53 protein-coding genes (2 of these 53 running past the window's edge) are annotated in these 56,441 nt (G+C 70.6%); 39 read left to right on the forward strand and 14 right to left on the reverse strand.

Going from position 1 to position 56,441, the window contains the following annotated elements; genetic code table 11:
* The 8 genes in view from ABZU76_RS06745 to ABZU76_RS06780 are tightly spaced (at most 39 nt apart) and all read left to right on the forward strand, a layout consistent with a single transcriptional unit that may run on beyond the window.
* Positions 1-317: the 3' end of a cytochrome P450 gene (locus ABZU76_RS06745; protein WP_354865738.1), read on the forward strand. It extends 925 nt beyond the left edge of the window; the window shows 317 of its 1,242 coding nt (coding positions 926-1,242); its start codon lies off the left edge, out of view; it ends in the stop codon at positions 315-317.
* Positions 314-2,437: an ATP-binding cassette domain-containing protein gene (locus tag ABZU76_RS06750; protein WP_354865740.1), complete on the forward strand. Its 2,124-nt coding sequence runs from the start codon at positions 314-316 to the stop codon at positions 2,435-2,437. Before ABZU76_RS06745 ends, ABZU76_RS06750 begins: the two co-directional genes overlap by 4 nt.
* Positions 2,434-4,353, forward strand: coding sequence for an ATP-binding cassette domain-containing protein (locus ABZU76_RS06755; RefSeq protein ID WP_354865742.1), 1,920 nt, complete (start codon positions 2,434-2,436; stop codon positions 4,351-4,353). The genes ABZU76_RS06750 and ABZU76_RS06755 overlap by 4 nt, the downstream gene beginning before the upstream one ends.
* Before the next feature lie 10 nt (positions 4,354-4,363).
* Positions 4,364-6,697, forward strand: coding sequence for a TOMM precursor leader peptide-binding protein (locus ABZU76_RS06760; protein ID WP_354865744.1), 2,334 nt, complete (start codon positions 4,364-4,366; stop codon positions 6,695-6,697).
* The gene (locus tag ABZU76_RS06765) at positions 6,694-8,178 is read left to right on the forward strand and encodes a SagB family peptide dehydrogenase (protein ID WP_354865746.1); all 1,485 of its coding nucleotides are present in this window, start codon (positions 6,694-6,696) and stop codon (positions 8,176-8,178) included. The genes ABZU76_RS06760 and ABZU76_RS06765 overlap by 4 nt, the downstream gene beginning before the upstream one ends.
* Before the next feature lie 4 nt (positions 8,179-8,182).
* Positions 8,183-10,417: a hypothetical protein gene (locus ABZU76_RS06770; RefSeq protein ID WP_354865748.1), complete on the forward strand. Its 2,235-nt coding sequence runs from the start codon at positions 8,183-8,185 to the stop codon at positions 10,415-10,417.
* Positions 10,410-11,213, forward strand: coding sequence for a thiopeptide-type bacteriocin biosynthesis protein (locus ABZU76_RS06775; RefSeq protein WP_354865750.1), 804 nt, complete (start codon positions 10,410-10,412; stop codon positions 11,211-11,213). Before ABZU76_RS06770 ends, ABZU76_RS06775 begins: the two co-directional genes overlap by 8 nt.
* A 39-nt stretch (positions 11,214-11,252) precedes the next feature.
* Positions 11,253-11,420: a hypothetical protein gene (locus ABZU76_RS06780; RefSeq protein WP_354865752.1), complete on the forward strand. Its 168-nt coding sequence runs from the start codon at positions 11,253-11,255 to the stop codon at positions 11,418-11,420.
* A gap of 137 nt (positions 11,421-11,557) precedes the next feature.
* On the opposite strand, the gene ABZU76_RS06785 is transcribed toward ABZU76_RS06780, so the two are convergent.
* The 3 genes from ABZU76_RS06785 to ABZU76_RS06795 form a co-directional block, all read right to left on the reverse strand.
* Positions 11,558-12,304: a trypsin-like serine protease gene (locus ABZU76_RS06785; RefSeq protein WP_354865754.1), complete on the reverse strand. Its 747-nt coding sequence runs from the start codon at positions 12,302-12,304 to the stop codon at positions 11,558-11,560.
* A gap of 147 nt (positions 12,305-12,451) precedes the next feature.
* Positions 12,452-13,207 (reverse strand): trypsin-like serine protease, encoded by a 756-nt coding sequence (locus ABZU76_RS06790; protein ID WP_354865756.1) that lies wholly within the window; start codon positions 13,205-13,207, stop codon positions 12,452-12,454.
* Between the two features lie 129 nt (positions 13,208-13,336).
* Positions 13,337-13,711, reverse strand: a complete 375-nt coding sequence (locus tag ABZU76_RS06795) for an FKBP-type peptidyl-prolyl cis-trans isomerase (protein ID WP_354865758.1) — start codon at positions 13,709-13,711, stop codon at positions 13,337-13,339.
* Between the two features lie 149 nt (positions 13,712-13,860).
* Between ABZU76_RS06795 and ABZU76_RS06800 the strand changes: the two genes are divergently transcribed.
* The 4 genes from ABZU76_RS06800 (at position 13,861) to ABZU76_RS06815 (ending at position 19,989) form a co-directional block, all read left to right on the forward strand.
* Complete coding sequence (locus ABZU76_RS06800; RefSeq protein ID WP_354865760.1) at positions 13,861-17,082, forward strand: penicillin acylase family protein; 3,222 nt, start codon at positions 13,861-13,863, stop codon at positions 17,080-17,082.
* 185 nt (positions 17,083-17,267) lie between these two features.
* Positions 17,268-18,299: a PLP-dependent transferase gene (locus ABZU76_RS06805; protein ID WP_354865762.1), complete on the forward strand. Its 1,032-nt coding sequence runs from the start codon at positions 17,268-17,270 to the stop codon at positions 18,297-18,299.
* Between the two features lie 248 nt (positions 18,300-18,547).
* The gene (locus ABZU76_RS06810) at positions 18,548-19,291 is read left to right on the forward strand and encodes a hypothetical protein (protein ID WP_354865764.1); all 744 of its coding nucleotides are present in this window, start codon (positions 18,548-18,550) and stop codon (positions 19,289-19,291) included.
* Positions 19,291-19,989, forward strand: coding sequence for a class F sortase (locus ABZU76_RS06815; RefSeq protein WP_354865765.1), 699 nt, complete (start codon positions 19,291-19,293; stop codon positions 19,987-19,989). Before ABZU76_RS06810 ends, ABZU76_RS06815 begins: the two co-directional genes overlap by 1 nt.
* A gap of 69 nt (positions 19,990-20,058) precedes the next feature.
* On the opposite strand, the gene ABZU76_RS06820 is transcribed toward ABZU76_RS06815, so the two are convergent.
* Positions 20,059-20,799: a FadR/GntR family transcriptional regulator gene (locus ABZU76_RS06820; protein WP_354865767.1), complete on the reverse strand. Its 741-nt coding sequence runs from the start codon at positions 20,797-20,799 to the stop codon at positions 20,059-20,061.
* Positions 20,800-20,884: 85 nt separating this feature from the next.
* Here ABZU76_RS06820 and ABZU76_RS06825 point away from each other — a divergent pair, with 85 nt between their 5' ends.
* The 8 genes from ABZU76_RS06825 to ABZU76_RS06860 are packed head-to-tail and all read left to right on the forward strand — an operon-like array spanning position 20,885 to position 29,248.
* On the forward strand, positions 20,885-22,375 hold the full coding sequence (locus ABZU76_RS06825) for an ABC transporter substrate-binding protein (RefSeq protein ID WP_354865769.1): 1,491 nt from the start codon (positions 20,885-20,887) through the stop codon (positions 22,373-22,375).
* Complete coding sequence (locus ABZU76_RS06830; protein WP_354865771.1) at positions 22,372-23,316, forward strand: ABC transporter permease; 945 nt, start codon at positions 22,372-22,374, stop codon at positions 23,314-23,316. The genes ABZU76_RS06825 and ABZU76_RS06830 overlap by 4 nt, the downstream gene beginning before the upstream one ends.
* Positions 23,317-23,333: 17 nt before the next feature.
* Entirely contained in the window at positions 23,334-24,146 is an 813-nt protein-coding gene (locus ABZU76_RS06835; protein ID WP_354865773.1) for an ABC transporter permease, read from the forward strand.
* Positions 24,143-24,877 (forward strand): ABC transporter ATP-binding protein, encoded by a 735-nt coding sequence (locus tag ABZU76_RS06840; RefSeq protein WP_354865775.1) that lies wholly within the window; start codon positions 24,143-24,145, stop codon positions 24,875-24,877. Before ABZU76_RS06835 ends, ABZU76_RS06840 begins: the two co-directional genes overlap by 4 nt.
* Positions 24,874-25,680 (forward strand): ATP-binding cassette domain-containing protein, encoded by an 807-nt coding sequence (locus ABZU76_RS06845; protein ID WP_354865777.1) that lies wholly within the window; start codon positions 24,874-24,876, stop codon positions 25,678-25,680. Before ABZU76_RS06840 ends, ABZU76_RS06845 begins: the two co-directional genes overlap by 4 nt.
* Entirely contained in the window at positions 25,673-27,097 is a 1,425-nt protein-coding gene (locus ABZU76_RS06850; RefSeq protein ID WP_354865779.1) for an aldehyde dehydrogenase family protein, read from the forward strand. Before ABZU76_RS06845 ends, ABZU76_RS06850 begins: the two co-directional genes overlap by 8 nt.
* Complete coding sequence (locus tag ABZU76_RS06855) at positions 27,094-27,852, forward strand: SDR family NAD(P)-dependent oxidoreductase (RefSeq protein WP_354865781.1); 759 nt, start codon at positions 27,094-27,096, stop codon at positions 27,850-27,852. The genes ABZU76_RS06850 and ABZU76_RS06855 overlap by 4 nt, the downstream gene beginning before the upstream one ends.
* A 13-nt stretch (positions 27,853-27,865) precedes the next feature.
* Complete coding sequence (locus tag ABZU76_RS06860; RefSeq protein ID WP_354865783.1) at positions 27,866-29,248, forward strand: amidase; 1,383 nt, start codon at positions 27,866-27,868, stop codon at positions 29,246-29,248.
* A 22-nt stretch (positions 29,249-29,270) separates the two neighbouring features.
* Here the strand turns inward: ABZU76_RS06860 and ABZU76_RS06865 are convergent, their stop codons facing one another.
* Positions 29,271-30,128 carry a CoA ester lyase gene (locus tag ABZU76_RS06865; protein ID WP_354865785.1) on the reverse strand — a complete coding sequence of 286 codons (858 nt, stop codon included), beginning with the start codon at positions 30,126-30,128 and terminating at the stop codon, positions 29,271-29,273.
* 444 nt (positions 30,129-30,572) lie between these two features.
* Here ABZU76_RS06865 and ABZU76_RS06870 point away from each other — a divergent pair, with 444 nt between their 5' ends.
* From ABZU76_RS06870 to ABZU76_RS06880, 3 genes are read left to right on the forward strand one after another with little or no spacing between them, the layout of a single operon-like run.
* Positions 30,573-31,226: a hypothetical protein gene (locus ABZU76_RS06870; protein WP_354865787.1), complete on the forward strand. Its 654-nt coding sequence runs from the start codon at positions 30,573-30,575 to the stop codon at positions 31,224-31,226.
* Positions 31,227-31,267: 41 nt separating this feature from the next.
* Positions 31,268-31,918, forward strand: coding sequence for an NAD(P)H-binding protein (locus ABZU76_RS06875; RefSeq protein WP_354865789.1), 651 nt, complete (start codon positions 31,268-31,270; stop codon positions 31,916-31,918).
* Between the two features lie 43 nt (positions 31,919-31,961).
* Positions 31,962-32,921, forward strand: a complete 960-nt coding sequence (locus ABZU76_RS06880) for a ribose-phosphate pyrophosphokinase (protein WP_354865791.1) — start codon at positions 31,962-31,964, stop codon at positions 32,919-32,921.
* Between the two features lie 28 nt (positions 32,922-32,949).
* On the opposite strand, the gene ABZU76_RS06885 is transcribed toward ABZU76_RS06880, so the two are convergent.
* The gene (locus ABZU76_RS06885) at positions 32,950-34,254 is read right to left on the reverse strand and encodes a D-arabinono-1,4-lactone oxidase (RefSeq protein WP_354865795.1); all 1,305 of its coding nucleotides are present in this window, start codon (positions 34,252-34,254) and stop codon (positions 32,950-32,952) included.
* A gap of 102 nt (positions 34,255-34,356) precedes the next feature.
* Between ABZU76_RS06885 and ABZU76_RS06890 the strand changes: the two genes are divergently transcribed.
* Together ABZU76_RS06890 and ABZU76_RS06895 are read left to right on the forward strand one after the other, a co-directional pair.
* Positions 34,357-35,544 carry an amino acid deaminase/aldolase gene (locus ABZU76_RS06890; protein ID WP_354865797.1) on the forward strand — a complete coding sequence of 396 codons (1,188 nt, stop codon included), beginning with the start codon at positions 34,357-34,359 and terminating at the stop codon, positions 35,542-35,544.
* 150 nt (positions 35,545-35,694) lie between these two features.
* Positions 35,695-36,564, forward strand: coding sequence for a MerR family transcriptional regulator (locus ABZU76_RS06895; RefSeq protein WP_354865799.1), 870 nt, complete (start codon positions 35,695-35,697; stop codon positions 36,562-36,564).
* Here the strand turns inward: ABZU76_RS06895 and ABZU76_RS06900 are convergent.
* Positions 36,537-37,163 carry a TetR family transcriptional regulator gene (locus ABZU76_RS06900; RefSeq protein WP_354865801.1) on the reverse strand — a complete coding sequence of 209 codons (627 nt, stop codon included), beginning with the start codon at positions 37,161-37,163 and terminating at the stop codon, positions 36,537-36,539. The two genes, ABZU76_RS06895 and ABZU76_RS06900, sit on opposite strands and share 28 nt — an antisense overlap.
* Positions 37,164-37,349: 186 nt before the next feature.
* On the opposite strand from ABZU76_RS06900, the gene ABZU76_RS06905 reads away from it, so the two are divergent.
* Both ABZU76_RS06905 and ABZU76_RS06910 read left to right on the forward strand, forming a co-directional pair.
* Entirely contained in the window at positions 37,350-38,672 is a 1,323-nt protein-coding gene (locus ABZU76_RS06905; protein ID WP_354865803.1) for a GH1 family beta-glucosidase, read from the forward strand.
* Positions 38,665-39,930 carry an MFS transporter gene (locus tag ABZU76_RS06910; protein WP_354865805.1) on the forward strand — a complete coding sequence of 422 codons (1,266 nt, stop codon included), beginning with the start codon at positions 38,665-38,667 and terminating at the stop codon, positions 39,928-39,930. The genes ABZU76_RS06905 and ABZU76_RS06910 overlap by 8 nt, the downstream gene beginning before the upstream one ends.
* Positions 39,931-40,276: 346 nt before the next feature.
* Here the strand turns inward: ABZU76_RS06910 and ABZU76_RS06915 are convergent, their stop codons facing one another.
* Positions 40,277-40,681, reverse strand: a complete 405-nt coding sequence (locus tag ABZU76_RS06915; protein WP_354865807.1) for a hypothetical protein — start codon at positions 40,679-40,681, stop codon at positions 40,277-40,279.
* Between the two features lie 13 nt (positions 40,682-40,694).
* Positions 40,695-41,039 carry a hypothetical protein gene (locus tag ABZU76_RS06920; RefSeq protein ID WP_354865809.1) on the reverse strand — a complete coding sequence of 115 codons (345 nt, stop codon included), beginning with the start codon at positions 41,037-41,039 and terminating at the stop codon, positions 40,695-40,697.
* Between the two features lie 318 nt (positions 41,040-41,357).
* Between ABZU76_RS06920 and ABZU76_RS06925 the strand changes: the two genes are divergently transcribed.
* Positions 41,358-42,746, forward strand: coding sequence for a helix-turn-helix transcriptional regulator (locus ABZU76_RS06925; protein ID WP_354865811.1), 1,389 nt, complete (start codon positions 41,358-41,360; stop codon positions 42,744-42,746).
* Positions 42,747-42,783: 37 nt separating this feature from the next.
* The gene (locus ABZU76_RS06930) at positions 42,784-43,671 is read left to right on the forward strand and encodes an aminoglycoside phosphotransferase family protein (RefSeq protein ID WP_354865813.1); all 888 of its coding nucleotides are present in this window, start codon (positions 42,784-42,786) and stop codon (positions 43,669-43,671) included.
* A 239-nt stretch (positions 43,672-43,910) separates the two neighbouring features.
* On the opposite strand, the gene ABZU76_RS06935 is transcribed toward ABZU76_RS06930, so the two are convergent.
* The 4 genes from ABZU76_RS06935 to ABZU76_RS06950 form a co-directional block, all read right to left on the reverse strand.
* Positions 43,911-44,939 (reverse strand): CopD family protein, encoded by a 1,029-nt coding sequence (locus tag ABZU76_RS06935; protein WP_354865815.1) that lies wholly within the window; start codon positions 44,937-44,939, stop codon positions 43,911-43,913.
* The gene (locus ABZU76_RS06940; protein WP_354865817.1) at positions 44,936-45,505 is read right to left on the reverse strand and encodes a copper resistance CopC family protein; all 570 of its coding nucleotides are present in this window, start codon (positions 45,503-45,505) and stop codon (positions 44,936-44,938) included. Before ABZU76_RS06940 ends, ABZU76_RS06935 begins: the two co-directional genes overlap by 4 nt.
* Entirely contained in the window at positions 45,506-46,246 is a 741-nt protein-coding gene (locus tag ABZU76_RS06945; protein ID WP_354865819.1) for a YcnI family protein, read from the reverse strand. It lies immediately after the preceding gene.
* Between the two features lie 78 nt (positions 46,247-46,324).
* Positions 46,325-46,828 (reverse strand): hypothetical protein, encoded by a 504-nt coding sequence (locus ABZU76_RS06950; protein ID WP_220247276.1) that lies wholly within the window; start codon positions 46,826-46,828, stop codon positions 46,325-46,327.
* 345 nt (positions 46,829-47,173) lie between these two features.
* Here ABZU76_RS06950 and ABZU76_RS06955 point away from each other — a divergent pair, with 345 nt between their 5' ends.
* The 6 genes from ABZU76_RS06955 (at position 47,174) to ABZU76_RS06980 (ending at position 51,822) form a co-directional block, all read left to right on the forward strand.
* Positions 47,174-47,821 carry an ABC transporter permease gene (locus ABZU76_RS06955; RefSeq protein ID WP_354865821.1) on the forward strand — a complete coding sequence of 216 codons (648 nt, stop codon included), beginning with the start codon at positions 47,174-47,176 and terminating at the stop codon, positions 47,819-47,821.
* On the forward strand, positions 47,814-49,016 hold the full coding sequence (locus tag ABZU76_RS06960) for an ABC transporter ATP-binding protein (RefSeq protein WP_354865823.1): 1,203 nt from the start codon (positions 47,814-47,816) through the stop codon (positions 49,014-49,016). Before ABZU76_RS06955 ends, ABZU76_RS06960 begins: the two co-directional genes overlap by 8 nt.
* On the forward strand, positions 49,013-49,792 hold the full coding sequence (locus ABZU76_RS06965) for an ABC transporter permease (protein WP_354865825.1): 780 nt from the start codon (positions 49,013-49,015) through the stop codon (positions 49,790-49,792). The genes ABZU76_RS06960 and ABZU76_RS06965 overlap by 4 nt, the downstream gene beginning before the upstream one ends.
* Positions 49,792-50,763, forward strand: a complete 972-nt coding sequence (locus ABZU76_RS06970; protein ID WP_354865827.1) for a glycine betaine ABC transporter substrate-binding protein — start codon at positions 49,792-49,794, stop codon at positions 50,761-50,763. The genes ABZU76_RS06965 and ABZU76_RS06970 overlap by 1 nt, the downstream gene beginning before the upstream one ends.
* A gap of 98 nt (positions 50,764-50,861) precedes the next feature.
* On the forward strand, positions 50,862-51,431 hold the full coding sequence (locus ABZU76_RS06975) for an NAD(P)H-dependent oxidoreductase (protein WP_220245503.1): 570 nt from the start codon (positions 50,862-50,864) through the stop codon (positions 51,429-51,431).
* 22 nt (positions 51,432-51,453) lie between these two features.
* Positions 51,454-51,822 (forward strand): helix-turn-helix domain-containing protein, encoded by a 369-nt coding sequence (locus tag ABZU76_RS06980; RefSeq protein WP_354865829.1) that lies wholly within the window; start codon positions 51,454-51,456, stop codon positions 51,820-51,822.
* 76 nt (positions 51,823-51,898) lie between these two features.
* Here ABZU76_RS06980 and ABZU76_RS06985 read toward each other — a convergent pair whose 3' ends face one another.
* A complete protein-coding gene (locus tag ABZU76_RS06985) occupies positions 51,899-52,363 on the reverse strand; it encodes a DUF6474 family protein (protein WP_354865831.1) in 465 nt (154 codons plus the stop codon).
* Positions 52,364-52,478: 115 nt separating this feature from the next.
* On the opposite strand from ABZU76_RS06985, the gene ABZU76_RS06990 reads away from it, so the two are divergent.
* From ABZU76_RS06990 to ABZU76_RS07005, 4 genes are all read left to right on the forward strand, one after another.
* The gene (locus ABZU76_RS06990; protein WP_354865833.1) at positions 52,479-54,167 is read left to right on the forward strand and encodes a TM0106 family RecB-like putative nuclease; all 1,689 of its coding nucleotides are present in this window, start codon (positions 52,479-52,481) and stop codon (positions 54,165-54,167) included.
* A gap of 31 nt (positions 54,168-54,198) precedes the next feature.
* Entirely contained in the window at positions 54,199-55,044 is an 846-nt protein-coding gene (locus ABZU76_RS06995; RefSeq protein WP_354865835.1) for a GNAT family N-acetyltransferase, read from the forward strand.
* Positions 55,045-55,130: 86 nt separating this feature from the next.
* Complete coding sequence (locus tag ABZU76_RS07000; protein ID WP_354865837.1) at positions 55,131-55,643, forward strand: sigma-70 family RNA polymerase sigma factor; 513 nt, start codon at positions 55,131-55,133, stop codon at positions 55,641-55,643.
* Positions 55,640-56,441, forward strand: partial view of a hypothetical protein gene (locus ABZU76_RS07005; RefSeq protein ID WP_354865839.1) — the 5' portion only. Its footprint extends 326 nt past the window's final position; 802 of the gene's 1,128 nt are visible here — the first part of the coding sequence; the start codon lies at positions 55,640-55,642; its stop codon lies beyond the right edge, outside the window. Before ABZU76_RS07000 ends, ABZU76_RS07005 begins: the two co-directional genes overlap by 4 nt.

Below are 56,441 nucleotides of genomic sequence, written 5' to 3' on the forward strand. Positions count from 1 at the left end.
TCAAGGCCGGCGACACCGTGATCCTCGCCTTCGCCGCGGCCAACCTCGACCCCCGCAAGTTCGACGCGCCGCTCGAGTTCCGCTGGGACCGGCCGATGACCGGCAACGTCGCGTTCGGCCACGGCAGTTACTACTGCCTCGGCAGCGCGCTCGCCGCGATGACCGCGCAGTCGCTGCTGACCGCGGTGCACGACCGGCTGCCGACCCCGAGCCGTCCGCTGGCCGAGCTGCCCTGGCGCGCTTCGCTGGCTTTCCCGACCCCGCGCGTGCTGCCGGTGACCTTCGCGCCCGCACTGGCGGAAAGCGGTGCCTGGTGAGCACGCGCTACCGGTCTCGTGCCGGAGCCGAGTTCCGCCAGGTCGAGGAGTCCGACTGCGGCGCGGCCTGCCTCGGCATCCTGCTCGCCGGGTTCGGCAAGTACCTGTCGTGGCCGGTCCTCTCGCAGGCCTGCGGCGGTGGCCGCGACGGCATCAGCGCCGCGACGCTCGCCCGGCGCGGCCAGCAGTTCGGGCTGACGGTGAGCGCCAAGCGCGTGCGGCTGTCCGGGGCTGAGGCCGACGTCGCCACGCTGCGCGGGCTTGCCGCGCCCGGCGTCGTCTTCGTGGACAACCGGCATTTCGCGGTGCTGGAACGCGTCGGTCGCGGTGGCAAAGTGCGGCTGCACGACCCTGCCGCCGGGCGGCACACGCTGTCGATCGACGAGTTCCGCGAGCGGTTTTCGGGGCTGTACCTGGGTTTCCGGCCGGGTGCCGGGTTCGAGCCGAGTGGTGCGCCGCGGCGGGTGCTGCCCCGAGCGCTGCGGTGGCTGGGTGCCGGGCTGCCGGTGGTCCTCGGTGCGGTGGTGGCCGGGGTGATCACGGCCGGGCTGACCGTGGTGGCCGCGTTGCTGGCCCGGTCACTGGTCACGGCGACCGCCGGGCCCGGGGCGACGTGGTGGCTGGCCGCGGTGGCCGTGGGAGTCGCGCTCGCGGGCTGGGCGCAGCAGCGGCTGGTTTCGGCCGCGTTGCTGCGCACCTCGCTGAAGCGCTCCACCGAACTCGTCGGGCACCTGCTTCGGTTGCCCGGCAGCTACTTCCACCGCCGCTTCACGGGCGGCGTCGCGGCGCGGGTGCAGATCGCCGACACGATCGCGCAGCAGCTGACCACGGTAGTGCTGCCGGTCGCGGTGAGCCTGGCGGCCGTCGTCGGGCTGCTCACGGTGCTGGCCGTGCTCGCGCCGCCGGCCGCCGCGCTGCTGGCCGGGAGCACGGTGCTGACCGCGTTGTTCGTGCGGTTCGGCCGGCGGTCCGGGACCGAGCGGCAGTCGGCGCTGATGGTCGAGCAGTCGGCGCGGGACGGACTTTCCCTCAACGTGCTGTCGGCCATCGACACGGTGAAGGCCGAGGGCAGCGGGCGCCAGGCGTTCGGCCGCTGGTCTTCGGCGCAGCGCAAGGTCCTGGCCGCGCAACGGCGGGCGGCGCTGGGCGAGCACGGGATCGGGCTGGGCGTCACGGCGTTGCACGCGCTCGGGTACGCCGCCTGTCTCGCGCTGACCGCGCTGGTCGCGCCCGGCGAGGTGATCACCGTGGCCGTGCTGGCCGGCGTGTGGCAGCTGCACGCGGGCGGGCTCGTCACGGGGCTGCACCGGATCGGCGGCCTGCGCAGCAGCTTCGCCGCGTACGACGACGTGGCCGGCGCAGAGACTGATCCGTCCGATGTGGACGAACCCATCGCCGTCGGGCCGGGGCGGCTCACCGTGCGCGGCCTGCGCTACGGCTACGACACCAACACCGAGCCGCTGCTCGTTTCGCTCGACCTCGACGTGCCGCCCGGCGGCCGGATGACGCTGGTCGGCCCGAGCGGCTGCGGCAAGTCGACGCTGGCGAAGCTGCTGGCCGGGCTCGTGCGGCCGTGGTCGGGCGTGGCGCTGGTCGACGGGCGGCGCAGCGCGGACCTGCCGCCTTCGGTGCGGCCGTTCCTGATCGGGTACGTGCCTCAGCGGCCGGCGTTCTTCGAGGGCACCGTGCGCGAGAACCTGGAGCTCGGCACCGCGCTGCCGGACGACGCCATCGCCGCCGCGCTCGACGACGCCCAGCTCACCGAGATGATCGAGCTGCGCGGCGGCATCGACGCGGCGCAGGTCAGCCAGCAGGCCCGCAACTTCTCCGGTGGCGAACGCCAGCGGCTCGCCCTGGCTCGTGCGCTCGCCCGCAACCCACGCGTCCTCGTGCTCGACGAGGCGACCAGCGCCGTCGAAACCGCGCTGGCCGCCCGCATCGACGCCGCCCTGCGCACCCGCGGCACCACCACGGTCGTCGTGGCCCACCGCCTCTCCGAAGTCCGCGGCGACGACACGGTCGTGTTGCTCGACCACGGCGCCGTGCGCGTCTACGGCACCCACGACGACCTGCTCGCCCACTCCCGCGGCTACCGCGACATCGCGGAGGTGGCCGGATGACCACCACCTTGCCCACTGCGAAGACCCGCTCGTGGTTCGAGGAAACGGGCGCGACGGCGGCGTCGCTGCGCCAGGCCGTGGCCGGGAAGACCAAGCCGGAGACGGACGGGCCGCAACGGCTCGACGACAGTGCTGCCGTTCCTTCACCGGTCGCCGCCGTCCGGCAGGCTGAGCCGGAGCCCGCCTTGCCTCGCAAGGCCACCGCCGTCCTGCCCCACGAAGGCAGCACCGGCCGCCACCTGCTGTCCTTCGCCGTGCGCGGCCAGCGGACCCGGCTCGTGGTGAGTGCCGTGGTCGGGTTGCTGGCGACCGTGTTCGGGTTCGTCGTGCCGCTGGCCGGGATGGTGCTGGCGATCGCGATCGCCGCGGACAACCGCGACGCCGTGCCGTACCTGGCCGGCGCGTTGGTCGGGCTGCTCGCGTTGCAGCTGCTGACCACCGCGGTCGTGGAGCGCGGGCTGCTGATCTTGACCGACGGAGCACAGGACCGCCTGGAGTCGGCGATCTGGCAGCGCCTGCTGAGCCTGCCCGCGACGTTCTTCCGCGACTACCCGCTGCGTCGGCTCATGGGCTTCTCCGGCGGGGTCGGCCAGCTGCGCGGGCTGCTCGGCAGCGGCGGTCTCACGGCGGCGCTGCACGCGGTGTTCGCGCTGGTGGCGATCGCGTTGCTGGCGCTGCTGGACCCGTGGCTGGCCGTCGCGGCGGTCGGGATCTTCGGGCTCGTGCTCGGGGCGATGCTGTGGCTTTCCGTGCGCCAGCAGCGGCACGACACCCAGGTGCTGTCCGCCGTGGACGACGTGCAGGCGGCCGTGTACCCGGCGATGCTCGGCATCGACGACGTGCGGGCGTTCGGCGCGCAGTCCTATGTGGTCGGTCGGTGGAGCAAGGCGTTCCGCTCGCAGAAGCGGTCCGACGACGCCGGCCTGCGGTACGCGGAAATCGCCAGTGCGCTGGCCGTGGCCTGCTACCCGGCGCTGCTCGCGGTGCTGCTGCCGATGGCGTCGGGCCTGGGGTTCACCGGGCAGTGGACCGTGGTGATGGTCGCGATGACACTCAACCTCACCGCCACCCGGCTGCAGAGCGCGCTCGTCGGCCTGTTCGCCATCGGGCCGGTGCACGCCCGTCTCGCGCCGGTGCTGACCACGCGGCCCGAGACGCCGGCGCGCCCGACCCCGTTGCCGGCCGCGCGCGGTGCGGTGGAGCTGTGCGACGTGAGCTTCCGCTACCCCGGCCAGACCCGTGACCTGCTCACGGACATCTCCCTGCGCATCGAGCCGGGGGAGTTCGTGGCGTTGATCGGCGCGTCGGGCGCGGGGAAGTCGACCCTGCTGCGCCTCATGCTCGGCCTCGACCGGACCGAGCGCGGCAGCGTGCTGGTCGACGGCGTGGACGTGAACACCTGCGACGTCGACGAGCTGCGCACGCGGATCGGTTACGTCGCACAGGACGCGAAGCTCATGCGCGGCACGCTCGCCGAGGTCATCTGCGGTGCGGCGGACGAGGTGGATCTCGACCTCGCGCAGCGGGCGGCCGAGCAGGCGCAGCTCTGGGACGTCGTCGCGGCCCTGCCGATGGGCCTGCACACGCAGGTCACCGACGGGGAAAGCGGCCTGTCCGGCGGCCAGGTGCAACGCCTGCTGCTGGCCCGCGCCCTGGCCAAACGGCCTGCCGTGCTGCTGCTCGACGAGGCCACGAGCGCACTCGACGCCGCCGCGCAGGAGCGGGTGCGGCGCGCGGTCGACGACCTGCGGCTGACCCGGGTGGTGGTGGCCCACCGGCTCTCCACCATCCGCTCGGCCGATCGGATCGCCGTGCTGGAGCACGGCCGCATCGCCGACCTCGGCACCTTCGCCGAGCTGTCCGGCCATTCGACGGCTTTCGCCCGGCTGGTGGGCAGCGCCCGCCGGCTCGACTGAGGGGACGACCATGACGAAGAGCATCAATCGGATCACGAGGTTCAACCGGTCGCTGCGCGTGCTGACCGTGCCCGGCGACGCGGTGTACCTCACGAGCGAGCGCACCACGCAGACCCGGCTGGCCGGTGCGCTCGTCGAGCAGCTGGCCCCGCTGCTGGTCGACGGGCAGCACAGCCGCGAAAGCATCAAGCAGGCGCTGGCGGAAGCCGACCCGGCGCGCATCGACGTGGCGCTGGACCGCTTGCGCCGCAGCGGGTACGTCGTGGAGGTGGACCCCGAGGTCGACCCGCGCGTCGGCGGCTACTGGGAAGCGTCCGGTGTGGACGGTGATGACGCCGTGCGCCGCCTGGCCGGTGCGGACGTGCGGGTGCTGACCGCCGGCGACGTCGACGCGGCAGGGTTCACCGAGGCCCTTACGGCGCTCGGAACCGGCGTCACGACGGATCCCGAGGCGCCGGCCGGCTTCACCGTCGTCCTCACCGACGACTACCTGCGCCCCGAGCTCGCCGAGTGGGGCACGAAGTTCCACGCCGCCGGCACGCCGTGGCTGCCGGTGAAGCCGGTCGGCAGCATGATCTGGGTCGGCCCGGTCTTCGAACCCGGCGTGACCGGCTGCTACGAATGCCTGCGCGTGCGGCTGTCCAACAAGAACGTGCTGGCCAGCTACCTGCGCCAGCGCGGCGTGCTCGACAGCCCGGCGCTGGTCAACTCCGTGACCGGCACCGGCGTCACGCGGGACCTGGCGCACCGCCTCGCCGCGCTGCACGTGGGCAAGTGGCTCACCGGCGCGTTCGCCGCGGGGCGGGCCGCGATGCCGCAGCCGCCGGGTGGCGTGGCCGCGCAGTACGGCACGCCGTGGCAGTCGGAGGTCATCACGCTCGACACGGTCAGCCTCACGCAGGAGCACCACCCGTTCCAGCGCCGGCCGCAGTGCCCGCTGTGCGGAGAGCCGGACCTGCAGGCCGACCGCATGGCGGCGCCGGTGCGGCTCGAGCCGCGCCCGCGCATGGCGAGCAGCGACGGTGGTTACCGCTCGAGCCCGCCGGAGCAGTTCGTGGCGCGCTACGAGCACCTGATCAGCCCCGTCACGGGCCCGATCAGCAACCTCGTGAAGGTGCCGCTGGAGGTCGAGGGCCTGCACACCTACACCGCGGGCCAGAACTTCGCGATCCCCATGGCCAACGCCAACGACCTGCGCGCCGGCCTGCGCAGCTGCAGCGCGGGCAAGGGGATGAGCGACGCGCAGGCCAAGGCGTCGGCCGTCGGCGAGGCGATCGAGCGCTACTCGGGGCTGTTCCACGGAGACGAGGCCCGCCGCACCGCGCCGCTGGCCGACCTGGACCCGGCCGAGGTCGTCCACCCCAACGCGCTGCACCTCTACAGCGACGACCAGTTCCGCGACCGCAAGGAGTGGAACTCGCGCCCGTCGCACTTCCACTGGGTCGCTGACGACCTCGACCCGCAGGCCGAGATCGAGTGGTCGCCGGTGTGGTCGCTGACCGAGCAGCGCACCAAGCTGTTCCCGACCTCAGGCCTCTATTTCGCTTACCACAACCCGAAAACCCCGTTCCAGGCCGGCGCGAACTCCAACGGCTGCGCGGCGGGCACGAGCCTCGAGGACGCGATCCTGCAGGGCTTCATGGAGCTGGTGGAGCGCGACACCGTGGCGATGTGGTGGTACCACCGCCTGCGCCGGCCCGCGATCGACCTGTCGACGTTCGACGTGCCGTACTTCGCGCAGTGGCAGCAGCGCTACGACGAGCTGGAGCGCGACACCTGGGTGCTGGACCTGACCAACGATCTGGGCATTCCTTCCGTGGCCGCGGTTTCCGTGCGCCGCGACAAGCCCGCGCAGGACATCCTGTTCGCCCTCGGCGCGCACTTCGACGTGGAGGTCGCGATCGGGCGGGCGCTGTCGGAGATGAACCAGTTCCTGCCGGCCGTGATCGGGATGAAGGCCGACGGTTCGGGTTCCTACGCCTACAACGACCCGGACCAGCTGCACTGGTGGCGCAACGCGACCGTGGAGAACCAGCCGTACGTGCTCCCGGCCGAAGGCGCCTTGCGCACCCGGGCCGACTTCGAGCGCTACGAAAGCGCCGACGTGCGCGAAGACGTGCTGCGCGCCGAGCGGGCCGTGGCCGAGCGCGGGATGGAAATGCTGGTACTGGACCAGACGCGGGTGGACATCGGCCTGCCCGTGGTGCGCGTGCTGGTGCCGGGAATGCGGCACTTCTGGCCCCGCTTCGCGCCCGGCCGGCTCTTCGACGTGCCGCGCGAACTGGGCTGGATCGATGAAACGCCGTCCGAAGCCGACCTCAACCCGATTGCGATGTTCCTATGACCACGCTCGAACGCACCGCCGAGTACACCGTCACCTTCCGCCGCGACGTGTCCGTGCTGACCAAGGACGACCAGGTTCTGCTCGGCCTGGCCGACCGCGCGGGTTACCGCCTGCGCGGCGTCGGCGCCCCGATGCTGGCGGCCCTGGAGCAGGTCCGCGCCGGGCTGCACACCGAGGACGAGCTGGCCGCCGAGCACCCGCAGTCGCCGGTCGCGACCGTGCTGACGAAGGTGGAACCCTTCCTGGCCACGGGTTTCCGCCTGCGCGGCGAGCGCGTGGCCGTGTTGGAGCGCACGGGCGTGACCGGGCTGCGGCCCGAGGTGGCCGAGCTGGCCGGCGCGTGGCTGCGGCTGGGCAAGTTCAGCCTCCTGCGCCGTCGTGGCGGCGAGCTGGTGGTGGAGTCGCCACTGAGCAAGTACCGCGCGGTGCTGCTCGACGCGGCGCTGGCCGGCGCCGTGGCCGCGCTCGCCGCGGCGCGGCCAACGTCGGAAGTGGACACCGAGTGGTGGCCGGTGCTGGCCGCGCTGGCGGGCGCGGGTTTCCTCGACGTCGGCGCCGACGGCGAGTTCCCCGTGGACTCCGACGACGTGCTGCGCCAGTGGGACGTGCACGACCTCTACTTCCACAGCCGCAGCCGCATCGGTCGCACCGACGAGGCGTTCGGCGGCCGGTTCCCGTACGTCGGCGAGATCGAGCCGCTGCCCGCGGTGGCGCCCGCGCCGGACGGACCGCGCACGGAGCTGTTCCGCCCGTCCTTCGACGCCGTGCGCGCCGCTGACCAGGGCCTCCAGGAGACGATCGAGGCCCGCCAGTCCATCCGCGCCTACGGTGAGGAGCCGATCACCGCCGAGCAGCTGGGCGAGTTCCTCTACCGCACGGCGCGCGTGCGCGGCACCTACGGCCCGCGGCCCGAGGCGCGGATGCCGTACGAGGGTTCGAGCCGCCCGTACCCATGTGGTGGCGCGGGGTACGAGCTCGAGCTGTACGTCACCGTCCGCCGGTGCAAGGGGCTCGAGCCCGGCATCTACCACTACGACGCCGGCGACCACGTGCTGCGGCTGATCAACACCGAGGCCGAAGCGCGCGACGAGCTGCTTCGCGTGGCGACGCTGTCGACCGGCGGCCAGGCCGTGCCCGACGTGCTGGTCACCATGACCTCACGGTTCCAGCGGCTCGCGTGGAAGTACCAGTCGATCGCGTACGCGGTGACACTCAAGCACGCCGGCGCGCTGTACCAGACGATGTACCTGGTGGCCACGGCGATGGGCCTGGCCGGCTGCGGTCTCGGCAGCGGCGACGCCGACGCGGCGGCGCGGGCGTTCGGGCTGGACTACCTGAAGGAATCGTCGGTCGGCGAGTTCATCCTGGGCAGCGCCCCGGCCGAGCTGCCCGCCCCCGTCAGCGGCGACGGTGCGCTCGACTGGCGGGCGGGCAACGACCCGGGCTGGCAGGCCGAAGCACTCGCCGCACGGAGGCGGTGACGTCGTGTCCGAGCTGCTCGTCTCCCGGATCTGCGGCCTGCCCGCCGGCGTGCTCGACGGTCTGCGTGCCCCGGAGACCGTCGCCCTGCTGGAGGAGGCCGAGTCCGCCGCCGCGCGCAAAACCGCGCTGGCGGAACCGGTTTGCGACGCGTTGCACGCCGTGATCGGCCGCGACGAGCTGTCGCGCGAGCAGCGGCGCGGGCTGATCCGGCTTCGTCGGAGCGTGTTCAACGAACGCTCCGACGAAGCCGGCGTCAGGCTCGCGCGAGAAGTACTGGCCGCCGAGGAGGCGGACCGGCTCGGCGAGTGGCACCAGCTGCTGGTGCGCGAGCGTGAGCTGCTGGAGAAGGCGACGCGGGCGCTCGGCGCGGAGCTGGCTTCGGCGCAGCACGCCGTGGCTTCGGCCCTGCGCAGCCGGCCCGTGCTGGCCGGGCTGGCGCTGGCGAGCCCGGAGTTCGTCACGGCGTTCACCGAACGCGCTGAGCTGGGCAAACCCGGAGGGCGGCTGAGCCGCAGCGCGGTGTCGTACCTGGTGCGGACCACGTTGAAGCCGAGCCCGTTCGGTGCGTTGACGACCGTCGGCGTCGGGGACTTCGGCGGCGCAGTCGACCCTGGCGCCGCGTGCCGGCTGGTGAGTTCCTCGCGGGTCGCCGCGCGGCTCGCGTATGCGGCGCTGGAGGACGACCCGGTGGTGGTGCCCAATGTGGACACTCGCCTGGTCGGCGCGGAGTGGCTGGCCGCGCTGCCCGTGCACCTGATGCGCCACGGCGTGTACTTCCGCGAGGACGAGGTCACCGCGCTGGCCGGGCCGGTGCCGCTCGACGCGCGGCCGCGGCGGCTGCGTGAGCTGGCCGCGGAGCTGGGCTGCACCGTCGACGACGTGCGCCGGCTCGTGGACCAGGGATTGCTGCTGGTGAGCCCACCGTGGCGGCTCGACGAACCCCGGCACTTCACCGCCTGGGGACGTCCTTCGCTGGCCGAAGCCGAGAAGGTCGTGGCCGGCAGCGCGGACGGCCGGCGCCGGGCCGACGCCGTGCTCGCGTTGCGCGGCCGGCTGCGAACCGTGCTGGCGGAACGCGATCCGGCGCGTGCCGGCTGGCTCGACGGGCTGGGTCTGGTGCACGAAACCGTCGCGCACGGCCCGGAGCCGGAGACCGCGCCGCCCGCCTGGGTGGCGGGGGAGCTCGACCGGCTCGACGGCCTGCTGGACGCCACCGCGCGGCCGCGCGCGGGGTACTACGACCTGGTCCGGTTTTTCCTGCACCACTTTGAGCTTGGCGGCGTTGCCGACCTGGCCGAGTTCGCGTTCCGCGCGGTGCGGGACCTGGACCCGATGCTGTGGCTGTCGCGCTGCGCCGTGCCCGAACCCGACGTACGCGACATCGTCGGCCCGAGCATCGGCTGTCCGGCGCACTCGGTGTTCTGGCAGGTCGCGGGTGAATCGCTGGTGGTCAACCAGGTGCACCCGGGTTACCTCGGCGCCGTCTCGCGCTGGGCCGGCGTGCCTGGCCTGGCCGCGCGTGTCGAAGCGGCGGTGACTTCGTTGCACGAGAAGCGTTTCCCGGGGTGCGCGGTGTACCAGGTGACCGCGCACGCCGACTGGACGGACACGCAGCGGCCGGCCGTGCGTTCGGCACCGTGGCTGTCGTGGGGTGCCGAACGTCCGTCGGCCGGGCCGGGTGGCGTGTCGATCGACGGGTTCCGCGTGCGCCACGACCTGGCCACGGGCACGTTGGAAGTGCTCGACCCGGCGGGGCGGCCGGCCGCGTTGAGCTACCTCGGCGCCGTGCCCGCGCACCTGCTGCGCGGGGTGCCGCGGGTGCTGCAGCTGCTGTCGGATCCGTGGCTGTCGCTGGGCCCGTGGGCTCCGGCGCCGGGCGCGGGTTTCCGCGAGCGCGTGACCGACGGGCGGCTGGTGCTGCGCCGTGCCCGCTGGACGCTGCCGGCGTCGGCGCTGCCCGCCGTCGCCGGTGGACCCGATGTGGACTTCCTCCGCGCCGGCCGGATGTTCCTGGCCGAGCACGGTTTGCCCGAGCAGGTGTTCGTCCGCGGTCTGGCCGCGGGCGGGGTGCCGCAGGGGAAACCGCAGTGGCTCAGCTTCGCCCACCCCCTTGCGGCGTGGACGGCGTTGAAAGGCCTGGCCGGCGCGGAGGAGCTCGAACTCACGGAGGCGCTGCCCGCGGCCGGGGCGAGCGTCGGGCGCGTGACCGAGTTCCTGACGGTGGTGACCCATGCTTGAGACCTTGCTGCGGCCCGACTGGCGTTATTGGCGCGTGTACGTCCCGGACCTCCCGTCCGTCACGCGGCTGCTGAACGAGGTGGTGCGGCCGGTGGTCACTGAACACCCGTTGCGCCGTTGGTTTTTCCTGCAGTACATGGACATGTCGGGCCTCCAGCTGCGCGTTCGGGTTCAGGCGCAGCCGGATGTCGGTGCCGTGGTCGAAGCCGACCTGGACCGCCGCTTCGCCGAACGCGGCACGGAGGTCGTGAAGCGCTGGTACGAGCCGGAGCTGGCGAAGTTCCGCGGCCCCGACGGCGTCGAGTTCGCGGAGCGCGTGGCCCACCTGGGCAGTGACACCGCGCTGGAGCTGCTCCCCGGCCGCGCTTCCGCCCACCGCATCACGCAGGCCGCGGCCCACACCGCCGCGATCGTCGAGGGCCTGCCCGCCGACCAGCAGGTGAGCTTCCTGCACCAGTACGCCTGGTACTGGTCGGGCCGCGGCGCGCGCACGGTCGCCTGGCGTCCGGCCGCGGCCACCGCCCGCCCGGACGACCCGGCCGCGGTGCGCCAGGCGGGCCGGCTGTTCGAGAACGTGACGCGCGAACTGGCCACCGACCGCGTCGGCAAGCCCCTGCGCCGCTACGCCGAGCGCTTTTGGACGGAGTACCGCGAATCGGCACGGCGAGTTTCGCCTTACCGTGCGGCGTTCCAGCACGTCCACCTCATGAACAACCGGCTCGGCGCAGTTCCCGGAGAGGAGGCCCAAATCGCGCGGTTGTTGTGGGTGCGGCGATTGCGTAGCATCGGTAATTGATCGGGTAATCCGATAAAACAACAGTTGGGGAGAAATACCATGGACTCAGGCTCCAGCGGCGTTGCCGGCGGTATCGGCGACCCGGACGACGACCACCCGAACCCCGTCGGCGACGCCGTGGTCAGCGGCGTGCGCTCTGTCCTCGGCAAACTCGGCCCGGCGGGCAAAAAAGCGGCCGACCAGCTGCCGAAGAAAAAGGACAAGTAAAGCCGCGATTATTCCGGCGAACGTGACCGCGTGCCGCGAGGGGAAATACGCGTGAACAATGCGGTCACGCACTGACCCGCCACCGGCAGGGGCGCGGAGAGCGATCCTGACTGTCGCTCTCCGCGCCGGTCGGCCGGCTATTTCGTGCGAGTCGCGATCCAATCCGCGATCACGTCCACCCGCGACGTCGTTTCGACGGTCGCGTGGGGGCAGTCCGGGCCGGTCGTCTCCACGGAGATGAGCTGGCCGCCGCTGCCGGACGGGACGAAGTAGGGCGCGCCGGAGTCGTAGACGCACGCGCTGGTGGTGGGTGAAGGGGCGACGCCGCGGACGCCGACGGTGGTGCTGCCCACGGAGGCGATCTGCACGGTGCCCTGCTGCAGCTTCGAGGACGGCACGGGGTTCTTCGCCGTGTGGCTACCCCAGCCCGCGAGGGTGAGACGCTGGCCGGCCGCCGGGATCAGGCGGTTCACGGTCAGCGGCGTGATGTTCGGGACCGCGCTGTCGAGCTGCACGAGGGCGACGTCGTTCTCCGCGGACTGCAGCACCTGTGTGGCCTTGCGGGTGACGCCCGCCTCCTTCGCCTCGTCGACCAGGCCGAGCGTGACGGTGGTCGGGTACGGCACCGGGCCGGACACGCGGTTGCGCTGCGCGTCGTGGAAGCAGTGGCCGGTCGTGAGGATCCACGTGGGCGCGACGAGGGAGCCCGAGCAGAAGCTCGTGTACGTGCTCCCGTCCGGGCGCGGGATGCTCGCCATGGTCAGCTTGGCCGTGAAGCCGTACTGGCCCGGGGCCACGTCGGTCCCGTCGGCGACGGCCAGGGCCGGGCCGGCGGTGAGGAGGGGCAGGAGGGCTGCTGCGGTGAGTGCGGCGCGGACGCGCATTCTTTCCCTTCGTCGGGCCACCGGCGGCGCGCCGATGATCGACCCTCAACGCTATCCAGCTACTTCCGGGTCAGGAATTCCCTTGTCGGGCGAAAGAAAACGGGCCCCGCGACCTGTGCGCGGAGCCCGTCTTCTGGTATCTGGGCGTCAGTGGGTCTGCGACAGCACCCAGTCGGCGACCACGTCGACGCGCGAGGTCGTCTCCAGCTGATCGTGAGGGCAGTCGGGGCCTTCAGACTCGACCGCCACGATCCGGCCGCCGCGGCCTGAAGCCACGAAGTACGGTGCGCCCGAGTCGTAGAGGCAGGCGCTGGTGTCCGCGGCCGGCGCGACGCCGTGCACGCCGACGGTGGTGGCCGCGACCTCGCCGACCGCCACGGTGCCCTGCTGCAGCTTCATCGACGGAGCCGCGTCCACCGAGCTCAGTGCGCCCCAGCCGGCGAGGGTGAGCTTCTGCCCGACCGTCGGCTCGGAGCGGCTCACCCTGAGCGGCGTGATCCCGCGGACCGGCTTGTCGAGCTTCGCGAGCGCGATGTCATTGGTGCCGGCCTGGACCACGTCGGTGACCTGGCGGGTCACGCCGAGCTTGCCGCGCTGCACGGTGGTGCCGAGCAGCACCGAAGTCGGGTACGGCACCGGGCCGGAGATCGGGTTGCGGTTCACGTCGTGGAAGCAGTGCCCGGCGGTGAGGATCCACTGCGGCGCGACAAGGGCGCCCGAGCAACCGCTGTCGTAGTGCGTGCCGTCGGGGCGCGGGATGTTCGTCATCGTGAGCTTGGCGGCGAACTCGAACCGGCCCTGCGACACGTCGGATCCGTTGGCGACGGCCGACGCGGGTGCGGCGGTGGCGAGCGCGGCCCCGAGCATGAGCAGAGCCGCGGAAACAATCGCGCGAACGCGCATGTCACTTTCCCCCTGGTCAGTGGCACCGGTCCCGGCCGGTGATCGGCGCAGCTTAGCGATGACCGGGGTTCACTCGAAAGAGTTCGGGCAACCGGGCTGCCCGTGGAGCCGGCCCGGTTGCCCGGAGGTTCAGTTCACGCCGACGAGGTCGACGACGAAGATCAGCGTCTCGTTCGGCTTGATCACGCCGCCCGCGCCACGCTCGCCGTACGCGAGGTGCGGCGGGATCACCAGCCGGCGACGGCCGCCGATCTTCATGCCTGCCACTCCCTGGTCCCAGCCGGGGATGACCTGGCCGGCGCCGAGCGCGAAGCGCAGCGGCTCGCCGCGGTCCCAGGACGCGTCGAACTGGTCACCGGTGGAGTGCGAGACGCCGACGTAGTGGACCGACACTGCATTGCCCGGCTGGGCCTCCGCGCCGTCACCGACGGTGAGGTCGGTGATCTCCAGTTCGGCGGGAGGGGGTCCGTCCGGGCGGTCGATTTCGGGCTTTTCCAAGGTCATGGCGCTCACCGTACCCAGCGGCGTCCCGCTGCGCCGATCGGACTAGGCCCAAAGAGGGGTTAAACGCGAATAGTCTTCACACTTCATCTACCCGTCGGTAGCGTGCGCTGGGTCACCCCTGGGGGAACCTCGTGGACGGGAGCTCCGGCATGCGACGACGCATCCGCACCCTGGCTGTTTCGGCCCTGGCCGTTGTCGCGGCGGGACTCGTGACAGCGGTCGGCGGCGCGCCACCCGCCTCGGCGGCCTTGCCCGGCAACGACTACTGCGCCGGCCAGTGCAACGACATCCTCCCGCCGGGGGAGAACGGCAGCGCGACGCTGGCGGAGATCCTCGGCAACAAGGCGTTCGGCACGCAGCCCGCGCACGCCGACGACCAGCTCGGCAAGTACGCCGACCTCGCCGGCGGCTACAAGACGCTGACCACCGACACCATCGGCAAGTTCTTCAACGACTCATCCTTCGGCGTCCCCGCCGACCAGGTCGCGAGCACGCTCCAGCCCCGCTCCGACGTCACGATCACGCGCGACAAGGCCACCGGCGTCCCGCACATCCAGGGCACCACGCGCTCGGGCACCGAGTTCGGCGCCGGCTACGCGGCCGCGCAGGATCGCTTGTGGCTCATGGACATCATGCGCCGCGTCGGCCGCGGCCAGCTCACCTCGTACGCCGGTGGCGCGCCCGCGAACCGCGAGCTCGAGCAGTCGTTCTTCGCCGCCGCGCCCTACACCGAGGACGAGCTGCAGCAGCAGATCGAAGCGACGGCCGCCAGCGGCCCGCGCGGCAGGCAGGGCCTCGCCGACTCCCAGGCCTACGTCGACGGGATCAACAAGTACATCACCGATTCCCACAACGGCCGCTACTTCCCGGGCGAGTACGTGCTCACCGGCCACGTCGACGCGATCACCAACGCCGGCACCATCGAGCCGTTCAAGCTCACCGACCTCGTGGTGCTCGCGTCCGTGGTCGGCGCGCAGTTCGGCGCCGGCGGCGGTGGTGAGGTTCAGAACGCGATCGCGAAGCTCGCGCTGCAGGAGAAGTACGGCGTGGCCAAGGGCGAGCAGGTCTGGCAGAGCCTGCGCTCGGCCGACGATCCCGAAGCCGTGAAGACACTGCATGACGGCCAGACCTTCGACTACGGCATGACCCCGGCCAACCCGCAGGGCTTGGCCCTGCCGGACAAGGGTTCCGTCACGCCGCAGCAGCTCGTCTACGACCAGTCCGGCTCCGCGACCACCGACTCGCCCGCGAAGGTCGACGTCAAGGCGCCGGCGGACCAGCAGGCGGCGAAAGGCATGTTCGACAACGGCGTGCTGCCCGGCGACATGCTGAGCGACAAGCACGGCATGTCCAACGCGCTCGTCGTCTCGGGTTCGAAGACCGCCAGCGGCCACCCGGTCGCCGTGTTCGGCCCGCAGACCGGGTACTTCGCGCCGCAGCTGCTCCTGCTGCAGGAACTTCAGGGCCCGGGCATCAGCGCGCGCGGCGCGTCGTTCGCCGGGATCTCGATGTACGTGCTGCTCGGCCGCGGCCAGGACTACTCGTGGAGCGCCACGACGTCGGCGCAGGACATCATCGACACGTTCGCGCTCCCGCTGTGCGACCCGAGCGGCAAACCGGCCACGAAGGACTCGAACTACTACCTCTACCAGGGCCAGTGCCTGCCGATGGACACCGTGGAGCGCAAGAACTCCTGGTCGCCGACGGTGGCTGACGGCACCGCTGCCGGTTCGTACACGCTGCGCAGCTACCGCACGAAGTACGGCCCGGTCGTCAGCCGCGCGACGATCGGCGGCAAGCCGGTGGCGTACGCGTCGCTGCGGTCCTCGTACTTCCACGAGGTCGATTCGCTCATCGGCTTCCAGGAGTTCAACGACCCCGACTTCATCCACTCCGCGGCCGACTTCCAGCGGGCCGCGAGCGATGTGAACTTCACCTTCAACTGGTTCTACGCCGACTCCAAGGACGTCGCCTACTTCAACTCCGGCGCCAACCCCGTCCGCAATTCCACTGTGGACCCGATGATGCCGGTGTGGGGTGACAAGGGCTACGACTGGCAGGGCTGGAACCCCAACGGCAACAAGGCGAACTACACGCCGGCCTCGCAGCACCCACAGTCGGTCAACCAGGACTACTACGTCAGCTGGAACAACGCGCAGGCCAAGGGCTACGCCTCAGGTGGCGCCGACAAGTCGGCCGTGCACCGCGCCGACCTGCTCGACACGCGTGTGAAGGCGCTCATCAACAGCGGCACCAAGGTGACGCGCGTGAACCTCGCGCAGGCCATGGAAGACGCTGCGCTCGCCGACCTGCGAGCCGAGGAGGTCTTGCCGTTGCTGCTGCAGGTGCTCGACAAGACGCCGCTCACCGGCGCGGCGGCCGACGCCGAGGCGAAGCTGAAGACGTGGCTGCAGCACGGGCACCAGCGCGTGGAGTCTTCTCCGGGCAGCAAGACGTACAACGACGCCGACGCGATCCGGATCATGGACGCGTGGTGGCCGCTGCTCGTCAGCGCGGAGTTCAAGCCCGCACTGGGCGACGACGCGTTCACCGCCATGACCAACGTCCTGCAGATCAACGAAAGCCCGTCCGGTTTCCAGAACGAGCTGCCGGGCAAGCACGTCGGCCAGCCGCACCAGGGTTCGTCCTACCAGCACGGCTGGTGGGGTTACGTCAGCAAGGACATCCGCACAGTGCTGGGCCAGTCCGTCGCCGGTCCGCTGGGCGCCACGTTCTGCGGCGGCGGCGACCTGACCGCCTGCCGCACCACGCTGGTCGACTCCCTCACGGCGGCCGCGGCGCAGCCGGCCAGCACCGTGTACCCGGGTGACGCCGACTGCTCGGCCGGTGACCAGTGGTGCGCCGACACCGTGATCCAGCGGCCGCTCGGTGGCATCACGCACGACAAGATCAGCACGCAGAACCGGCCGACGTTCCAGCAGGTCGTGGAGTACCCGGCCCACCGCGGCGACAACGTCAGCAACCTCGCCGCGGGCAAGCCGGTGAGCGCCACGAGCGCCGAGACGGGCTTGTACAACTCGCCCGCGTCGAACGCCGTGGACGCCAACGCGAGCACGCGGTGGGCCAGCGACTGGAGCGACAACCAGTCGATCACCGTCGACCTCGGTTCGGTGCAGCAGGTCGCGCGCGTGGTGCTGTCGTGGGAAGCGGCGTACGCGAAGGGCTACAAGGTGCAGCTCTCGGCCGACGGCGAGAACTGGCGCGACGCGGCCGTGGTGACCGACGGCAACGGCGGCGCGGACAACGTGTCGTTCACCCCGTCGGACGCCCGGTTCGTCCGGATGCAGGGCGTTCAGCGGGGGACCGGGTACGGCTACTCGCTGTACGAGTTCGAGGTGTACGCGCACTGAAAGACGTGGTCGGCTCGCCGGCGCGGGTGAGCCGACCGCCACATCACGGCTGCGAGGCCGTGGGCGCCATTGCCGATCCGGCCAAAAGTAGGCGCGTCCCCGGGGCATGCCGGAAGCCTGCGACGCAGGTCATAGCGCCGTGGCTGTGGCCGGATCGGCAACGGTGATACAGCTACGGTGTCGCTATGGACGAATGGACACCGCGCACGATCGCGATCGCGGCCGGGCGGCCGCACGGCCCCGGCGAGCCCCTGAACACCCCGATCGTGGCCACGAGCACCTTCGAAGCCGGCGGTGACTCCGTCTACGCGCGTTCCGACGGCACCGAGACCTGGCACGCGCTCGAAGAGGCCGTCGGTGCCCTGGAAGGCGGCCACGCCACCAGCTTCGGCTCCGGCGTCGCGACCCTGTCGGCCGTGCTGGACACACTGCCGGTCGGCTCGTCCGTGGCGGTCCCGACGTTCAGCTACGCGGTGACGCGCGGCGCGATGCACCACGCGGAGAAGATGGGCCGCATCACCGTCACCGAGCTCGAACCCACCGACACGCAGGCGTGGCTCGACTGCGACGCCGACCTGCTGTGGCTCGAGTCGCCGACGAACCCGACGCTCGAAGTGATGGAGATCGAGACCATCGCGCGTGGCACCCGCGGCCGGGTCGTCGTGGACAACACCTTCGCGACGCCGCTGCACCAGCAGCCGCTGAAGCTGGGCGCGGACATCGTGGTGCACAGCGCGACGAAGCTCATCGGCGGTCACAGCGACCTGTTGCTGGGCATCACCGTCGCGGCCGACGAGACCATCGCGGCCGAGCTGCGCGGCGCGCGTACGCGCATCGGCTCGACGCCCGGCGCGCTCGAAGCGTGGCTCGCCCTCCGCGGCCTGCGCACGATGCCGGTGCGGCTTGCGGAGCAGACGAAAACGGCGGCGCTGCTGGCGTCCCGCTTGGCGGAACACCCGGCCGTCACGAAGGTGCGTTACCCCGGGTTCGGGATGATGGTGTCGTTCGAGCTGGCCACGGCCGAAGCCGCAGACAAGGTGTGTTCCACCGTCCGGCTGATCCGCGCGGCGACGAGCCTCGGCGGCGTGGAAAGCCTGGTGGAGCGGCGTGCGTGGCTGCCGGGTGAGGAGCGCGTGCCCGCCGGTTTGCTGCGCTTCAGTGTCGGCCTGGAGGACCCGGAAGACCTCTGGCGCGACCTCGTTACCGCATTGGGCTGAACTCGGTCAACAATTCACGGAGCTTCGCCGGCGGGCCGGGAACTGTTACAGTAAAGGCACGGTTCCGCCGGCGTTCGTGTGTGTGATCGCGGTGTTGAGCCAATTCATCGCCAGGGTCCGCGGGTTCGTTACTTCTGTTTACGGTGCTTTTAATCACCGTCGAAAACGTTTCGTGTTCCCCCCATTTCTCCGGCAGGATCAGCGGACGCGGTGGGGGTCACCGCGCTTTCTTCCAGGGAGAACAACACGTGAAGAAGACCCTGGGCAGACTCGCGGGCGCTGTGCTCGCAGGCGCCCTGATCAGCCTCGCCGTCACGCCCTCCGCCTTCGCGCAGGACGAAAACGGCAGCAGCACTCCGGCGACGTCGGAGACCGCCCCGGCGACCACCGACGCGCCGGTTACGGACGCACCGACGTCCGACGCGCCCACTTCGGACACGCCGAGCTCGGACGCCCCGACTTCCGAGGCGCCGTCCTCTTCGGACACCCCGCCCACCACCGGCGGGCAGCCGACCGACACCAGCAACCCGGGCAACCCGGGCAACACCGGTGAGCCGAGCGACTCGTCGACCCCGACCACGTCGGGTTCCGAAGAGACCTCCACGCCGGAGGAGCCGCCGTACGAGGACGACATCGCTTACGGCGTCGACTTCGACGGTGGCCAGGGCCTGTTCGTGATCGCCTGCGCCGCGGGCGAGCCGACCAACGTGTCCTCGACCGACTTCGACCTGATCGAAGGCCCGCACCAGGACGAGACCGACGGCCGCTACTGGGGCTGGCTCGTGCAGCGCCACGACGGCGTGTCCTTCGACGCCGGCAACGTGACCGCGACCTGGACCTGCGGCGGCGACCAGACCGGCAACCAGCCGGTTCCGCCGGCGGGCGGCGCGGCCGCGGGCTCCGCGGGCACGACCAACGGTGACGGCAACTCGCAGGTCAAGTACGCGCCCAAGGGCGGCGTCGAGACCGGCTTCGGCGGCATGGCCGCTTGATGGCGAACACTGCGCCGATCATTACCAATCCGGCCACAGTCACGGCCGAACGGCTTCGCGGTAACGGTTACGTGCCGCGCGGGGGTCGGCCTACTTTCGGCCGGATTGGTAAGTACGGGCAGGGCGTCGCGATCGCGGGCGCCCTGCTCCTTTCCCTGACGCTGAGCGGCTGCGGTTCGGACGCCCCGGCAACCGCCGCGAAGCCCGCCCCGGTGAGCAAGCCGGTGCCGGTGACCAAACCGTTCACCGGGTTGAGGCCGACGTCGGTGGAGATCCCGAAGATCGGCGCGAAGTCGTCGCTGATCACCGTGCTGCCCAACAAGGACGGGCAGATCTCGGTGCCGTCGGTGAAGACGCCGATGCAGGCCGCGTGGTACCGCCTCTCGCCCGTGCCGGGTGAGGTCGGCCCGGCGATCGTGCTGGGGCACGTCGACGGCAACCACCAGCCGGGCATCTTCTACAAGCTCAAGGACGTCAACCCCGGCGACGAGGTCGACATCGAGCGCAGCGACGGCAAGAAGCTGAAGTTCGTGGTGGACCACAAGGACGAGGTCCCCAAGGACACCTTCCCCACGCAGGCGGTCTTCGGCAACACCGACAAGCCGCAGCTGCGGCTGATCACGTGCGGTGGCGTGTTCGACCACGCCGAGCACAGCTACAAGGACAACATCGTCGTGTACGCGAACCTCGTCTCCTGACCGTTCCCGAACGCGATCACGCAGCCCGGTGCCACCAGCGGCCGGGCTGCGGTCGTTTTCCAGGCCGGTTCAGAGCAACGGCGTGAGCAGCCCGCGCTGCTCTTCCGGCACGTACTCCGCGTAGTTGTCATACAGCGCTCGCCGCGCCAGCCGCGCCGCCAGTTCGCCGTCGGCCGCGCGCACGGCTTCCAGCACCTCGGCGTGGTGGCCCAGCCACGACTGCATCAACGCCGAACGGTCGCGGGCATGCGAGAGTTTGTCCTCGATCAGCTCCAGCACCACTCCGCGCACGACCTCGGCGCTCACCACCAGCAGGGGGTTCCGTGACGCGCGGGCGATCGTCTCGTGGAACGCGACGTCGGCCCGGCTGAACTGCGCGAACCCCTCCTGCGCGCCGGCGCGCATGGCCGCGAGCGCGGTGTCCAAAGCGGACAGATCGGCTTCGGTGCGCAGCTGCGCGGCCAGCAGGTGGGCCGAACCGTCGAGCACCATCCGGAACTGCAGCAGCTCCGCCAGCCCCACGTGGTCGGCGCGGGCGAGCCGGTGCATCGAGCGGTGCAACGCCACCGGTGACGCGGCCAGCACCTCGGGGCCACGCGGGTCGCCGGGCCGTGACCGGATCAGCTCGGCGGCCTGCAGCACGCGCAACGCTTCCCGCACCGTCGAGCGGCCGACGCCGAACTGCGTCATGAGTTCGCGTTCGCCGGGCAGGCGCTCGCCGGGTTTGAGGCGGCCGCTGACCACGGCCTCCTCGATCTGCTCCACGATCCGCTCGTAGGCGCGGACCGGGGCCACCGGCTCGAACTTCATCCCTTGACCTCGGCGTCGTCTGGTGCCAACCTCAGGCTACTGGTCAGACCAGTGTACTTGCTTGAAGGCCGGTTCAGGAGGCTGAATGAGAGCCCGGCTCCACCTCGCGGCGCTCGCGGTGCTGCTCGCGGCGTCCGCCTGCTCGGCCGGCTCCAGCGCGAGCGTGTCGAGCGGTCCCGACACACTGTCGGTGGGCTTCACGGCCGAGCCGGCGAACTTCGACTTCACCCACGCCGACGGCGCCGCCATCCCGCAGGCCTTGCTGTACAACGTCTACGAGGGCCTGGTGAAGCTCGACGCGCAGGGCCGGATCGTGCCGCTGCTCGCCAAGTCGTGGACCGTGAGCCCGGACCGCAAGACGTACGACTTCCAGCTGCAACCCGGCGTGAAGTTCAGCAACGGCGCGCCGTTCACCGCGTCGGACGTGAAGTTCTCGCTGCTGCGCGTGAAAACCGACTGGACGATCTCGATCAAGTCGGCCATGGACGTGGTCGACCACGTGGACGTCGTCTCGCCCGATCACGCGCGCGTGGTGCTCTCGAAACCCAGCAACGGCTGGCTGTTCAGTCTCACCAGCCGCCTCGGCGCGATGTTCAGCCCGACCGGCGTGGCCGACCTGGCGAACAAGCCGGTGGGCACCGGGCCGTACGAGGTCGCGTCGCGTCGGCGCGGGGATTCCATCGTGCTCAAGGAGAACCCGGCGTACTGGGGCCGCGAACCGGCGTACTCCACAGTGGTACTCAAGTACATCGCCGACCCGACCGCGCTCAACAACGCCCTGCTCAGCAACGGCATCGACGTGATCTCCTCACTCACCTCGGCCGACTCGATCCCGCAGTTCGAGGGCGACGACCGGTTCACCGTGCTGCAGGGCACCACCAACAGCGAGGTCACGCTCGCGTTCAACAACCAGCGCGCGCCGCTGAACGACCCGCGCGTGCGCCAGGCCCTGACGTACGCGATCGACCGCAAAGCCGTGCTGGACCTCGTGTTCAACGGCCGCGGCACGTTGATCGGCAGCATGGTCCCGCCCACGGACCCGTGGTACGAGGACCTTTCCGGCGTCTACCGGTACGACCCGGCGAAGGCGAAGCAGTTGCTCGCGGAAGCCGGCGTGAAGAACCTCAACCTGCGGTTGCGGATCCCGAACCTGCCGTATGCCGTGTCGGCCGCGCAGGTGGTGCAGTCGCAGCTGGCCGACGTCGGCGTGCGGACCACGATCGAGCCGCTCGACTTCCCGGCGGTGTGGCTCAAGCAGGTGTTCACCGACCACGACTACGACCTGTCGATCATCCAGCACGTGGAGGCCCGCGACATCACGACGTTCGGGAAACCCACGTATTACTGGGGGTACGACAGCAAACGGGTGCAGCAGCTGCTGGCCGAGGCCGACAGCGGCACGTCGCAGCAGCAGGTCGCCGACATGAAGCAGGTCGCGCGCCAGCTCAACACGGACGCGGCCGCCGACTGGTTGTTCCTGTACCCCAACGTGATCGTGGCGAAGAACAAGGTCACCGGGTTCGCGAAGAACCAGGTCAGCGAGTCGTTCGACCTCACCGGACTGAGGCCCGCATGACGGTGAAGGTGCTTCGGCGGGTGGCGATCCTCGTGGCGAGTCTCTTCGTCGCGTCGATCGTGGTGTTCCTGTTCATGGCCGTGCTGCCGGGTGATCCGGCACAGGTCGCGCTCGGCGTGAACGCGACGCCGGAGCTGCTGGCGAAGACGCGCGCGGAGTTCGGCATCGACCGCTCGCTCGTCACGCAGTACTTCAGCTGGATCGGCGGCGTGCTGCACGGCGACTTCGGCCGCTCGTACGTCACGCGTGAAGCCATCGGGCCGCAGCTGCTCGACCGGCTCGGCGTGACGTTGTGGCTGGTCGGCGCGGGCATGGTGGTGGCGCTGGTGATCGCGGTGCCGGTGGGGATGTTCGCGGCCGTGCGGTACCGCAAGCCCAGTGGGGTCACGGTTTCCGGGCTGTCGCAGATCGGCGTGGCGATCCCCGCCTTCCTCGCCGGGATCATCCTGGTGCAGATCTTCGCGGTGCAGCTGCGGTGGCTGCCGAGCGGCGGGTGGACGCCGCCGGACCAGAACGCGGGGCAGTTCGTGCGTGGGCTGATCCTGCCGGCGTTGTCACTCGGGTTGGTGCAGGGCGCGGTGCTCACGCGCTACGTCCGCTCGGCCGTGCTCGACACACTGGGCCAGGACTACCTGCGCACGGCGCGGTCGAAGGGCCTGTTGCCGGCGCAGGCGATGCGGCGCCACGGGTTGCGCAACGCGTCGGTGCCCGTCGTGACAGTGCTCGGCCTGCAGCTCGCGACGCTGCTGATCGGCGCGGTGGTGGTGGAGCGCGTGTTCGTGCTGCCGGGCCTGGGCAGCATGCTGCTCGACGCCGTATCGTCGCGCGATCTGCTGACGGTGCAGGGAATCGTGCTGGTGCTCGTGGCGGAGGTGCTGCTGGTGAACTTCGTCGTGGACGTGCTCTACACGGTGCTCGACCCGAGATTGCGGGGCTCGTGATGACCACGCTCACTCCTGTGCGAAACCGCAGCCTCGTGCTCGGCGCTGTGCTGGTGGCGCTCGTGGTGCTGGCCGCGCTGGTGTCGTTCGTGTGGACGCCGTACGACCCGGTGCAGGTCAACGCACCCGACAAGCTGCTGGGTTTTTCGGCCGAGCACTTGTTCGGCACCGACAAGTTCGGCCGCGACGTGTTCAGCCAGATCATGGTCGGCGCCCGCACCACGCTGTATGTCGGTGTGGTGGCGGTCGGCATCGCCGCGGTGATCGGCACGCCGCTCGGTGTGCTGGCCGGCCTGGCGCCGCGGTGGCTGGGCGAGTTCGTGATGCGCGGGAACGACCTTGTGCTCGCGTTTCCCGCGCTGCTGCTGGCGATCATGTTCGGCGCGGTGTTCGGCGCCGACACGCTCACGGCGATGATCGCCATCGGCATCGCGACCATCCCGTCGTTCGCGCGGATCGCGCGGTCGGGGACGTTGCAGGTGGGCAGCAGCGAGTTCGTGCTGGCGGCGCGCGCGGCTGGGCGCTCGCGCGTGAACATCGCCGTGCGCCACGTGTTGCCGAACATCTCGGGACTGCTGATCGTGCAGTCTTCGGTGTCGTTCGCGATCGCCGTGCTGGCCGAGGCGGCGCTGTCGTTCCTCGGCTTCGGCACGCGGCCGCCGACGCCGTCGTGGGGCCGGATGCTGCAGGAATCGCAGGAGCTGCTGACCGTCCACCCGCGGCTCGCGCTGGTGCCGGGCGTCGCGATCGCGGTGGCGGTGCTCGGGTTCAACCTGCTGGGCGACGGGCTGCGCGACCGGCTCGACCCGCGATTGGCGGCCCGGGCATGACTCTCACGGTGGACGGCCTGCGGGTCGCTGACCTGGTGCGAGACGTGTCGTTCTCGATCGGCGCGGGCGAACGCGTCGGGCTGATCGGCGAGTCGGGGTCGGGGAAGTCGCTCACGGCGTTGTCGATCATGGGGCTGCTGCCGGACGAGCTGCGGGCGACGGGTTCGGTGCGGCTGAACGATCGCGAGCTGCTGGGCGCGTCCGAACGCGAGCTGTCGCGGTTGCGCGGCAACGGGTTGTCGATGGTGTTCCAGGAGCCGATGACAGCGCTGAACCCGGCGATGCGCGTGGGCCGGCAGGTGACGGAGCCGTTCCGCGTGCACGGCCGGCGGGGGCGTTCGGCGGAGGAGCTGCTGGCGGCGGTCGGACTGCCGGGCACCGCGCGGGCGTATCCGCACCAGCTTTCGGGCGGGCAGCGGCAGCGGGTGGTGCTGGCGATGGCGCTGGCCAACGAGCCGTCGCTGCTGATCTGCGACGAGCCGACGACGGCGCTGGACGTGACGGTGCAGGCGCAGATCCTGTCGTTGATCAAGAGTTCGTTGTCTGCTGAGGCCGCGTTGCTGTTCATCACGCACGACCTGGCGGTGGTGGCGTCGGTGTGCGAGCGGGTGCTGGTGATGCTGGAGGGGGAGATCGTGGAGCGCGGGTCGACGCGGTCGGTGCTGACGGCGCCGCAGCATGCGTACACGAAGGCTCTGCTGGCGGCTTCTGATCTGGAGGCTTCGCGATGAGTCCGGTGATCGAGGTCCGAGATCTGACGCGGTTCTACAAACGCCGGGATGTTCAGGCGTTGCGCGGCGTGAGTTTCGACGTCGAGGCCGGTCAGCGGTTCGGCATCGTCGGCGAGTCGGGCTCCGGGAAGTCGACCTTGGTGCGGCTGCTCGCCGCACTGGATCGGCCGACGTCGGGCACGGTTTCCTTTGCCGGGCGGCAGATCGACAACCTGCCGGAGCGGAAGCTGGGGTTCCTGCGGTCGTCGATGCAGATCGTCTTCCAGGACCCGATGGGCTCGCTCGACCCGCGGATGCGGGTCCGGGACATCATTTCCGAGCCGTTGGGCCGCCGTTCGCCGGAGCGGGTGGCCTCGCTACTGGCTGCGGTCGGCCTGCCCGCCGACGCCGCTTCGCGCTACCCGCACCAGTTCTCCGGCGGCCAGCGCCAGCGCATCTCCATCGCCCGCGCGCTGGCGCCGAACCCGAGCGTGCTGCTGGCCGACGAGCCGGTGAGCGCCCTCGACGTCTCCGTCCGCGCCCAGATCCTCGACCTGCTGGCGCGCCTGGTGGCGGAGTTCTCGCTGACGCTCGTTTTCGTCTCGCACGACCTCGGCGTGGTGCGGCACGTGTGCGACCGCGTCGCCGTGATGCGGCGCGGGGAGATCGTGGAGATCGGCGCCGTCGAGGAGGTTTACGAAACGCCGCAGCACGAGTACACCCGGGAACTGCTGGCCGCCGCGCCCAACCTGCGCGCCGAGCTGGCCCGGCTGAGTGGAGGGCTGATTGGAGGACCGAGTGGAGGGAGCGCGGAGGATGCCTGACTACCCCGAGGGACTGCCGATCGGCGCCGACTGGGTGTCTACTTCGGACACTTCGGACGTGGTTTTCCCCTATGACGGCAGCGTGATCGGTTCTGCTTCGGTCGGCACTCCTGCCCTGGCGACGCGCGCGATCGACGAGGCGGTGGCTGTCGCGCGGGAGGTCGCGGCTCTTCCTTCTCGGACGCGTCGGCAGCTGCTGAACGACGTGGCCGCTGCTGTGCGCTCACGCAGTGCCGAGTTCGAAGCGTTGCTGGTCCTGGAAACCGGAAAACCGCTGGTCGACTGCCGGGTCGAGGTCGCGCGCACGATCGTCACCTGGGAAGCCGCGGCCGAAGAGGTGTCCCGCCTGCACGGTGAGACGGTGCCCCTGGACCTGCTCCCGTCGGGCGACGGCCTCGTCGGCTTCTGGAAACGCAAGCCGATCGGCGTTGTCGTCGGGATCGCCGGCTTCAACTACCCGGTGCTGCTGGCGTCGCACAAAATCGCGCCGGCCATCGCGGCCGGCTGTCCGGTGGTCGTGAAGCCCGCGCCGCAGACGCCCTTGGCCACGTTGTGGCTGGTCCACCTGGTCCGCTCGCTGGCGCCCATCCCGGCCATGGTGCAACTGGTCACGGGCGACGCTTCGGTCGGTTCCGCCCTGGTCACCGACCGCCGCGTCGGCGCGGTGTCGTTCACGGGCTCGGCCGCCGTCGGCCACCAGATCGCCCGTGACGCCGCCCCGACCAAGACCCTGCTGGAGCTGGGCTCGAACGCGGCTCTGGTCGTCGCTGAAGACGCAGACCTCGACGCCGCGGCCGACGCTGTGTTGAGGGGCGGCTTCTACGCCTCCGGCCAGGCCTGCATCTCGGTGCAGCGAGTCCTGGTCGTCTCTTCGGTGGCTTCGGAGTTCACGGCTCGCGTGCTCGCTCGCCTGTCCGAGGTCGCCGTCGGCGACCCGCGCTCGGAGGCCACCCGCGTGTCCAAGCTGATCGACCCCCGCTCCACCGACCGCGTCGTCGAGTGGGTCGAGAAAGCGACCGCCGCCGGCGCCCGTGTGCTGGCCGGCGGCTCTCTGCGTGACGGTGCCCTGGAACCGACGGTTTTGGCCGACGTCCCCGACGGCGTCGAATGCTGGGACGAAGAGATCTTCGGCCCCGTCGTCTGCCTCCGCACGGTGTCCGATGTGGACTCCGCCTTCGAGGCCGTCAACGCCTCCCGCTACGGCCTCCACGCCAGCGTCTACAGCCGCTCCCTCAGCACTGCCTTCCGCGCCCTTGACGAGCTCGACGTCGGTGGCGTAGTCGTGAACGAAGTCCCCGGCTTCCGCTCCGACACCATGCCCTACGGCGGCGTCAAGGACTCCGGCATCGGCCGCGAAGGCCCGCGCTTCGCCGTGGAAGAACTGACCGTGACGAGGATGGCGGTGCTACGCCCGTGAACTACGAAAACCTCTTCCGTCTTGATGGCCGCCGTATCGTGGTGCTCGGCGGCGGGAGCGGCATCGGCCGCGAGGCCGCGCGGGCGCTGGCCGCGCACGGTGCGCACGTGATCTGCGCGGACCGCGACGTTCCTGCCGCACGGGAGACCCGCGTGGCCGAGGTGTACGGGATCGATCTCCTTCAACCGGGTGCGGTCGAGCGCGCGGCCGAGGAACTGGGCGAGCTCGACGCGGTCGTGCTCACCGCCGGTGTGAACGTGCGCAAGCGCCTCCTCGACTACACCCGCGAGGAGTTCGACCGCGTCGTCGAGCTGAACCTCGGCGTCGCGTTCGAGGTGGTGCGGGCGTTCGGCGGGCCGATGGTCGCGCGCGGCCGGGGCAGCATCATCGGGTTCTCCTCGATTCGCGGCACCACCGTCGAGCCGGGCCAAGGCCCTTACTCCGCAACGAAAGCCGGCCTCGTGCAGCTCTTCCGCACCGCCGCCGCGGAGTTCGGGTCGTCGGGCGTCCGCGTGAACGCCATCGCGCCGGGCGTCGTCGAGACCCCGCTCACCGCGCAGATCAAGCAGAATCCCGGCTGGTACGACGCCTACGCCACCAAGGGCGCCCTCGGCCGCTGGGCTCGCGCCGACGAACTGGCCGGCGCCGTGGTGTACCTCGCTTCGGACGCTTCGACATTCGTCACGGGCTCCGTGCTCGCCGTCGACGGGGGTTGGACCGCCGTCGACGGACGTTTCGAACCACCCGCTTCGTGAATCGGAGGTAACGATGGAGCTGGCCGACCTGACCGCGGTGGACCTGGTCGCGGGCTACCGCGCAGGCACGGTGTCGCCCGTCGAGGCGACCGAAGCCGTTCTCACCCGCATCGAGGCGCGGGAGCCGCAGCTGCACGCCTTGTACGCGTACGACGCAGCTTCAGCGCGCTCCGCCGCGAAGCAGTCCGAAGCCCGCTGGCACGCCGGTGAACCGCTGGGCCCGATCGACGGCGTTCCCTTGACGCTGAAGGAAAACATCGCCACCCGCGGCACGCCCGTCCCGCTCGGCACCGCCGCCACCGCACTCACCTCGGCCGCCGCCGACGCCCCCGCCGCCGCGCGCGTTCGCGAGTCCGGCGCCGTGCTGCTCGCCAAGACGACCATGCCCGACTACGGCATGCTCACCTCCGGCCTCTCCAGCTTCCACACCGCGACCCGCAACCCGTGGGACCTCTCGCGAACCCCCGGCGGTTCCAGCGCCGGCGCCGCCGCGGCCGCCGCCGCGGGCTACGGACCCCTCCACGTCGGCACCGACATCGGCGGCTCCATCCGCCTGCCCGCCGGCTGGTGCGGCCTCGTCGGCCTGAAGCCGAGCTTCGGCCGAGTGCCGGTGGACCCGCCGTTCCTCGGCCGCGCCGCGGGCCCGCTGACCAGGACCGTCGCCGACACCGCGCTGCTGATGGGCGTCCTGTCCGCCCCTGACGCCCGCGACCACCTCAGCCTCCCACCGGCCACCCTCGACTGGACCGCGCTGGAGTCTTCGTTGCGCGGCCTCCGCGTCGGCCTCCACCTGGACCCCGGCGTCGGCCTCCCCGTCGACCCGCAGATCACCGCCGCCGTCACCGCCGCCGCAGCCCTCTTCGAATCCGCGGGCGCCGACGTCTCCCCGGTCGCCCCCTTCCTCACCCGCGAACTCCTCGACGGCCTCGACGTCTTCTGGCGCGTCCGCGCCTGGTCCGACCTGCTCGCGCTTACGGAGGACCGCCGCGCCCGCGTCCTGCCCTACATCGCCACCTGGGCCGAGGCCGCCGGTTCGGTATCGGCCCTCGACACCTACCGCGGCTTCGCCTGCATCGACCGCATCAGCACCGCGGCGCTGGCGGCCACCGCCGCCTACGACGTCGTCCTCTCCCCGGTCTGCGCCGTCTCCGCCCCCGCGTTCGACGCCGCATCCCCCACCAACGACCCCGCGCGCCCCTTCGAACACATCCCCTTCACGGTGCCCTACAACATGTCCGGCCAGCCCGCGATCGCCCTCAACTGCGGCTACACCACCGACGGCATCCCGATCGGCCTGCAGATCGCGGGCCCCCGCTTCGCCGACCTGGCCGTCCTGCGTGCTGCCGCGGCGTACGAAGGGCTGCGCCCGGAGCAGCGCCCCTGGCCGGTCGGCTGAGGACCGACCGTCCACCTGGGATTCAGGCGCCGACCGCCGCTGCCAGCGCCAGCACCCGCTGCGCTTCCTCCACATGGAGGTTCTCGATCATCCGCCCGTCCACCGTCACCACACCCCGCCCGGCCGCGCGAGCCTCGTCGAAAGCCGCGATCACGCGGCGCGCGTGGTCGATCTCCGCGGGAGACGGGGCGAAGACCCGGTTGCACGGCTCCAGCTGCGACGGGTGGATCAGCGTCTTGCCGTCGAAGCCGAAGTCGCGGCCCTGGCGGCATTCGACCTCGAAACCCGAAGCGTCCTTCACGTCGTTGTAGACGCCGTCGAGGATGATCTTGCCCGTGGCGCGGGCGGCGAGGATGGCGGTCGACAACGCGGAAAGCAGCGGCCAGCGGCCCGGGATGAAGGCGGCGTGCAACTCCTTCGCCAGGTCGTTCGTGCCCATCACCAGCACCGTCAGCCGCGACGACGCGGCGGCGATCTCCTCGGCGTGCAGGATCGCGACGGGCGTCTCGAGCATCGCCCAGATCTTCGTCTCCTCAGGCGCGCCGCCGAGCTCCAGGGCGCGCTCGATGTTGTGCACCTCGCCCGCCGAGTTCACCTTCGGCACGACCACGGCGGCGGGGCCGGCGGACGCGGCGGCCCGCAGGTCGGCGTCGTGCCATTCGGTGTCGAGGCCGTTGACCCGGATGGCGACCTCGCGCGTTCCGTAGTTCCCCAGCGCGGCGCACACCCGCTCGCGCGCGGCTTCCTTCGCGTCCGGCGCGACGGCGTCCTCTAGGTCGAGGACGAGGGCGTCGGCCGGCAGGGTCTTGGCCTTCTCGAGCGCGCGTTCGTTGGCGCCCGGCATGTAGAGCACCGATCGGCGGGGCCGGATCTGCGTCATGCTCGCTCCTCACGCGACTGAACTCGACGGGACCGGACGGGATTCGACGGTCGCCAAACCCTAATCCGGGCCCGTGTGACACCGCTGCGGCGAAGGTCACCGCCAACCGGGTGACCCCCTCCCACCTGCGACGTCCACAGTGGAACACGACACGGTTGCGCCGAACGGCGTAACGCGGTGGACTCTTTGCCATCGCGGAGTTCCGGGCCGCGGGCAGTCGTTCGTAGTCGGTCCGTAACGCCACTCACCTCCGGCTCACTCGGTTGGCCGCACGGTCGGGCTGAAGTCCGACGACCGCCTACCGACCGGTCACCGACCGCTGAGCGCCGCCGATCGCAGCCACTCGTGCAACGTGACGACCCCGTGCCGCCGCACTGGTACTCAAGTCATGTGCCCGTTTCACAAGGCACACAGGGGTACAGGTTGTTGAAGGAGGCGGAACTCGTGGCGGCTACACCTCAGAACACCGAGCGCTCGACGGTCGCCGGTGGCGCGAAGCGCAGCCGGTCGATGCCGAGCCGGGTGGTGCCGCCGATCGAGCTCCCCGCGAGCGTCGACGAACTGGCGCGCAAGGCCGCGGCCCTTCTGGGCTGGAACGGCACTGTGCTGCCCGAGGCGACCCTGCTCGGCCGCAAGGTCAGCATCGTCGCCCGGCTTCGCACCGACGTGCACGCGGAGCGCATCGCGATGGGTGTCGGTCCCGTCGCCGATCGCGCCACCGTCGACACCTGGACCTGGCCAGAGCTGGCTGCGACCGCACCCGCGCCGGCCGCCGAGATCATCGGCGTCCTCGCGGTCGCACGGCACTGGCGGACCGCGATGGCCTCCGCGGTTCCGTTCGCACGTTACGGCGAGGCCGCGATGGTTCTCCCATCGCCTGCCGTACTGACGGAAGACTACGTGGCGAACTGCCTGCCGCGCGCTCGCGCGTACGGGCTCGCCATCGCCGCCGCCGACCCCCACGCCCAGGTCGACCTCGACCTCGAGGGCCGCACCGAGCGCATCCTCCTCGCCGAGGACCCCGTGTCGCGCTGGGTCAACGAAATGGCCTACGACCTGCTGCTGCGCACCGCCGAAGTCCCCGCCGACGTCGACTGACCGACCTGCGCGGGCTTCGCGACCGGACTAACGTCGGAATCATGCGAGTCGTCATTGCCGGTGGACACGGTCAGATCGCCCTTCGTCTCGAAAAGCTCCTGTCCGAGCGGGGTGATCAGCCCGTCGGGATCGTGCGCAACCCCGATCACGAAGGCGATCTGCTGGCCGCCGGAGCGGTGACCGTGGTGCTCGACCTGGAGCAGTCCGATGTGGACGCCGTCGTCGAGGTGCTCCGCGGGGCCGACGCGGCGGTGTTCGCCGCGGGCGCCGGGCCGGGTAGTGGCGAGGCGCGCAAGGACACCGTCGACCGCGCGGCCGCCGCGCTGTTCGCCGAGGCGGCGCAGAGTGCGGGCGTCCGCCGGTTCATCCAGATCGGTTCCATGGGCGCCGACACTCCCGACGCGCCGAGCCTCGACCCGGTTTTCCGCGCCTACCTGCACGCGAAGGCCGCCGCGGAGGAAGACCTGAAGGCCCGCGACCTCGACTGGACGATCCTGCGTCCCGGCGCGCTGACCAACGAGTCCGGCACCGGCAACGTCAAGATCGCTCCCAAAACCGGGCGCGCCGCCGTGCCACGGGAGGACGTCGCCGCCGTGGTCGTCGCCCTGCTCGACGCGCCGGCCACCGCGCGCCGCACACTGGAGCTGATCTCCGGTGAGGACACGATCGCGGACGCGATCTCGGCGCTCTGACCTGCACCTCTAGGATTGGATCCGTACCCACCGGACCACAGAGATGGGGAATCCTTCCTTGCGGGACATCGCGGTTTTCAGCGGTAGCGCTCATCCCGAACTGGCGGCGGAGATCTGCACCCACCTCGGGGTGCCGCTGCTCCCGGTGCAAGTCGAACGCTTCGCCAACGACTGCCTCCAGGTGCAGCTGCAGGCCAACTGCCGCGAGCGCGACGTCTTCATCATCCAGCCGCTGGTGAAGCCGGTGCAGGAGCACCTGGTGGAGCTGCTGCTGATGCTCGACGCGGCGCGCGGCGCATCGGCGGCCCGCATCTCCGTGGTGATGCCGCACTACGCGTACGCGCGCTCGGACAAGAAGGACGCGCCGCGCATCTCCATCGGCGGCCGGCTCGTGGCCGACCTCATGGTCACCGCAGGCGCCGACCGCGTGCTCGCGATGACGCTGCACTCGCCGCAGGTTCACGGCTTCTTCTCGGTGCCCGTCGACCACCTGCACGCGCTGCACGAGCTGGCCCGGCACTTCCGGCAGTACGACCTGTCCAACGCCACCGTCGTCTCGCCCGACCTGGGCAACGCGAAGGAAGCCGCGCACTTCGCGCGGCTGCTCGGCGCGCGCGTCGCGTCGGGCACGAAGCAGCGTTACGCCGACGACCGCGTGGAGATCACGTCGGTGATCGGCGACATCGCCGGCCGCGACGTGATCGTGCTCGACGACGAGATCGCGCGCGGCAGCACCGTGCTGGAGCTGCTCGACCGCCTGCGCGAGCTGAAGCCACGCACGATCCGCGTCGCCTGCACCCACGGGTTGTTCGCAGACAAGGCGATCGACCGGATCGGCAGCCAGGAGGACGTGCTGGAGATCGTCTGCACGAACACGGTGCCGGTCGCGGTCGAGGAGCGCAGCGAGAAGCTGAAGATCCTCTCGATCGCGCCGGCGATGGCCGAGGCGATGCGGCGGATCCACAATGGCGAGTCGGTCAGCTCGCTGTTCGAGCCGATCTGATCAAACCGGTTTGATCAGGCCGGTTTGTTCAGACCGAGCCGAGCACCCGGTCCAGGTGCGTGTTGGTGAACGTGCCGGCCGGGTCACACTCCTTGCGCACGCGCAGGAAATCGTCGAAGTGCGGGTAACGCGTGCGCAGGGTGTGGGCGTCGAGGTCGTGCATCTTGCCCCAGTGCGGGCGGCCGCCGACCTGCGCGACGATCGCCTCGAACCCGGCGAAGTACTCGCGGTAGGGCATGCCGACGAACTGGTGGATGGCGATGTAGGCCGAGTCGCGGCCGTTCGCCGTGGACAGCCAGATGTCGTCGGCCGCGGCCACGCGCACCTCGACGGGGAACATCACCGGGTTCTCGAGCCGCGGCACCAGCGCGCGCAGCTCGGCGAGCACGTCGAGCAGTGATTCACGTGGAACCGCGTATTCGGACTCCACGAACCGCACGCCGCGGTGCGTCACGAACACGCGGTGCGAGAGGTCGCTGTACTCGCGCGCCGAAAGCACCTGCGCGGCGAACCCGCCGAGCGGCCGCACGAGCTTCGGCACCGCGCGGCCGAGCCGGCAGATGCCGCCGAACGCGACGTTCTCCGTGAGCTCGTAGTCCACGAACTGGCGCACCCGCGACAGCGGCTTGCGAACGGTGCCCAGTGGCTGTCGGTTGTTGCGCTTGACCAGGGCGTTCTTGCCATAGGGGAACCAGTAGAACTCGAAGTGGTCGCACGCGGCGGCGAACTCGTCGAAGCCTTCGAGCACCTGCTCCAGCGGCTCGGGCCGTTCCTGCGCGGTCAACACGAACGAGGGTTCACACTGCAGGGTGACGGTGGTGATCACGCCGAGGGCCCCGAGGCCGACGCGGGCGGCGTTGAACAGGTCCGGGCGCTCGTCGGCGGAGCAGGTGGCGACAGAGCCGTCGGCGAGCACGAGCTGCAGCCCTACGATCTGCGCCGAGATGCCGCCGAAGCGCGCGCCGGTGCCGTGGGTGCCGGTGGAAATCGCGCCGGCGATGGTCTGTGCGTCGACGTCGCCGAGGTTCGTCATGGCCAGGCCGAGGCCGTCGAGTTCGGCGTTGAGCTGCTTGATCGTGGTTCCGGCGCGCACGGTCACGCGGTGGGTTTCGAGGTCGGCCGTCTCGATGCCGGTCCAGCGCGTGAGGTCGAGCGCATCGCTTTCGGCGACGGCGATGGCCGTGAAGGAGTGGCCGCTGCCCCACGGCCGCACGCGGCGGCCGGCGTCGGCGATGCCGCTCACGACGTCGGCGACCTCTGCGGTGCTGCGGGGCCGGTGCACCCGTTGCGGGGAGGCCTTGGCGGTGCCGGCCCAGTTGCTCCACGGAGTCATCGCGCACCTTGTCGTCGCTGAGCTGAGTGTCCTTACGGTAGTTGCTGGAACAGTAAGTGAATGAGATTCGCGTTTCAAGCGTTGTTGTCGTACCGTAAGTCCGTGACCACCTCTCCGAACGGCTACGACCTCGCGACGAAGGACCTCGATCCGCCCTTCGCGATCGTCGACCTGGACGCGTTCGACGCGAACGCCGACGACCTCGTGCGTCGCGCCGCCGGCAAGCCGATCCGGGTGGTCAGCAAGTCGGTTCGGTGCCGCTACCTGCTGGAACGCGTGCTCGGGCGCGACGGCTTCGAGGGCCTGATGTGCTACTCGCTCGCCGAGGCCGTGTGGCACGTGGAGCAGGGCACGACGCGCGACATCGTCGTGGCCTACCCGACGGCCGACCACGAGGCCCTGCGCCGCCTCGCCGCGTCGGACGAAGCGCGCGCGGCCATCACGATCATGGCGGATTCCACCGAGCACCTGGACCTCGTCGACGCCGCCCTCGGCCACGGCCACCCGGACATCCGCGTGTGCCTCGAGTTGGATGCGTCGTGGCGCCCGCTGCCCGGCGTCCACGTCGGCACGCGGCGCTCGCCGGTGTTCACCGTGAAACAAGCCGTGTCCTTCGCCCGCGAAATCGCCGCGCGGCCGGGCTTCGTGCTGAAGGGCCTGATGGCGTACGAAGGCCAGATCGCCGGCCTCGGCGACGCGGCCGGCAGCGGCGTGTCCAACTCCGTGATCGGCTGGATGCAGCGCCGCTCGGCCGCCGAGATCTCGCGCCGCCGCGGCGCCGTCGTCCGCGCCGTGCGCGACATCGCCGACCTCGAGTTCGTCAACGGCGGCGGCACCGGCAGCATCGAAACGACCGGCGCGGAATCGGCCGTCACCGAAATCGCCGCCGGCTCAGGCCTCGTCGCCCCCACGCTCTTCGACGGCTACTCCCGCTTCCACCCGCGCCCCGCCGCGCTCTTCGCGCTGCCCGTCGTCCGCCGCCCGGCCCGCGACGTCGCCACCCTGTTCGCCGGCGGCTACATCGCCTCGGGCCCCGCGGGCGCCTCGCGCGTCCCCTCGCCCTACCTCCCAGCCGGCCTGAAACTCCTCGGCTTCGAAGGCGCCGGCGAGGTCCAAACCCCCGTCACCGGCCCCGCCGCCCGCGCCTTGCGGCTAGGCGACCGCGTCTGGCTGCGCCACGCCAAGGCCGGCGAACTCGCCGAACGCTTCGACGCCTACCACCTCCTCCGCGGCGACCAACTGGACCGCACGGTGCTGACTTACCGCGGGGAACACAAGAACTTCGGCTGAGGCACGACCACGACCTGGAATTCGTCCTCGTACACAACCCGGAGACCTCAACGGCCGAGTTGTCCACAGCGGACACGAGTTGTGGACAACTCCTGTGGACAAACCGAAAAGCTTGCGCCTCCCACAGGGGGAGCAGGCAGGCTGCTCTCTGTGGATGACGACGAAGTTCTCTCGATCGGCGAGCTGGCCCGGCGAGCCAGGTTGTCGGTCAAGGCCGTCCGCTACTACTCCGACCTCGGGCTGGTTCCCACGGCCGGCCGGGATTCGGCCGGGCGTCGGCGGTACAGCGCGGATGCCGTGGCGCGGCTTGGGGTGGTCCGGACCTTGAGAGCGCTCGGGGTCGGGCTGAAGACCATTCGAGCCGTCGTCGGACGAGAAGCTGAGTTGAGTGACGTCGCGGCCGGCGAGGCTGAGGCGATCGAAGCGTGGATCAAGGTGCTCCAGGCGCGGCGCGCGGTTCTGCTGGCCGTCGCGCGCAACGGGGTTGGCTGGGAGGAGATCGAGATGGTGCACGAGCTGGCCGCGATGTCGGCACAAGAGCGGCGGAACCTGATCAAGAAGTTTCTCTACGAGGTCTTCGGCGGGTTGGACGCACGGCTGGCGGGCATCGAACGCACCCTCACCCCCGAGCTCCCCGACGATCCCACCGCCGAACAGGTCGACGCCTGGGTCGAGCTCGCCGAGCTCACCCAAGACGCGGAGTTCCGTACCGCACTCCGCGACCTGGTCGCCGCCCAGCCCCGAACCCCGACGCCGGTCCGAGACGTCATCGCCAAGGTCGCCGGAATCAACCTCGAAGCAGACCCCCACGGGCCAGACGGCGCCGAAGCCCTGCACCACATCAATCCGACCCCGGCAGACCTGGCCCGCATCCACCAAGCTCAAGACCCCCGCCGAGACCGCTATCTCCGGCTACTGGCCACCATCAACGGCTGGGCCGCACCAACTCCACTCAGCCCAGCCCTCGAGTGGTTTGAAAAAGCCACTCGCCATCACTCGCCGAACTTGCTCGCCAGGTAACCCTTCACCACGTGCTTCGCCTCAGCGACGATCCGCTCGTCGCCCTGCGGGTCCCGCCGGAACGCGAGCTTCAGCAGCGCGTCCGCGGTCTCGTTGGCAATGGCGATGGCGAAGCGGAGCTCATCCGCCGGCCGGTCGACCTGCACCCGCAGGATGTCCACCAGCGAGTCGACGATCACGGAGTTGTTGTCGCGCTCCTCGTCGAGGAGCTGGACGTCGATGACGTCACCGAAGTGGACCTTGGAGAAACCCGGGACCTCGCGGTGCATCCGCAGGTAGATGTCGAGCACGGAGTCGACGATGTTCCACCAGTGCTCGGGGTTGAGCTCCGTCAGCCGTTCGTTCACGGCGGCCACGAAGCGCTCGAGGTTGCGCTGCGTCAGCGCCTGGACGACGGCTCGCTTGTCGGGGAAGAACTGGTACAGCGAGCCCACCGCGACGTTCGCGCGTTTGGCGATCAGCGTGGTCGTCAGCGCGTCGTAGCCGAGCTCGTCGATGAGCTGAGCGCTGGCGTCGAGCATCTGCTCCACGCGCTTGGCGCTGCGCTGCTGCACGGGCTTGCGCCGCAGCGGAGTGGTCTCCGCCTGGGTCTCCGACACTGTCGTTCCTCGGTCTTTCTCGCTGTTCTTGCGCTCCCCGTCCCGCCGGCAGCGGCGGAACCACTCGTCTGATCTGGGACTTTAGCGCCCTTGCGGGCTTCCCCCTGGACGAGTGACGACCTAGCATATGAGAACTTTTCACGTTCACCCGACCGGGTGGCCGGATGAGAAAGGTGTGTTCCGCCGGTGGACTATCCGACCTTCCCGCCCGAATTCCTGTGGGGTGTCTCGACCTCGGCGTTCCAGATCGAAGGCGCCACGGCCGAAGCCGGCCGCGGACCGTCCATCTGGGACACCTTCACCGCGACCGACGGCAAGATCGCCCGCGGTGAGGACGCCAAGGTAGCGGCGGACCACTACCACCGCTACTCCGAAGACATCGCCCTGATGGCGGAACTCGGTGTGGGCGCCTACCGGATGTCCATCGCCTGGCCGCGCATCCAGCCGACCGGCACCGGCAAAGCATGCGCCGAAGGTCTCGCCTTCTACGACAAGCTCATCGACGAGGTCTGCGCCGCAGGCATCGCGCCCGCCGTCACGCTGTACCACTGGGACACGCCCCAAGCGCTCGAAGACGACGGCGGCTGGCTCAACCGCGACACCGCGCACCACTTCGCCGAGTACGCCGCCATCCTCGGCGAGCGCTTCGCCGACCGGGTGAAGCTGTGGATCCCGCTCAACGAGCCCATGGTCATGTCGATCTACGGCTACGGCATCGGCGAGTACGCGCCCGGCCAGTTCCTCCTGCTCGACGCGCTCCCGACGGCCCACCACCAGAACCTCGCCCACGGCCTCGCCACCCAGGCGCTGCGGGCCACGGGCGCCGAGAGCATCGGCACGGCCAACAACCACTCACCCATCTGGCCCGCCGACGAAGACGAGGAAACCGAAGCCGCCAAAACCTGGCTCGACGCCCTCCTCAACCGCACCTTCGCCGATCCGGTCCTGCTCGGCACCTACCCCGAGCAGATCCACCAGCACCTGCCCGACGGCTTTGAAAAAGACCTGCCCACCATCCACCAGCCGCTCGACTTCTACGGCGTCAACTACTACGAGCCCCAAGGCGTCGCGGCACCCGGCGAGGGGAATCCCCTTCCGTTCGAGCTGCGCCCGGTCGAGGGTTACCCGGTGACCACCAACGACTCGCCGATCGTGCCCCAGGGCCTGCGCGAGCTGCTGGTGTCGTTCCAGGACCGCTACCGCGAGCACCTCCCACCCGTGTACATCACGGAAAACGGTTGCAGCTTCGCCGACGCACCCGATGAACACGGCCAGGTCCACGACCCCGAGCGCATCGACTTCTTCGACGGCCACCTCCAGGCCCTGCGCGAGGCGATGAACGCGGGCGTCGACGTGCGCGGCTACTTCGTCTGGTCCCTGCTCGACAACTTCGAATGGTCGAAGGGCTACGCACCCCGCTTCGGGCTCGTGCACGTGGACTACGAGACTCAGCGCCGCACACCGAAGGACTCCTTCGCCTGGTACCGAAAGCTGGTCCGCCATGAGTGACACGACCACCAACCGGCTTCCGGAAGCGCTCGCCGAACCGCTCACGCGCGTGCGGCGGGGCTGGATGAGCCTGCTGTTCTTCGCGAACATCGCGATGTGGCTCGGCATCTACGCGCCGATTCAGGTCCTCCTGCCGCAGCAGGCCGAGCTGCTCGACGCCGCGAACAAGGAGACCGTGTTCGGCGTGGTCACGGGCGTCGGCGCGGCGGTGGCGCTTGTCGCGAACCCGCTGGTCGGCCTCTTGTCCGACCGCACGGTCTCGCGCTTCGGCCGCCGCCACCCGTGGACCGTCCTGGGGGCGGTCCTCGGCGCGGCCGGGCTGCTGGTGCTGGCCGAGGCGCCCAACGTCGTCGTGATGACCATCGGCTGGTGCCTGGTGCAGGCCGGGCTCAACGGCATGCTCGGCGCCACGCTCATCTGCGGCGTCGCCGATCGCGTGCCGGTCGGTCAGCGTGCGCAGGTCGGTGGCCTGATCGGCATCGCGCAGATGCTCGGAACGGTGCTCGGTGCCGTGGTGGTCGTGGTGATGCTCGACGTGGCGGGCCTGCCGCTGGGGTACGCGGTGTGCGCGGTGATCGTGCTCGGCGGGGCCGGCGCGTTCGTGTTCCGCACGCCCGACGCGCGCCTGCCCCTGGAGTTCCGGTCCAGCATGCGGTTCCGGCGGTTCCTCAAGGACCTCTGGGTGTCGCCGCGCAAGCATCCGGACTTCGCGTGGGCCTGGGGCTGTCACTTCATGATCAACCTGGGCAACGCGTTCGGCACGCTTTTCCTGCTGTTTTTCCTCAAGGACTCCGTGCACTACCCGGACCCGGAAGACGGCCTGCTCATCATGATGGGCCTCTACGGTGTGGCGCTCGTGATCGGCGCCGTGCTGGCCGGGCACTTCTCCGACAAGTCGGGCCGCCGCAAGCCGTACGTCCTTGCGTCCTCGGCCGTGATGGCGATCGCCGCGCTGCTGCTGGTGGTGTGGCAGACGTGGCCGGCGGCGCTGATCGCGTCGCCGCTGCTGGGCATCGGGTTCGGCGTGTACATGGCCGTGGCGCTGGCGATGCTCACGCAGGTGCTGCCGGTCGCGCAGAACCGGGCGAAGGACCTCGGCGTGGTGAACATCGCCGGTTCGCTGCCTCAGGTCGTGGCACCGTTGCTGACGACGCTGATCCTCAAGTTCCTCGGCGGCTACCCGGCACTTTTCGGGGCAGCGGCGCTGGCGACGGTCCTCGCGGGTGTGCTCGTCACGCGAGTGAAAGCCGTCCGGTGATCAGTCCGGTGATCAGAGTGGTAATCGGGCAAACCCGATAACTCCGAAGTGGAACCGCGGGCCGGTGCCGGTCGGGGGAGGGGAGTGCAACGGCACCGGCCCGCGGAGTTTGTGGTCGTAGCCAGGGAGTTGGCCCGGCTGCGATGATCTTCAACCTAGCGGCGGATTTCGCCGTCCGCTAGAGCCTGCAGTGATAATTTTCGATTAATCGCGGTGGGGACTGGGGCAACCGGGGCTGGTTCGTCTCGCTCGGGGGGACGGACGAACCAGTCCACGGCCACGGCGAGAGTGCCGGTGCCGGTCCGACCGGGGCAGTCGGGTCCGGCGCTCGCTCGCCTGCTCGGGATCAGGCCGTGACGGCCCGAGGGCTCACCAGCGCGTGGCGGCCGGTGGTTTCGGCGGGCGTCGCGCGCCGCGCCTGGTTCGGGACGCGGCGACGGCTCGTGCTGCCCTCGTCCTGCGTGCGGGCCTGCGGCGCGAGGCCGCCGGCGACGAGGTGCTCGTGCGCCACCTGCCACACCGAGCACGGCGCCTTGCAGCGGTGCCACCGGGTGGAGCACGTGGGGCAGTCGCCGCGCTCGTCGGGCTCGTGGGCCTGCAGCATCGCCCGCCAGCCTTCGGTCAGGCGTGGCAGTTCGGAGCGGGCCACCGAGACGAGCGACTGTGCGTCGGCTCGCGTCGCCAGGTCGGACAGCATGTCGAGGCGTTCCCAGACCGCGTTGCGGAGGACCTGCCCGAGTACCTGATCCATGGAGAGCTCACCGTTACCTTTCCGCCATTTTGGCGGCTTCGTTGAGAGCGGCCCTGAGCTGGCCGAGCTGACCGGATGTCAGGCGAGCGGTCTCGCCGGGAGGCGAAACGACGACGACCTGGTCGTTTTCCACGAACACCGTCACCGCGCGCTCGCGGCTGATGAGGTCGCCGCACTGCACGCGCCACACCAGCTGTCCGCCTTCGTAGTGACGGACACCCGCGGTGCGGGGGTCGGCCACGGCGGAGGGGGTGACCGGCCGGGTCGCGGTCGCGATTCCCGGCACGCCCGGGGCGGGCCGCAAGGGCCGCATCGCGGTCCCGACATGTCCTCCTGCGAGCGAGTCAACGAACTCCACTGGCCCTCCACCGCTCTCTCGTCCCGTGTGCACCTTGCGAGATGCACATCCGCGTCGTCGCCGGTCTCCCGGTCTTCGTCGCTCTCCGTGATCGCTACCGGTGTCCGGGCGGTGACGGAGATCTGACAACTACAGTGAAGTGAAACCGAGTGCGATAGAAGGTCGAAACCGCGTCATAGCGGTGACCGGGCGAGGTTCCACGGTAAGCGGTCAGTGGAGTTCAGCCGGGCCGATCAGACACACTGTCTGCTCGTTTCACATGCTTCTCGGGGTGTGCTTAGTCTGCTTCCGACGCCCAACGGACGGTGAGGGGTCGTTATGGACGCCAGTGCTGGCGACAAGGTTTCCGGTGGTTCGGGCGGCAGCCCGGTTCCGCCCGATGCCTGGGAACAGCAGGAAATGCGCTCTGCGCTGGCGGCCCGGGAGATCAGCGCGGTGTATCGCCTGTTGCGCAAGCACGGTGTCTCGCAGCGCCAGATCGCCGCGATGACCGGCCAGTCGCAGTCCGAGGTGTCGGAGATCCTCAAGGGACGCCAGGTCATGGCGTACGACGTGCTCACGAGAATCGCCGACGGCCTGGGTGTCCCCCGTGGATACATGGGTCTCGCGTACGACGAGACCACGGCGATACGGGTCGTCGGTTCGTCCGACGGCCGGCAGGCTGAGGAGGACGAGTCCGTGAAGCGACGGAGGTTCCTCGCGCACGCCGCCCAGGTCACGATGGGTGCGGCGGTGTTCGGTTCGGAATCCGGGACGTGGTCGGCGGCGCCGGCGCGCACGCCTGCCCCCGGGCGCATCGGGACGACCGACGTCCGCCAGGTCGAGGCGGCGACGAGGGCGCTGCGCGCGCTCGACTACCAGTACGGCGGCGGGTTCTGCCGCGACGCCGTGGTGGCGCAGCTGTCCTGGGGCCAGCAGATGCTCGAGTCCACCGCGACCGAGGTGGTGAAGCAGCGCCTGTTCGTGGCGCTCGCCGACCTGCACAGCCTCGCCGGCTGGACCTCGTTCGACACCGGCCTGATGGATTCCGCCCGCGGTCACTTCGCCAACGCGCTGGACCTGGCCAAACAGGGTGACAGCCACCCGCTCGTCGCCAACGTCCTCTACCGCATGGGCCGCGTCTACCTGCACAACGACGCCCCGAACGACGCGCTGAAGCTCTTCCAGCTCGGCCAGATCGCCGCGCAGGAGTCGGGTTCCGAGCTCGCCGTCGCGGTGCTCTGCGCCAACGAGGCCTGGGCCTACGCGATGATGGGCAACGAGGACCAGGCCACCAAGCTGCTCGGCCGCAGCAAGGACGAGTTCGCGCGCGCCGACCTCGTCAACGCCGAGTCCTGGGTGAAGTTCTTCAACGAGACCGACGTCTACGCGATGACCGGCACCGTGCACACCGTGCTGGCGCAGAAGAACCCCGAGCACACCAAGTACGCGATTCCCGCCCTGACCAGGGCCGTCGACTCCTACACCGACGACATGGCGCGCAGCAAGACGTTCATGCTCAGCGCGCTGGCCACCAACCACCTGCTCGACGGCGACCTCGACCACGGCGCCAAGGTGGGCGGCAAGGCCCTCGACTACGCCGAGAGCATCAAGTCGGAGCGCATCAAGGACCGCCTGCGCCCGCTGCAGGTGGAGGCCGAGCGTCGACGCAACAACGGTGACGCCCGTGACCTCGCCGACCGGCTCAAGATCTTCTACGCCGCCTGACGTCGCCGAGAGCGCCGGTGGAGCCACCGGTCTCCCGGTGGACGGCAGGTTCACGCCCGCGAAGCTGCGCGAAGCGCTGACCGAAACGTGCGCGCTGCTGGGCCTGGACCCAGCCGGCGCGCGGCTGCTGCGGTTCACCAACAACGCGGTGTACGCGCTGGCCACGGCCCCGGTCGTGGTCCGGATCGTCGGCTCCACGCGGCTTCGCCACCGCGTCGGCACGGTCGTATGCGTCGCCGAGCACTTCGCGCGCCACGACATCCCCGCGATTCGCCTGCTGGAAGGCATCGGCCAGCCCATGCACGCCGGGGCGCACCTGGTCACGGCGTGGCACGAGGTCCCGTCCGTCGGCCCCCCGGCCACACCCGCCGACCTGGCCGGGCTGCTGCGGCGGGTCCACGCGCTGCCGCCGCCCGCAGGGCTCGCCGAGTGGGCGCCGTTCGACGCGGTGCGCGCCCGCGTGTCCGACGCCGAGGAGCTCGCCGACGACGACCGGCGATTCCTGCTGGATCGCTGCGCGGAGGTCGAGGCGCAGCTGGCCGAGCTGGACTTCCCGCTGGCCAGGGGCTTCGTCCACGGCGACGCGTACCCGGGCAACGTGATCCCCGGCGCGGGTGGCCCGGTGCTGTGCGACTTCGACTCCTCCTGCGTCGGCCCTCCCGAGTGGGACCTCACGCCGCTGGCCGTCGGCCGTGAGCGGTTCGGGGACCCGCCGGGCCGCTACCAGGAGTTTGCCCGCGAGTACGGCTTCGACGTCACGGCCTGGTCCGGCTTCGCCGTGCTGCGGGCCGTACGCGAGCTGAAGCTCACCACCAGCGTGCTGCCCATCCTTCGCAGCCACCCGCAGGTGCGCGCGGAGCTGCGCCGCCGCCTCGACGACCTCCGCCACGGCCGCACAGCCGCCGGCTGGTCGCGGTACCGCTGATCGGGACGAGTGGCCCGCGCCACATTCATGAGCTGCTGCACGTGCACTCGACGCCTGAAGAGGACCACTCGTCGCTTCCCCGAAGATCGCTGACGGGGTCTCCGCGCGAGTAGAAAGTTCGGTCCGGCCGATCGCCTCTAACGGAGGACTGCTACTCCCGTGGTGCAACTTGCAGCTACTTGCGGTGAGAACGAGCCGGTAACGCGCTCGGAAACACTCGGATTTCGAGCAAGTCGGCTTCAGGAAACGGCGACCGGAGCCCGCGTCAGCACGACCGCGAAGCCGAACGCCAGCCCCATCACCGTGAGCTCGAGCGTCGCCCACGACGCGATCGCCGTGCGGTTGTGGCGCACGATCTGTGGCATCAGCCGCCAGCGCAGGTTGGCCGCGAGCAGGGCGATCGCCCCGGTGCACGCGATCTTCAGCAGCACCAGCTGCCCGTACGGGGTGGTGAACACGCCCGCCCAGAAGCTGATGGTGGGGTTGGCCAGGATCTCGACGGCGCCGTTGAACACGCCGGTCACCGCGGAGACGGCCAGGCACAGCGTCGCCAGCTTGGAGAACCGTGGCAGCGCGTGGGCCAGCAGCGTGCGGTTGGTCGCGAGCAGCACGATCATCGCGCCGAGGCCGCCGCACCAGGCGACGGCGCTCATCACGTGCAGCTCCATCGAGATCATCGTGTAGTCGTGCCACGACGAGTTCGACGCGTGGCCGGTCACCGGCAGCGGCAGCAGCGCGAACATGCCGACGCCCACGCGGACCTCGGCCGGCACCTTCTCGCCTTGGCGCAGCGCGAGGAACCCCAGCCCGGCGTGCAGCAGCGCCAGCACCGCGACGATCACGAGCGCCTTGCCCGCGCCGACTTCGGCGATGTACGCGCCGATGTCGCCCGCGGTCAGCGTGTCCTTGCCCGGCTTGTACTCCGCCGTTTGCAGGATCAGGGCGACCACCGAGCTGGCCGACCAGATCAGCGCGGCGGCGACGGCCGCCGGGCGCGCCCGCCGCATGATCGGCTCGGTGAGCTTCGGCCGGTCGTAGCCGACCATCACCGAAAGCAGGCCCAGCCCGATCGTGGCGACCGCGGCCAGATCCATCAGGACGCGCACGATCGGGATGGCGGCCGAGACCACCTCGCTGGGCTCCACCACACCCGGCACGGGCGCGGCCGCCGTGAGCGCGACGCCGATCAGCGCGCCCAGCAGGCCCGCCGTGACCACGCAGACCAGCGTGGACCAGCGGACCGTCGAGGTGGTCTCGGCTCGTGTCACTGCTTCGTCTTCTCCTGGCTTGGCTCACGCCCGGTGCGCAGCGCCACGGTGAGCCCGATCGCGAGCAGGACCACCGCGCCGGCGATCCAGACCCAGATGGGAATGCCCGTCGAGCCGGAGGGCGAAGACGTCGCCGACGCATCGGCGGCCGGTGCCCCGGACGCCTTGGCCGCGTCGACCTTCGCCGGCGTACCGGTGCCCGCCTTGGTGAGCGTGAACGGGATCTCGCCCGACACCGGGTGCCCGTCGGCCGACAGGATCCGGTAGCCGACCGTGTACTTGCCCGCCGGGCCGAGCGGCCGCAGCGGTGCGCTGATCACATTGTTCTCCACGGTCACCGGGCCCTCGGCCCACTGGTTCCCGTCGGGTCCGGTCACCGCGATCTGGTTCACGTCGGCGTCCTGCACGTATTGGTCGAACGTGAGCGTGACCTTCGCCGGACCGGTGGCCAGCGACGCGCTGTCGGCCGGGTCGGAGCTGATCAGCACGTTGTGCGCCAGCGCCGGGGTGGCCGTGCCCAGCAGGGCCACCCCGGTGATCGCCAGCGCGAGGAGCGCTTTCCGCATTTACTTGCTTCCTCCGGTGTTGCCGGTGCGGCGGGAGCGCAGGACCGCGCCGCCGCCGATGCCGAGCCCGAGCGCGCCCACGACGAGGCCGGCCCCGCCGAGCCAGCGCGCCGTGGTGTCCGAAGCCGGCGTCGCCGCTTCGGCGTTGGTGGTGGAGGCCGTCATGCTCGCGTGGTCGCCGCCCTCAGCCTCGGCGGCGAGCTTGACGGTCGGCGCCGGGTGCTCCGGCTCCTCGCCGCCGTCGGGCGTCGGCTGGTTCCACGACACCACCTTGCCACCCTCGTACGTCTGGATGGCGGGGAACTCGAGCTGGTCGACGTTCGCGGGCAGCGGCCCGGCGCTGATCTGGAACTCCTCGAACTCGTTCTGCCCGATCTTGGTGCCGGGCTGCGCGGTCCAGACCACCTTGGTCACGGCCTCGGTGATCTTCGTGCCCGACGCGGTGGTCACCGGCTGCGCGAGCGGTGACTCGGTGACCTGCGCGCTCCAGCCGGGGATGGGTTTGGTGCGCACGCTGCCGATGCCGTACTCCGGCTTGATGTCCACCTCGAGCTTGATGGTGCCGAGCTTCGCGTCCTCGTTGGGAACGCGGAAGAAGATCGCACCGTAGCCGCCCTTGGCCGGCTGGTCGCCGTAGACGTTGGCGGTGACGTGGGCCGACGCGATGCCGGCGCCGAGCAGGCCGGTGATGCCGACGGCGGCGGCGAGGACGCCGGCGCGCTTGAAGACGTGATGGGACACAACTGCTCCTGAACAGGGGGGTGATCCGGTGGAGAGCCTTCGGGGGCTCCACCGGTAAGGGGAAAAGGGAAATCGGGTTCAGGGCAGCGCAGGTGGCCCGCGCCGGCCGCGGACTCGCCGCAGCTCGACGTCGAGGATCGCCACGGACCGCACGGGCCGCGGCGGGAGTGCCACGGCCGCGCCGGCGGGCACGGGCAGTGGCGGCGTGAGGAGCGGCAGGACCGCTCGCACCACGTGGAGCACGGTCAGCAGCAGCGCGTCCGCGCGCGCCAGCAGCAGGGCCGTGAGCAAGGTGGCGACGGCGTGCGAAGCCGTCATCGTCCAGCCGCTCGCCCAGCCGGCGGCAGCGTGGGCGTCGTGCGCGGTGTGGTCGCCGAGCGTGGTCAGCACCAGGTGCATCACCAGCTGGCCGGCGCCGAGCACGGCGACGGTCGCGAGGCGGCCGCGGGCCTTGCCCGCGAGCGCGGTGGCCGTCCAGCCGAGCAGGCCGGTGAGCAGGACCGTGAGCGCCGGGTCGGGCAGCCCGCCGTCGGCGACGCCGTGGGCGGTCACCGCGAGTGACGCCGAACTGGCCGCGAGCAGCCCGCCGCGCGCAGCGGCCAACGCGCCGCGGTGCCGGGTCCGGGTGCTCACCGAGGCAGCTTATCGGCACTCCGGCGGGTGATCGAGCACTCCCGGCCTGTGAGCAGTGTCTCGGTGAACGTTCAAGTAGATGCTGGTCGCGGCGTTGCGATCAGGTGACGACCGCCCGGCCCAGCCACTCGCTTCGGTTGCCGATCATCTCAGGATGCGAAACGGTGGCCTGACCAACGGTGAGACGGGAGGTTTGGTCCGCATTCGTTCTGGGTAGTCACCCACCCGGTTGATGAGCTACTCCGAACGGGTGACGTCTGGGGCTCCTCACTAGCGGCAGGAGATCGAATACGCATGAACCTCTTCGAGTACATCTCGGACCGGTGGGACCGGCTGTGGCTGCAGGCGTACCTGCACACGAGCATGGTCGTGCAGTGCACAATCCTCGCCGCCGTGCTGGGGGTGGCGATCGGTATCGCCGTGTACCGCAGTCCCATCGGCTCGGCTGTCGCCACGGCGCTCGCCAGCACGATCCTGACCGTTCCCTCCTTCGCCCTCCTCGGGCTGCTGATCCCGCTCTCGGGACTCGGCTCCACCACCGCCGTCATCGCGCTGGTGCTCTACGGCCTGCTCCCGATCGTGCGCAACACGATCGTCGGCCTCGCCGGCGTCGATCCGGCGGTGACCGACGCGGCGCGTGGCATCGGGATGGGCCGGTTCTCCGTGCTCACCCGCGTCGAACTGCGGCTGGCGTGGCCCGCGATCCTCACCGGCATGCGCGTCGCGACGCAGATGCTGATGGGCATCGCGGTGATCGCGGCCTACGCGAAAGGCCCCGGCCTGGGTTCCGAGGTCTTCTCGGGCCTCACCAACGCGGGGAGCGCCAACTCGCTCAACCAGGCCCTCACGGGCACCGTCGGCGTCGTGATCCTCGCGCTCGTGCTCGACGCCATCTACGTCCTGATCAAGCGATTGACCGTAACGAGGGGGCTCCGTGGCTGAGCACGCTTCCGAAGACCAGGTATCCGGCGCCGAGATCGAGCTGGACCACGTCACCAAGCGCTACTCGGGCACGCGCGCACCCGCCGTCGACGACTTCTCCATGATCGTGCCGGCGGGCAAGATCGTGGTCCTGGTCGGCCCGTCCGGCTGTGGCAAGACCACGACGATGCGGATGATCAACCGCCTGATCGAGCCGACGTCCGGGCGCATCACCATCGGCGGTGAAGACGCGCTGAAGCTCGACGTCGACACCCTGCGCCGGCGCATCGGCTACGCGATCCAGCAGGCCGGGCTGTTCCCGCACTTCACCGTGGCGCAGAACATCGGCGTGGTGCCGGGGCTGCTCGGCTGGGACAAGAAGAAGGTGACCGCGCGCGTCGAGGAGATGATGGACCTCGTCGGGCTCGACCCGGCCGACTTCCGCGACCGCTTCCCGCGCCAGCTCTCCGGTGGTCAGCAGCAGCGCGTCGGCGTGGCCCGCGCGCTCGCGGCGGACCCGCCGGTGCTGCTGATGGACGAGCCGTTCGGCGCGGTGGACCCCATCACGCGCGGCAACCTGCAGGACGAATTGTTGCGGCTGCAGACCGAACTCAAGAAGACGATCGTGTTCGTCACGCACGACTTCGACGAGGCCGTGAAGCTCGGCGACAAGATCGCCGTGCTCGGCAACGAGTCGAAGATCCTCCAGTACGACACCCCGGACGCGATCCTCGCCAACCCGGCCGACGACACCGTCGCCGGCTTCGTCGGCGCCGGCGCTTCGCTCAAGCAGCTGACCCTGCTGCGCGTACGCGACGTCGAGCTGAAGCAGGACGCGCTCACCGCGAGCGAGGACGAGGCTCCGGCCGACATCGCGCGCAAGCTCGACGACCAGCGCAAGAACTTCGTGCTCGTCCTCGACCGGCGCCGGCGCCCCATGCGGTGGGTGCACCGGCGGCAGCTCACCGCGGCGACGTCGCTCGCCGACGCTGGCAAGCCGCTGCGTGACGTCGTGAGCCTGCAGTCGACGCTTCAAGACGCGCTGGAGGCCATGCTCGCCGAGGGCGGTGCGGTGCCGGTCACCGGCCCGCGCGGCGAGTTCGCCGGCACGATCGAGCTGGACACCGTGATCAACACGATCCAGCAGCTGCGTGACGACCACGCCGACGACCACCACGCCGACGACCACGAGCCGGTCGGAGGTGTGTCGCAGTGACAGCAGTCGTCGAATCAGGCTTCTCCACCGAATCCGGCTCGCGCGGCGCGGAGCGCTTCCGCTTGTTCGCGCAGCCCATCGCCGTGGTCGTGCTGGTCGCGGTCACGCTCGGCTGGGTGTTCGGCACCGGCCTGACCGCCACCGAGGCGACCACGCTCAACGCGACTTCGCTGCTCACCGCGTTGCGCGACCACGTCGCCATGACGCTGGTCGTGGTGGTGCTCGTGGTGCTGTTGGCCGTGCCGCTCGGCGTCCTGGTCACGCGGCGGTGGGCGCGGTTCCTCGCGCCCGTCTTCCTCGCGATCGCCAACATCGGCCAGGCCGCGCCCGCGCTGGGTGTGCTGGTGCTGTGGTTCATCGTCACCGGCGCTGTCGGCGGGCTGTGGGTCGCGGCGCTGCCGTTGGCGTTCTACTCGCTGCTTCCGGTGCTGCGCAACACGATGGTGGGCCTGCAACAGGTGGACCCGGCGCTGATCGACGCCGGGCGCGGCATCGGGATGTCCTCGTCGGCCGTGCTGTGGCGCGTGGAGTTCCCGCTGGCGATCCCGCTGATCCTGGCCGGCCTGCGCACGTCGCTCGTGCTGGCCGTGGGCACGGCGACGTTCGGGATGTTCGTCAACGCCGGCGGTTTCGGCCTGCTGATCGACACCGGCTACAAGCTCAACCTCACGAAGGTGCTGATCACCGGCTCCGTGCTGGCCGTCGCGCTGGCGCTGCTGGTCGACTGGCTGGGCGCGGTGGCGGAACAGTTCTTCGGACCGAAGGGGCTGCGCTGATGAACGTCCTCAAGAAGGCGGGCGTCCTCGCGGGGGCGGCGCTGCTCGCCGGGACGCTCTCGGCGTGCGGGCTCGACCTCAACACGTCCGTGCCGTACTCGATCCAGCCCGGTTCCATCCAGCCGACGCCCGGCGTGCAGGGCGTGCGCGTGGTGGTGGGCTCGAAGGACTTCACCGAGAACATCATCCTGGGCTACATGGCGGAGATGGCGCTGAGCGCCGCCGGCGCCGACGTCGTGGACCTCACCGACATCAAGGGATCCAACTCGTCGCGCCAGGCCCTGCTCAACGGGCAGACCGACGTCACCTGGGAGTACACCGGCACCGGCTGGATCAACTATCAGGGCAACGAGCTGCCAGTGCCGGGCGGCGAGCAGGCGCAGTACGACGCCACAGCGAAGGCCGACGCCGAGAAGAACGGCGTCACGTGGCTCAAGTATTCGCCGCTCAACGACCAGTACGCCTTCGCCACGACCGACGCCTACGCCAAGCAGAACAACCTCAAGTCCACCACCGACCTGGCGAACTTCCTCAAGCAGAAGCCCGACCAGGCGCGGTTCTGCCTGGAGACGGAGTTCACCAGCCGCCAGGACGGCTTCCCGGCGGCGGTCAAGGCGTACGGCTTCCAGAACCCGAAGATCGAGAACTTCGGCATCGGCACGATCTACTCCGCCGTGGCCAACGGCACGTGCCCGGTCGGCGAGGTGTTCACCACCGACGGCCGCATCTCGGGGCTCAACCTGCGCGTGCTCGAGGACGACAAGAAGGCGTTCCCGCAGTACAACGCCGCGGTGACGATGCGCACGGACTTCCTGAACCAGCACCCCGCGCTGCGCGGCCCGCTGGAGAAGGTGACCGCGGCGATCGACAACGCGCAGATGGTGCAGCTGTGCAAGCAGGTCGACGTCGACGGCGAGGACGCCGGTGTCGTCGCGCACCAGTGGATGATCGACAAGGGGTTCATCAAGTAAGCAGCCGGACGCGGGCCGTTCACTAAGGAATGCTAAGTTGCTCAGGAATCCTTAGTCGAGCGGCCCGCGTTTTGCCGGGCCGGGAGGAGGCGGAGGCGTTGCCGAAGCTTGAGATCATCCTGGCGAGCACGAGGCCGGGCCGGGTGGGCCTGCCGGTGGCGAAGTGGACGGAGTCCGCGGCGATCGAGCACGGCGGCTTCGACGTCGAGCTCGTGGACCTCGCCGAGGTCAACCTGCCGTTCTTCAACGAGCCGAAGCACCCGCGCCTCGGTCAGTACGAGCACCAGCACACGAAGGACTGGAGCGCGAAGGTGTCCGAAGCGGACGCGTTCGTCTTCGTGATGCCTGAGTACAACTACGGCTACAACGCCGAGCTGAAGAACGCCATCGACTACCTGCACAACGAGTGGAAGTACAAGGCCGTCGGGCTGGTCAGCTACGGCGGCGTCGCGGCAGGCACGCGCGCGGTGCAGCAGATCAAGCAGGTCGTGACGACGCTGCGCATGACCCCGGTGTTCGACGCGGTGTCGGTGCCGTTCGTGCAGCAGTTCATCAGCGACGAGGGCGAGTTCGTGCCCAACGAGATCGTGAAGACCTCCGCCAAGGCCATGTTCGACGAGCTGGTGCGGGTCACCGCGTCGCTGGCGCCGCTGCGCTCGGGCGACTGACTCCTGGCGAGGGGAACGGGCGATGGTCGAGCACAGTGAACCTGGGCACGACGGCGACGACGTCCACCAGGTCTGCACGCGCTTCCACACGGCGATCGAGCTGATCGGCACGCGCTGGACGGGCGCGATCCTGCGCGCGGTGTTCACCGGCAGCCACCGCTACGCCCAGATCAGGGCCGCGGTGCCGGGCGTCAGCGACACGATGCTGGCGCAGCGGCTGCGGACGCTGGAGGAGGAGGGCCTGCTGGAACGGCAGGTCCTCGCCACCACGCCCGTGCAGGTCGAGTACCACCTCACGGCGAAGGGCCTGGACCTCGAGCCGGTGGTCGACGCCGTGATCACCTGGTCGCACAAGTGGATCCCGCTGCCGACGGGAACCTCGGATTCTTGAGTGGGATGTCTTGAGCAGAGCTGTCTTCGGGGCGATCGAGCCGCTCACCACTTCGGGTGAGCGGCCCGGCTCGCGTTCAGACGCCGAGCCGGTGCAGCAGCTGTTCCTCCAGGGAGTCGAGCTCGCTCGACACCGCGCGGTGCGCGGCCTTGCGCCGGGTGGCGGGCATCCGCTCGGCCGCGCGGACCGTGGCCGACAGCTGTTCGAGCGTGCCCTGGGTGTCGGTCGCGAACTTCGCGTCGGCGTCGGTGGCCTTGCTCGACTTCCTGAGCTCGCCCAGGCCCTGTACGAGACCGGCGATCCGCGCGTGCAGCGCGGCACCGCGGCCGGAGAACTCGCCGAGCTGGTCGACGGCGACGCCGAGCTTGCGCGCCTGGTAGCGGTCGTACAGCTCCCGGGCCGCCCCCGCCGCGCGCACCGCGTACGGCGCGACCACCGGGATCACGGCCGGCCCGAGCACCTTGGCCACCGCGATCGCGTTCTTCGCCTTCTTCGGGGTGATCCGAGCTTCACCCGCGTCCTGCTTGGCCTTGCGCGCCATGGCCCACCTCCTGCTACTCGTCGTGGTCGAACTTACTGGTCCGAGTGGGGCCGGGCATGTCGGCTCGCAGCACGGAAAGGCAGTTCTGTCGGTGGGGGCGGATAAGGTGATCGTCATGGGTAACGAGGTGCTGCTCGACGCCGGAGCGGTCAGTCGCTGCCGTCGTCGTGTGCATCTGGAGCACGACCCCGCGATGCGAGACGTCCCGCTGCCGCCGCCGGATCCCACGGCGCAGCAGCGGATCGCCGACGCGACGGCGCATCGCGAGGCGATTCTGCAGCGCCTCATCGACGCGACCACCGATGCCGTGGGCCCCGATGCGACCAGTGCCGATGCGACCAGTGCCGACGCGACCTGGGTGCGCATCCCGCGTGACCTGCCCGCGGCAGATCGCGTGCGGCTCACGGAGGAAGCCTTCGCCGAGGGCACGCGGTTCATCTGGGGCCCGCTGCTTCAGGCCGACCCGGTCGGGCACCGGCGCGGCGGCGTCGACCTGCTCGTGCGCACCGCGACCGGGTACGTGCCGGTGCTCGTGGTGCGCCATCGCATCACCGACCGCGGCCAGGGCGCGCCGACCACCGGGCTGACCGACCTCGACCCGGCGCACCGCACGCCGGACGAGGCGCGCAAGGTGCGTTCGCAGCCACGCGACCAGCTGCGGCTCGCGCACCTGCGGCGGATGCTGCAGACGTACGGGCGGGCCGAGACCGGCCGCGCCGTAGGCGGCGTCATCGGGCTCGACGCCGATGTGGTCGTCTGGCACGACCTCACTGCCGGCACCTGGCCCGGCGGCCGCAGCGCGCTGGCGGAGTACGACGCGCGCTTCGCCGACCGCCTCGCCGTGGCCACCGCGGCCGCGACCGGCGGCGAACCGCTGGCCATGCCCTCGCGCGTGCTGGAGTGCCGGCGCTGCCCGTTCTGGCCGACGTGCGAGGCGCAGCTCACCGCGACCCGCGACGTCAGCCTCGTGGTGCGCGGCGAGGACGCCGGCGAGCTGCGCCGCACCGGGGTGTCCACTGTGGACAAGCTGGCCGCACTCGACCCGGCCGCCGAGGCGCCGCCGATGAACTGGACCGGCGGCACGTTCGCCGACGCGATCATGCTCGCGCGCGCGTGGCTCGCCGACCTCACCGTGGTGCGCCGCACGCCGCAGGTCGAGGTGCCGCGCGGCGACGTCGAGGTCGACGTCGACATGGAGAGCTTCGGCGACGCCGGCGCGTACCTGTGGGGCACGCTGCTCTCGGGCGCGGACATCGGCGTCGAGCAGGGCTACCGTGCGTTCGCCACGTGGGAGCCGCTGCCGACCACGGACGAGGCGCGCTCGTTCGCCGAGTTCTGGGCGTGGTTCACCGACGTGCGCGAGCGCACGCTCGCGGCCGGGCTCACGTTCCGCGCCTACTGCTACAACGCGCTGGCGGAGAACCGCTGGCTGTTCGGCTCCGTCGAGCGCTTCGGCGACCACCCGGGGATCCCGGCGAAGAAGGACGTGCAGTCCTTTGTGGACTCCGACGAGTGGGTGGACCTCTTCCGCAGCGTCACCGACCAGTTCCTGTGCTCACGCGGCAAGGGCCTCAAAGTGATCGCTCCCGTCGCGGGCTTCCGGTGGCGCGACGCGGAGGCCGGCGGCGAAGCGTCGATGCGCTGGTACCGCGACGCCGTGGGCATGGACGGCGAAACTCCCGACGACACCCAGCGCGAGCGTCTCCTGCAGTACAACGAGGACGACGTGCTGGCCACGAAGGCCTTGCGCGAGTGGATGTCCGATCGGGCGCAAGTCGAGGTGCCTTTCATGCTCGATCTCTGATCCGAGGGCCGGTGCGCAGTATGTTAACGCGATGATCAAGGTCGAGCCGCCTCTGGCGATCGAGGAGTGCGAGGCGGAAGCGCTGTTCCGGCTTGAGACCGGCGGTCCCGAGCCGGTGCGTTCCGCGCTCGGCATGACGGCCGCACGCCTCGGCGGTGCGGTGGTGCTGGCGGTGCGCAACGACCCGACGGACTACTGGAGCAAGGCGCTGGGCTTCGGCCACACGGAGCCGGTCACCGCGGAGCTGATCGCCGAGGTGTGCGCGTTCTACCGCGCGGCGGGCACGCGCCGGGCCACGTTGCAGCTCGCGCCGTCGGTGATTCCGGACGACTGGGCCGAGATCTGCGAGCGCGAAGGGCTCACGACCACCTCGTCGTGGGCCAAGCTCGTCGCCCCGGTGGAAGAAGTCGTGGCTCGCGCCGACGACGACGAGCGCAGGCCGGCCGACGAGATCCGGGTCGAGCCGGTCGAACCCGGTGACCTGTACCGGTGGGCGGCGCTGATGCTGAACGTCTTCGGCATGCCTGAGGAGCATTTCGCGGAGATGTTCGCCGCGTCGGCCGCCGAGCCGAACTGCCACCCGTTCGCCGTTTGGCTCGACGACGAGATGGTCGGCACCGCGATGATGTACCAGCACGGTGAGATCGGCCAGATGTTCGGCGGCGCGGTCGCCGAGCACGCCCGCAACCGCGGTGGGCAGACGGAGCTCCTCGCCGCCCGCGCCCGGCTCGCGGCCGAGCTGGGCTGCCACCTGCTCGTCGCCGAAACCGGCGCCGAGAACGAGGGTGGGCACAACTCTTCGCTGCACAACATGCTCAACCTGGGCTTCCAGGTGGCCGACGAGCGGCCGAACTGGGTGTGGTCACCCGCCGAGTGACTCGCCGGCTCGAGTTCGCCCGCCCAGGCAACTTTCCGGCGTTCTCCGCGATCCAAGGGGGCGTCGGGTAGCGGAGGGCGGTGCGCGTGCGCGGGTTCGAGGTCTTCGTCGAGCAGCACTACGACGAGCTGTTTCGCTACGCGCTCGTGCTGACCGGCGACCGCGGCGAGGCCGAGGACGTGGTGCACGACGCGCTGCTGCGGCTGGTCAAGCACGTCGGCCGCGCGGACATCGAGCACGAGCGCGCCTACGCCCGCCAGGCGTTGTTCCGCGTCTTCCTCGCTCGCCGCGACCGTCGCCGCCGGGAGCGGCTGATGCCGATCGCCGGGGCGGACGTCGAGGCCGGGGGAGACGCGTTCGCCGTGTCGGCGGGCCGGGCGGAGATGGTCGCGCTGCTGTGGCAGCTGCCGCCGCGGATGCGGGCGGTGCTGGCGGCGCGCTTCTACCTGGACCTCGGCGAGGCGGAGACCGCGCGGCTGCTGGGCTGCGGCGTCGGGACGGTGAAGTCGTCGACCGCGCGCGGGCTGGCCCGGCTGCGGGAGCTGTGGGAGGCCACGCACGAGCCGAGTCCGGCGGCGATCGGGAGGGCAGAGCGTTGAGGCAGCAGGAGTTCACCGATACCGTCCGCCGGGAGCTCGGCGAGACCGCGCTGGCGCCTCCGGAGCCAGGGGCCGCGGCGCGGATGGCGCGGCGGGTGCTGGAGACCCGGACCCGCCGACGGCAGCGGACGCTGGCCGGGGCCGCGGCCGCCGCCGTGGTGCTCGCGCTGGGCGCGGCGACGATCGTCACCACTCAGACCACGTCGTCGCAGGTCCAGGCCGTGCCGGTGACGCAGTGGCCCGCGCGGGGGTCGCTGGCCGGCAACGTGGACTTGATCGAGCGCGCGCGGTGGGGCTGGGGTGGGCAGGCGGCCCAGGTGGTGTTCGCCGGGAGCCGGCCGGAGGTGGGCACGATCGTCGTGCTGCGTAGCCAGGAGCGCGACGGCGGAGTCCGGCTGGCGTTTCTCACCGGACCGGAGCTGCAGGTACAGGCGCGGCTGACCGTCCCGGCCGGCGGGCTCGCGGCCCCCGCGTATGGCTTCGTCGCCTCCGCGCCGGACGGCGGCCCTGCGACGGGCGTCGCGGTGACCGCTCCGCAGGTGGACACGGCGAGGTTCACCTCCGGCGAGACCCAAGTGGCCGACGGCCTCGCGACCGCGAAACTCCCGCCCACCGCGGCCGGGTGGAACACCTCCCTCGCCACGGGAAACCCGCAGCACCCCGTGTTCGGCGAGCTGATCACCTCGGCGCACGACCCGGCGATCTCGACGGGCACCGTCGTCCGCGCCCGCGACGATGCCCAGTTCGGCATCTCCGGGGTCGACGCGAAGCCCGGCGACGTCGTGGCGACGCGGGCCG

The sequence above is a fragment of the Amycolatopsis sp. NPDC005232 genome (assembly GCF_040607795.1).
GTDB lineage: Bacteria > Actinomycetota > Actinomycetes > Mycobacteriales > Pseudonocardiaceae > Amycolatopsis.

Coding starts and splice junctions, on each gene's coding strand:
- ABZU76_RS06755 (WP_354865742.1), top strand. CDS start 2,434: ATGACCACCACCTTGCCCACTGCGAAGACCCGCTCGTGGTTCGAGGAA.
- ABZU76_RS06760 (WP_354865744.1), top strand. CDS start 4,364: ATGACGAAGAGCATCAATCGGATCACGAGGTTCAACCGGTCGCTGCGC.
- ABZU76_RS06765 (WP_354865746.1), top strand. CDS start 6,694: ATGACCACGCTCGAACGCACCGCCGAGTACACCGTCACCTTCCGCCGC.
- ABZU76_RS06775 (WP_354865750.1), top strand. CDS start 10,410: ATGCTTGAGACCTTGCTGCGGCCCGACTGGCGTTATTGGCGCGTGTAC.
- ABZU76_RS06780 (WP_354865752.1), top strand. CDS start 11,253: ATGGACTCAGGCTCCAGCGGCGTTGCCGGCGGTATCGGCGACCCGGAC.
- ABZU76_RS06785 (WP_354865754.1), bottom strand. CDS start 12,304: ATGCGCGTCCGCGCCGCACTCACCGCAGCAGCCCTCCTGCCCCTCCTC.
- ABZU76_RS06790 (WP_354865756.1), bottom strand. CDS start 13,207: ATGCGCGTTCGCGCGATTGTTTCCGCGGCTCTGCTCATGCTCGGGGCC.
- ABZU76_RS06795 (WP_354865758.1), bottom strand. CDS start 13,711: ATGACCTTGGAAAAGCCCGAAATCGACCGCCCGGACGGACCCCCTCCC.
- ABZU76_RS06800 (WP_354865760.1), top strand. CDS start 13,861: ATGCGACGACGCATCCGCACCCTGGCTGTTTCGGCCCTGGCCGTTGTC.
- ABZU76_RS06805 (WP_354865762.1), top strand. CDS start 17,268: ATGGACGAATGGACACCGCGCACGATCGCGATCGCGGCCGGGCGGCCG.
- ABZU76_RS06815 (WP_354865765.1), top strand. CDS start 19,291: ATGGCGAACACTGCGCCGATCATTACCAATCCGGCCACAGTCACGGCC.
- ABZU76_RS06820 (WP_354865767.1), bottom strand. CDS start 20,799: ATGAAGTTCGAGCCGGTGGCCCCGGTCCGCGCCTACGAGCGGATCGTG.
- ABZU76_RS06825 (WP_354865769.1), top strand. CDS start 20,885: ATGAGAGCCCGGCTCCACCTCGCGGCGCTCGCGGTGCTGCTCGCGGCG.
- ABZU76_RS06830 (WP_354865771.1), top strand. CDS start 22,372: ATGACGGTGAAGGTGCTTCGGCGGGTGGCGATCCTCGTGGCGAGTCTC.
- ABZU76_RS06840 (WP_354865775.1), top strand. CDS start 24,143: ATGACTCTCACGGTGGACGGCCTGCGGGTCGCTGACCTGGTGCGAGAC.
- ABZU76_RS06845 (WP_354865777.1), top strand. CDS start 24,874: ATGAGTCCGGTGATCGAGGTCCGAGATCTGACGCGGTTCTACAAACGC.
- ABZU76_RS06850 (WP_354865779.1), top strand. CDS start 25,673: ATGCCTGACTACCCCGAGGGACTGCCGATCGGCGCCGACTGGGTGTCT.
- ABZU76_RS06860 (WP_354865783.1), top strand. CDS start 27,866: ATGGAGCTGGCCGACCTGACCGCGGTGGACCTGGTCGCGGGCTACCGC.
- ABZU76_RS06865 (WP_354865785.1), bottom strand. CDS start 30,128: ATGACGCAGATCCGGCCCCGCCGATCGGTGCTCTACATGCCGGGCGCC.
- ABZU76_RS06875 (WP_354865789.1), top strand. CDS start 31,268: ATGCGAGTCGTCATTGCCGGTGGACACGGTCAGATCGCCCTTCGTCTC.
- ABZU76_RS06880 (WP_354865791.1), top strand. CDS start 31,962: ATGGGGAATCCTTCCTTGCGGGACATCGCGGTTTTCAGCGGTAGCGCT.
- ABZU76_RS06885 (WP_354865795.1), bottom strand. CDS start 34,254: ATGACTCCGTGGAGCAACTGGGCCGGCACCGCCAAGGCCTCCCCGCAA.
- ABZU76_RS06910 (WP_354865805.1), top strand. CDS start 38,665: ATGAGTGACACGACCACCAACCGGCTTCCGGAAGCGCTCGCCGAACCG.
- ABZU76_RS06915 (WP_354865807.1), bottom strand. CDS start 40,681: ATGGATCAGGTACTCGGGCAGGTCCTCCGCAACGCGGTCTGGGAACGC.
- ABZU76_RS06925 (WP_354865811.1), top strand. CDS start 41,358: ATGGACGCCAGTGCTGGCGACAAGGTTTCCGGTGGTTCGGGCGGCAGC.
- ABZU76_RS06940 (WP_354865817.1), bottom strand. CDS start 45,505: ATGCGGAAAGCGCTCCTCGCGCTGGCGATCACCGGGGTGGCCCTGCTG.
- ABZU76_RS06955 (WP_354865821.1), top strand. CDS start 47,174: ATGAACCTCTTCGAGTACATCTCGGACCGGTGGGACCGGCTGTGGCTG.
- ABZU76_RS06970 (WP_354865827.1), top strand. CDS start 49,792: ATGAACGTCCTCAAGAAGGCGGGCGTCCTCGCGGGGGCGGCGCTGCTC.
- ABZU76_RS06980 (WP_354865829.1), top strand. CDS start 51,454: ATGGTCGAGCACAGTGAACCTGGGCACGACGGCGACGACGTCCACCAG.
- ABZU76_RS06985 (WP_354865831.1), bottom strand. CDS start 52,363: ATGGCGCGCAAGGCCAAGCAGGACGCGGGTGAAGCTCGGATCACCCCG.
- ABZU76_RS06990 (WP_354865833.1), top strand. CDS start 52,479: ATGGGTAACGAGGTGCTGCTCGACGCCGGAGCGGTCAGTCGCTGCCGT.
- ABZU76_RS06995 (WP_354865835.1), top strand. CDS start 54,199: ATGATCAAGGTCGAGCCGCCTCTGGCGATCGAGGAGTGCGAGGCGGAA.